This is a genomic window from Mycobacterium sp. SMC-16 (assembly GCF_046250085.1).
Lineage (GTDB): Bacteria > Actinomycetota > Actinomycetes > Mycobacteriales > Mycobacteriaceae > Mycobacterium > Mycobacterium phocaicum.
On the sequence record NZ_CP176427.1, the window covers coordinates 3243526 to 3299538 of the forward strand.

Here is a 56013-nt window from a genome sequence, read left to right on the forward strand (position 1 = left end):
GCCTACGACGAGCAGGTGCACGAGCTGGCGTCGCGTGGCGCCGACGTGGACGCCACCATCCGCACCGTCACCACCGACGACGTCCGCAACGCGTGCGACGTGCTGGCCAAGGTGTACGAGGCCTCCGGCGGCGTCGACGGCCGGGTCTCGATCGAGGTCGACCCGCGGCTGGCGCACGACACCGACAAGACGATCCTGCAGGCCATCGAGCTGTGGAAGATCGTCGACCGGCCGAACCTGCTGATCAAGATTCCGGCGACGCTGGCGGGCCTGCCGGCGATCACCGCGGTGATCGCCGAGGGCATCTCGGTCAACGTCACCCTGATCTTCTCGGTGGAGCGGCACCGCGCCGTGATGGACGCCTACCTGACCGGGCTCGAGAAGGCCCGTGAAGCCGGCCACGACCTGTCCAAGATCCATTCTGTCGCTTCGTTCTTCGTCTCCCGCGTGGACACCGAGATTGACGCGCGACTGGAGAAGATCGGTGGCTCGGCGCTCGGTCTGCGCGGCAAGGCCGGCGTCGCCAACGCGCGGCTGGCGTACGCGGCCTACGAGCAGGTCTTCGGCGGCCCGCAGTTCGCGAACCTCAAGGCCGAGGGTGCCCGCGTGCAGCGCCCGCTGTGGGCATCGACCGGCGTGAAGAACCCGGACTACCCGGACACGCTGTACGTCACCGAGCTGGTGGCCGCCAACACGGTCAACACCATGCCGGAGAAGACCCTGGAAGCCGTCGCCGACCACGGCCAGATCACCGGGGACACCATCTCCGGGACGGCTGCCGCGGCGCAGGCCGTGTTCGACGAGCTGTCGGCCGTCGGGATCGACTTGGACGACGTCTTCAACCTCCTCGAGGTCGAGGGCGTGGAGAAGTTCGGGAAGTCCTGGGGCGAGCTGCTCGAGGCCACGCAGGGTCAACTCGACGCGCTGAAATGAGTGACTGCAGCGGGCGGCCGGCGGATTGGGTGAACCCCCTGCGGGACAAGCGCGACAAGCGCATGCCCCGCATCGCCGGCCCGTGCGCGGTGGTGATCTTCGGCGTCACGGGCGATCTGGCCCGAAAGAAGCTGATGCCGGCGATCTACGACCTCGCCAACCGGGGGCTCCTGCCGCCGTCGTTCGCGTTGGTCGGCTTCGCACGTCGCGACTGGGCCGACGAGGATTTCGGCCAGGTTGTCCACGACGCCGTCAAGCAGCATGCGCGGACCCCGTTCCGGCAGGAAGTCTGGGACCGCCTGGCCGAGGGCTTCCGTTTCGTGCAGGGCACGTTCGACGACGACGCTGCCTTCGAGCGGCTGCGTGAGACGTTGCACAAGCTCGACGAGGAACGCGGCACGGGCGGCAATCACGCGTTCTACCTGTCGATTCCGCCGAACGCGTTCCCGCAGGTATGCGAGCAGTTGTCGCGGTCCGGGCTGGCCGACAAGCCCGACGGCTGCTGGTCGCGGGTGGTCATCGAGAAGCCGTTCGGGCACGACCTGGCCAGCGCCGAGGCGCTCAACGGCGTCGTCAACAGTGTGTTCCCGGAGTCGTCGGTGTTCCGCATCGACCACTACCTGGGCAAGGAAACCGTCCAGAACATCCTGGCGCTGCGGTTCGCCAACGAGTTGTTCGAACCGGTGTGGAACGCCCATTACGTCGACAGCGTGCAGATCACGATGGCCGAGGACATCGGACTCGGTGGACGCGGCGGTTATTACGACGGCGTGGGCGCCGCCCGCGACGTCATTCAGAACCACCTCCTGCAGCTGCTCGCGCTGACGGCGCTGGAGGAGCCGGTCAACTTCTCGCCGCACGAACTGCAGGCCGAGAAGATCAAGGTGCTGTCGGCGACGCACCTGGCCGAGCCTCTGGACGAGACCACGGCACGCGGTCAGTACGCCGCCGGCTGGCAGGGCGGCGAGAAGGTTGTCGGCCTGCTCGACGAGGAAGGCTTCTCGTCGACGTCGACCACCGAGACCTTCGCGGCCATCACGGTCGAGGTCGACACCCGGCGCTGGGCCGGCGTGCCGTTCTACCTGCGCACCGGAAAACGGTTGGGGCGCAGGGTCACCGAGATCGCGTTGCTGTTCAAGCGGGCGCCGCATCTGCCGTTCGATGCCACGATGACCGACGAACTCGGACAGAACGCCCTGGTGATCCGGGTGCAACCCGACGAAGGCATCACCCTGCGGTTCGGCTCCAAGGTGCCGGGACACCTCATGGAGGTCCGCGACGTCAGCATGGACTTCTCGTACGGTTCCGCGTTCGCCGAGGACTCCCCCGAAGCCTACGAACGACTGATCCTCGACGTCCTGCTCGGCGAGCCGTCACTGTTCCCGGTCAACGCCGAAGTCGAATTGTCCTGGAAGATACTGGATCCCGCGCTCGAACACTGGGCAGAGCAGGACAAGTCCGGCGGCCGGCCCGAGCCCTACGAGTCGGGTACCTGGGGTCCGGAGTCGGCATTCGAAATGCTGCGGCGCAGCGGCCGCGATTGGAGGCGACCGTGATTCTCGATCTGCCCGACACCAATACCGGTGCGATCAACAAGAAGATCGTCTCCCTCCGCGAAGAGGGCGGTGCCATCACCCTCGGGCGGGTACTGACCCTGGTGGTGGCGCCCGACACCGAGGCCATCCTCGAAGAGGCCATCGACGCCGCCAATACCGCCAGCCGCGAACATCCGTGCCGCGTCATCGTGGTGATCCCGGGTGACCGGTTGGCCACCGAGGCCCGCCTGGACGCCCAGCTCCGGGTGGGCCGCGACGCCGGCGCCAATGAGGTTGTGGTGCTTCGCCTCTCGGGTCCACTGGCCGGCCATGCCAGCAGTGTGGTGACGCCCTTCCTGCTGCCGGATACCCCGGTGGTCACGTGGTGGCCCGACGTGGCGCCCGCGGTGCCGGCGGCCGATCCGCTGGGCAAGCTGGCGATCCGCCGGATCACCGACGCCACCAACGGCGAAGACCCCTTGACGTGCATCAAGAGCCGGCTGGCCGGATATACGTCCGGGGACACCGATCTGGCCTGGAGCCGGGTGACGTACTGGCGGGCGTTGCTCGCCGCGGCGCTGGACCAGGCCCCGTACGAACCGATCACCGAAGCGCTGGTGTCGGGACTGAAAGACGAACCGGCCCTGGACATCCTGGCCGGCTGGCTGGCGGCCTGCATCGACGGACCGGTGACGCGCGCGGTCGGCGACCTCAAAGTCGTGCTGACCCGGCCGACCGAGACCATCACGCTGAGCCGCCCGCAGACCGGCGTCACCGCATCGCTCACCCGCACCGACCGACCGGAGGCCCGCATTCCGTTGGCGCGCAGGGAAGCCCGCGACTGCCTCGCCGAAGAGATGCGCCGGCTCGATGCCGACGAGATTTACCATCGCGCCCTGGTGGGCCTGGACAAGGTTGTGTATGTCTGAGCAGATCATCGAGAAGTATTCCGACGCAGATGCTTTGGTGAGCGCGGTGGGCGACCGCCTCGTGGCGGCCATCAACGGCGCCATCGAGGCCCGCGGCATCGCGTACATCGTGCTGACCGGCGGCGGTACCGGCATCAAGCTGCTCAAGCACGTCGGCGGGCATCCGATCGACTGGGCCAAGGTGCACCTGTTCTGGGGTGACGACCGCTACGTCCCGGCCGACGACGCCGACCGGAACATCAAGCAGGCACGCGAGGCGCTGCTGGATTCCGTTGCCATTCCGGCCGACAACGTGCACGCGATGGCCGCGAGCGACGGCGAGTTCGGTGACGACATCGACGCCGGCGCGGCCACCTACGCGCGCGAACTGGCTGAGGTGGCCGGAAATGGTTCGCCGACACCGGAATTCGACGTGCATCTGCTGGGCATGGGCGGCGAGGGGCACGTCAACTCGCTGTTCCCGCACACCGACGCCGTCCGCGAGACCGAGCGGTACGTCGTCGCCGTCACCGACTCCCCCAAGCCTCCACCTCGGCGGATCACCCTGACGTTGCCCGCAGTCCGCCGCGCGCGTCAGGTGTGGCTGGTCGTGGCCGGCGCCGAGAAGGCCGACGCCGTCGCGGCCGCGATCGGTGGCGCTGCGGCAGAAGACATTCCAGCGGCCGGCGCGATCGGCACCGAGGCGACGGTGTGGTTGCTCGACGCGGCCGCGGCGGCGAAACTGTAGTCATGGTCGACAAAGGCGATGGCCGCACGCGCCCGGTCGGCGGCCGGATCCGGACGCTGACGCAGGCTGCACTCAACGCCGACGTCACGGTGTCCCAGGTCGATGCGCTACTGGTCGACATGGAGGGCACCCTCGCGACCCTCAGCACGCTGACCGACAACCTCGACACCACGATGTCGCGGTTCAACGAGACCATCACCCAGATCGACGAACTCGCGCCGCGCATTTTCGGCGTCGTCGACCGGATGGAGGCGATCGTGACGCGTGTCGAGGCCATCGTCGGGGTCGCCGAGACGGTGCTGTCGCCCATCACGGTCACGGAGAGTGCGTTGCGGGGTGTGCTGAAGTCAGTTCGCAGCTGGGCCCCGTAGCGATTACGGCGACGCGAGTCGGTCAGACAGCTGCCGGCGATTGGACGCCGCCCATTGCGCCTCGACGGGCTCGATCCGGCTACGCAAACTGTCGTGAAGCAGGGTGCCGCGTTCGCTGAGGAAGACGCGAACCTTACGGCGGTCGAATTGATCGACCTCCCGGTACGCGAGTGCCTGGACGACCAGCCGGTGGACCACCCGGGTCAGCGTGGGTCCAGGGGTCGGCGTCAGCGCCTGCAGTTCTGCCATCGTGAGTCCGGCGGCGGCGGCCAGGGCGTCGAGCGCCAGCCAGTGCTCGACGCCGAGCCCCGTGTCCTGAAGTTCGGCATCCAGGCAGGCGGTCAAATTGCGGGCTGCGCGCAGCAGCGTGGCGGTGATCGAGGTCGTCATGTCGTGTTGGGACACCGTGCTCGCCATGACGAACTCCTACGTGTTGCCCGCTGGGCCGGGTAGCGCAATACTTTCAATTGAAAATGATGATAGCCGGTCCGCGGACGGTGCGGCAAAGGACGTAATGGTCATGAGCTCGCAGGCCACCAGCACTGTCGGCGAGGCATGGCGGGTGGCCATGGTGGTACCCCTGCAGGGTCCGGGCGGCGTTTTCGGGCCGGCATGTGAAGCCGTCAGCGAGCTGGCGGCCCACGACCTCAACGTCGATGGCGGAGTCCTCGGACGCGAAGTGCAGATCGAAGTGGTCGACGGCGGGGCCGACCCGCAGCTGGTTGCCCGGCGCATCGATCAACTCATCACAACGGGCACGATCCACGCAGTCAGCGGATGGCACATCTCCTCCGTACGCAATGCGCTCGCTCCGGTGATCGCGGGCCGGGTGCCCTACGTGTACCCCGCCCTCTACGAAGGCGGCGAGCGTCGCCGCGACATCTATTGCTGCGGCGAGACTCCGGACCGCCAGATCGCGCCGGCGTTGCGCTGGTTGCGGGAGAACGCCGGGGTGCGGCGCTGGTTCATCGTCGGCGACGACTATGTGTGGCCGCGATCGTCGGTGGCCGCGGTCCGGGAGTATGCGCGCGATCTCGGTCTCGACCTCGTCGGGCACCGGTTCGTGGACCTGGGCCGCGCCGACATGTCGGAGGCCGTCAGAGCGGCCATGGCGTCGGAATGCGATGCGGTGTTGATGCTGCTTGTGGGGCAGGACGCGGTCGAATTCAACCGCGCCTGCGCCGCACACGGTGCCGCCGACGCGTTCCTTCGGTTCAGCCCGTTGATGGACGAGAGCATGTTGCTGGGCAGCGGGGCGGACGGCACCCGAGGATTGTTCGTCGCCGCCTCCTTCTTTTCCTCGCTGGTGGGCGCCAACGCAATGGAGTTGACGGGCCGCTACCACGACCTGCACGGCCCCACCGCTCCACCGCTGAGCGGTATCGCCGAATCCTGTTACGAGGGACTGCAACTGCTGTCCCGGCTCATTCATCGATCCGGGCAGTTGACCGACATAGCGACCAGCGATCGCGTCTCGTACGACGGCCCGAGGGGCACCGTGCACTATCGGGCGGACGCGACCGTGCAGCCGGTGCACCTGGCCGTGGCCGACGGATACGACTTCGATGTGCTCACCACCCTGACCGCATTTTGACGGCCGACGGCGTGGCCGGCTCGGGTTGACACCGTGCCAACGGGCATTTAATTTCAATTGAAGATATTTCATCTGAATCTTTTTGAGGTGACAACCGTGCCCGATATCGAACGTGGTCCCGGCATCGCCACAGTTGTGTTCCGTCCGTATTCCGTTCGAGCCCTTACCTTTTGAGGAGAACCGCCATGCGCCATGGTGACATTTCGTCGAGCCCGGACACCGTCGGCGTAGCCGTCGTCAACTACAAGATGCCCCGGCTGCACACCAGGGCAGAAGTCCTCGACAACGCCCGCAAGATCGCGGACATGGTGGTGGGAATGAAGTCCGGACTGCCGGGCATGGATCTCGTGGTGTTCCCCGAGTACTCCACGCAGGGCATCATGTACGACCCCGAGGAGATGTACGCCACCGCGGCCTCCATCCCCGGCGACGAAACCGACATCTTCGCCGCGGCGTGCCGGAAGGCCAAGACGTGGGGCGTCTTCTCCATCACCGGTGAGCGCCACGAAGACCATCCGAACAAGCCGCCGTACAACACCCTCGTCCTCATCGATGACACCGGTGAGATCGTGCAGAAGTACCGAAAGATCCTGCCCTGGTGTCCCATCGAGGGCTGGTACCCCGGAGACACCACCTATGTCTCCCGGGGGCCGAAGGGGATGAAGGTCTCGCTGATCATCTGCGACGACGGCAACTACCCCGAAATCTGGCGGGACTGCGCCATGAAGGGTGCGGAGCTCATCGTGCGCTGCCAGGGGTACATGTATCCCGCCAAGGAGCAGCAGGTGCTCATGGCCAAGGCGATGGCGTGGGCGAACAACACCTACGTCGCCGTGGCCAATGCGGCCGGCTTCGATGGGGTGTACTCCTACTTCGGGCACTCGGCCATCGTCGGGTTCGACGGCCGCACCCTGGGCGAAACCGGCGAGGAAGAGTACGGAATCCAGTTCGCGCAGCTGTCGCTGTCGGCGATTCGAGACGCCCGTCAGAACGACCAGTCGCAGAACCACCTGTTCAAACTGCTGCACCGCGGCTACTCCGGCGTCCACGCGGCCGGTGACGGCGACAAGGGTGTCGCCGATTGCCCGTTCGAGTTCTACAAGCTGTGGGTGACCGACGCGCAGAAGGCTCAGGAAGTCGTCGAATCGATCACCCGGGACACCGTCGGTGTGGCGGACTGCCGCGTGGGAGACCTGCCCGTCGAGCGGACCGTCGAGGCGTAAGAGAGCGACGTGCCCTACCTCACCGACATGTTTCACGATCAGAACGCGACGCGGCAGCGCGCCAACGACGTCGCCGTGAAATCGGTCGCCGGGTTCGATCCCGACGCCTTCGCCGACCGACTCGGGCAGCGGATACTGGGGCAACCGGAGGCCGTCGGCGCCGTCGCCCGGGCATTGTCGATCGCACATGCCGGTATCGCAGATCCCGGCCGCCCGCTGGCCAGCGTGCTGCTGGTCGGGCCGACCGGGATCGGCAAGACCGAACTGGTCCGCCAGGTCGCCGCCGAGATCCGCACCGGGCCCGACGACCTCTGCCGAATCGACATGGCCGCCCTGGCCCAGGAGCACTACGCCGCGTCGTTCTCCGGGGCACCACCGGGATACGCCGGAAGCAAGGAATCCTTCACCCTGTTCGACAAGAACAAGATCGAAGGCGATCCGTACACACCCGGCATAGTGCTCTTCGACGAGGTCGAGAAAGCGGACCCCACGGTGATCCGTGCACTGCTGCACGTACTCGACAGCGGCCAGCTGAGGCTCGCGAACGGGCGCGAACGCATCAGCTTCCGCAACAGTTACGTCTTCATGACGTCCAACCTGGGCTCCCAGGCCGTCGCCGCGGCCCAGCGCGCAAACCGGTGGTCGTCCCGGTGGCGCCGGCATCCGGCGACCCACACGCACGGTCTGGTGACCGCCGCGGTCGAGGAGTTCTTCGACCCGGAGTTCTTCAACCGGATCGACGAAACCGTCATCATGGAGCCCTTCAGCACCTCGACGGCCCGGCAGGTCACCCGGCGCGAAGTGGAGTTGTTCACCGCGCGGCTGGCCCGCGAATCTGTCGAACTCCATGTCGACGAAACCGTGGTGCAGTTCTTGCAAGACTGTGGGTTCGACCCGATCTACGGTGCCCGTGGGTTGCGCAGAACCATCCGATCCCACCTCATCGCACCGGCAGCCGAGTGTGTACTCCGCGGCCGCACGACGCCGACCGCGCGCATCGTGATCAAGGCGAGAATGGTCGGCGGATCCGTCGCGGTGACACTGGCCGACCGCGCAGCCTGAGTCGGCTACCCGCTGTTTCGCAGCGCGGTGGCCAAGCCACTCATGGTCAGGAGGATGCCGCGCTGCACGAGTTCATCCTCGTCGCCCGAGCGGTAGCGGCGCAGCAGTTCGACCTGGAGGTGGTTCAGCGGCTCGAGGTACGGGAACCGGTTGAACACCGACCGCGCGAGGGCGGGGTTGTCGGCGAGCAGGTCGTCGTGTCCGGTGATCAGGGCATGCATCCGGATGGTGCGCTCATGTTCGGCGGCGATCTTGTCGAACACCCGGTGGCGCAGGGCCTCGTCGTCCACGAGCTCCGAATACCGTGCTGCCAGGCCGAGATCCGACTTCGCGAGCACCTGCGCCATGTTGGACAGCACGGTCCGGAAGAACGGCCATCTCGCATACAGATCCTGCAGCACCTCGAGGCCACCGTCGGTGTTGTCGATGAACTCCTCGAACGCCGTTCCCGTGCCGTACCAGCCGGGCAGCATGACACGCGACTGGCTCCAGGCCAGCACCCACGGGATGGCCCGCAGATCGGCGATCGAAGTGGTCGGCTTGCGGGACGTCGGGCGGCTGCCGATGTTGAGCGCACCGATCTCGCTGACGGGTGTCGACGCCTTGAAGTACTCGACGAATCCCGGTGTCTCGTGCACCAATTCGCTGTAGGCCCGTTGCGCGCGGGCGGCGAGGTCGTCGAGCACGTCGTAGGCGGGTGCCGCGGCGTCGCCGAGCCCTTCGACGTCGAGCAGCGTCGACTCCAGGGTCGCCGCGAGCAGGGTCTCCAGATTGCGATGTGCGGCATGCGGTTCGGCGTACTTGGCGGCGATCACCTCACCCTGCTCGGTGATGCGCAGCGAGCCCCGGACCGCACCGGGCGGCTGGGCGAGGATCGCGTCGTAGCTCGGGCCGCCGCCGCGGCCGATGGTGCCACCCCGGCCATGGAACAGCCGCAGCCGGATTCCGGTCTTGCGGGCCGATTCCACGAGATCGAGCTCGGCCCGGTACAGCGCCCAGTTGGCTGCCAGGTAGCCGCCGTCCTTGTTGGAGTCGGAGTAGCCGAGCATGACCTCCTGGTGGTCGCCGCGGGCGGTGACGATCGATCGGTACAACGGAATCGCAAGGGCCGCTTCCAGAATGGCCGATCCGCGTTGCAGGTCGTCGATGGTCTCGAACAGCGGCACGATGCCGACCGGGCTGTACGGCTCGGACCCCGCGGCATCGAGCAGGCCGGCCTCTTTGAGCAGTATCCCGGCCTCGATGAGATCCGACACCGACTGACACATCGAGATGATGTAGTTGGGGACGGCCTCGGGCCCGAAGACCTCGACGGCCCGCGCAGCCGCCGCGACGATGTCCAGTTCCTTGCGAGCCAGTTCCGACAGCCGGGCGTCGCGCCCCACCAACGGCCGGCGCGTGGACAGCTCCGACACCAGGACGGCGACCCGCTCATCTTCCGGCAGCGACGCGTAGTCAGGATGCACACCGGCCCAGGCCAGCAGCTCGGCCACCACCTGCTCGTGCACTTCGGAGTTCTGCCGCAGGTCCAGGCCACAGAGGTGGAAACCGAAGACGCGCACGGACTCTCGCAAGCGGGCCAGCCGGTCGTCGGCCAGCACGCTGGTGCCGCCGGCGCGCAACGACGCGTCGATGACGTCGAGATCGGCCAGCAGTTCGGCCGGAGTGGTGTACGGCGGCAGGCCGAGGTCCAGCTCGTGCTCGGGCTGCCGGTCGAGGATCTCGGCGGCCGTGGCCGTCAGGCGCCCGCGGAGCACGTGCAGCGCCTGGCGGTACGGTTCGTCGGCGTGGGCCGGTTCGGGATGCTGGTCGGCGAGTGTCTGCAGCGCATCGCTGACGCGGACCAACCGCGCCGACATCGACAATTCGTGTTCCAGCGCAAGGAGTTCGGCGAAGTAGCGGTCGAACGCCGTGTAGGCCGCGCTGCCGGTGGCCAGGCGCACGACGTCGGCGGTGACATTGGGGTTGCCGTCGCGGTCACCGCCGATCCAGGAACCGGGCCGCAGGATCGGCGTCTCCAGGAGCGGCTCACCCGGCCAGCGGGCCTGGAGTGCGCCGCGCACCTCCGCGTTGACACGTGGGATGACGTCGAAGAATGCGACCGGGTAGTAACGCAGCCCGGTCGCGATCTCGTCTTGAATCTTCAACCGCGACAAGCGGATCAGCGCGGTCTGCCACAGCGTGAGGATGTGCCGGCGCAGCTCGGTCTCGATGTCGCGGTCGTCGCGCGTCGAACTGTGCCCGTGCAACCGCAGCCGCATCAGGTCGGTGATCCGGTTCTGCGTGTCGAAGATGGTTCGCCGCCGGGTCTCGGTGGGATGCGCGGTGATCACCGGCGAGACCAGCGCACCGCGCAGCGCGTCGGCGACCGCCGCACCGTCCAATCCCCCGGCTTCGTCCAGCTTGCGGTACGTCGCGGCCAGGCTGCTGTCCTGCGGCGGCTCCCCCGCGGCCACGTGCACGGCGCGTCGCCGTTCACGGTGGATGTCCTCGGCGACGTTGGCCAGCAGCGCGAAATGGGTGAAAGCCCGGATCACCGGAATGGCCTGATGAATATCGATGCCGGAGAACAGCGCTGCCAGCTCGGCCCGGTCGATCTCGGAACGGCGCACCCGGAATGATTCGACCCGCGCCCGTTCCACGAGGTCGAAGACCGCGTCACCGTTCTGCTCGCGCACCGTGTCGCCGAGAATGGCGCCGAGCAACCGGATGTCTTCGCGCATCGGTTCGGTGGCCTCACGGCCCAGTTCGGTGCGCTGAACCGATCCGATCGGCAGCAGCGTGGTGTCAGGAGCGTTCGGAACGTCTGCCATCACCCAAGTATCGACGGCCGACGCCGCTCGCGCAGGGCAGGCGGTTCGGCACGATCACGGCGGGCCGACCGGGACGATCGGCGGCGACGACGTGGTGGGCGTGGCAGGCGCGCTCGCACGCGGCGTCGTGGTCGATGGTTTCTGTCCGTCGGGCAACACAATTGGCTTCGAATCGCCGGCGTCGCCGCTACCGCCGGGGCTGTCGGCATCCACGTTCGGCGGCCAATCCACCGACGTCGGCGGCCACGCCTTCGCCGACGAGCTGCCGCCACCCGGGGGCGCGCATCCCGACCCGGCGCCGAAGTCCCCCGCGCCGGTGCAGTCGGCCCGGGCAGCCGGCGCACAAACCAAGAACCAGGCCGATGCCGCGACGCCGACCATTCGTACGGCACTCATAGCTGCAGGATGTCCCCGTAGGCATTCACGCTGTCGTCGTTCTGATCGGTGTCGATGGTCACCGTCGAGAAGAACCGGATGGCCACCGCCCCGCCGCAGGCGTCGACCTTGACGTGGGCGTCGTGCACGGTGATGCCGCCGGTGCGGCCTTTCAGCGCTTTCTTGCCCAGCACCACGTTGGTGATCGTGCCCGGCAGCAGGTTCACCGAGACGTTGCCTCCCAGATCGGCATACGGGCCGATGGCATTCAGCACGTTTCCGCTGAAACCCGGGTTGATGCCGATGTCGGCGTCCCCGCCGACACTGGCGCCCTCGCTGAGGTCGACCTCGCAACCGAGCTGCAGACCGACGATCAGCGTCCCGTTGTTGACCGCCGACGAGCCGCTGCCGTCGATGGACGCCTCGGCCCGGCCGGTGACGAAACCTTCTCGCGTGAAAGCCGTCGCAGCCATGTTCGGGACCGAGTTGACGGTCATCTGCGTGAGCGAAACCCCAAGGCGCCAGCCGTCTTCGGTGTTGACGGCCTGCCGGACGTCGGCGACCGGGAGTGGATCGGCCGCCGCCATACCCGGGGCCACGCCACCGGCCACGCAGAGCAGCGCCACCGCGCCTGCGCCGATACGAAGAAGATGCACCACGCGGCGAGCGTAGGTGCCGGCGCTAAGTGCGCCCTGTCATCGACATAAGCGCCGGCCCAGCGGACGCTGGGTACTTGCTGTCAGACAAACAGAACCGGCCACGCCTGACAGGCGTGGCCGGTTCGTGAAGTCCGAGGCTAGGCGCCGTACTTGATCTGCAGCGCGATGCCGATGATCGACACCAGCCAGATGCCGGTGATGAAGTAGGTCAGCCGGTCGAGGTTCTTCTCGACCACGGTGGAGCCCGACAGGCTGGACTGCACACCGCCGCCGAACAGCGTCGACAGACCGCCACCCTTGGCACGGTGGAGCAACACCAGCAACACAACCAACACACTGGTGATGATCAACGTGATCTGCAGGGCCAAAATCATGAGCCACAGCTTACCGGGTGGAGCGCCGTCACCCGGCCGCGGTCCGTCGTCGCGTCGTCGCCATCACCACAATTGTGTTGCTGATTCGGCCGCAGCGGCGGCGGTATCGGCGCACCATGGACAGATCAACGTCCATTACTCGGCCTGTTTGGAGGCCAACATGTCCGTCGGGAAACTTGCTTCAGCCACTTTGCTAGCTACCGCATTGGCCGTCACCACGGCCCCGGTGTCGATCGCCGCGCCCAGCGACGACACCTGGGATATCGAGGCGTACGACAACTGCATGAAGAAGACCGTCCGGAATGCCGATCTGTGCTGCATCGAGTCCGGCGGCATCCCTGGCATGGATCCGGAAACGGGTTGTCACGCACCGCCCGCCAAGGCGGCGGACGCCCCGTTGACCACCACGAGCCGACCACTGCCCGGAGGAATCAACAGGGGCAACCTGCCCACCATGGTGCTGGAGCCGGCGAACTAACTCCTTACGGCAGCGGTCCGCCTGCGGCGATCGCCGACAGCGTCGCGAACTGCTCACCATCGAGTGACGCACCGCCGACCAGTGCGCCGTCGATGTCGGGCTTCGCCACCAGCTCACCGACGTTCTTGGCGTTGACGGAGCCGCCGTAGAGCACGCGCACGGTCGCGGCGATCTCGGGCGACGCCAGCTCGGCCAGCGTCGAGCGGACCGCGGCGCACACTTCCTGGGCGTCGGCGGCGCTGGCGACCCGGCCGGTGCCGATGGCCCAGACGGGTTCGTAGGCGATCACGACCTGGCTGATCTGCTCGGACGACAGACCGGCCAACGAGCCCTGCAGCTGAGCGGTGCAGTGCTCGACGTGATTACCGGCCTCGCGGATGTCGAGCCCCTCACCGATACACACGATCGGGGTCAGGCCGTGCTTGAGCGCGGCCTTGGCCTTGGCGGCCACCAGGGCATCGTCCTCGTGGTGGTAGGTCCGGCGCTCGGAGTGCCCGACGACGACGAACGTGCAGCCCAGCTTGGCCAGGAACGCGCCACTGATCTCACCGGTGTAGGCACCGGAGTCGTGTTGGGACACGTCCTGCGCACCGTAGGTGAGCAGGAGCTTGTCGCCGTCGACCAGCGTCTGCACACTGCGCAGATCGGTGAACGGCGGCAGGACGGTGACGTCGACCTTGGCGAAGTACTTGTCCGGCAAAGCGAATGCGATCTTCTGCACCAGCGCGATGGCCTCGAAGTGGTTGAGGTTCATCTTCCAGTTGCCGGCGATGAGCGGCTTGCGTGCCATGTTCTACGACCCCAGCACTTCGATGCCCGGGAGGGTCTTGCCCTCGAGGTACTCCAGCGACGCGCCGCCACCGGTCGAGATGTGCGAGAAGCCGTCCTCGGCCAGTTCGAGCTGGCGCACCGCGGCAGCCGAATCGCCGCCGCCGACGACGCTGAACGCGCCCTTGGACGTTGCGGTGATGATGGCCTCGGCGACGCCCTTGGTGCCGTCGGCGAACGCCGGGAACTCGAAGACACCCATCGGGCCGTTCCAGAACACGGTCTTGGCGTTGGACAGCAGCGCCGTGAAGCGCTTGACCGACTCGGGGCCGATGTCCAGGCCCATCTTGCCGTCCGGGATGCGGTCCGAAGCCACGGTCTCCGGTTCGGCGTCGGCGGCGAACTTGTCGGCCGCCACGATGTCGACAGGGAGGTGGATGACGTCGGCGTAGGTGTCCAGCAGCCGCTTACAGGTGTCGATCATCTCCTCCTGCAGCAGCGAGGTACCGACCGAAAGCCCTTGGGCCGCAAGGAAAGTGAAGCACATGCCGCCGCCGATGACGATGCTGTCGGCCTTGGTGGCGAGATTCTCGATCACCGCGAGCTTGTCGGATACCTTGGAGCCGCCGAGCACGACGGCGTAGGGCCGCTCGGTCGAGCTGGTCAGCTGCTCGAGCACCTTGACCTCGGTGGCCACCAACGTGCCGGCGTAGTGCGGCAGGATCTTCGCGACGTCGTACACCGACGCCTGCTTGCGGTGCACGACGCCGAAGCCGTCGGAGACGAACGCGCCGGGCGAACCGTCGGGACCCTCGACCAGAGCCGCCAGCTCGCGGGCCAGGGCCGCGCGCTCGGCGTCGTCCTTGCTGGTCTCACGCGGGTCGAACCGGATGTTCTCCAGCAGCAACACGTCACCGTCGGTCAGACCCTCGGCGCGGGCGAGCGCATCGGTGCCGACGACGTCACCGGCGAGCTGGACGTGCCGGCCCAGCTTCTCCCCCAGCGCGGCGGCGACCGGCGCGAGCGAGAACTTGGCGTCCGGTCCACCCTTCGGGCGGCCGAGGTGCGCGGTGATGACGACCTTGGCGCCGGCATCGGCCAGCGCGGCCAGCGTCGGGACCGACGCGATGATCCGGCCCGGGTCGGTGATGTTGCCGTTCTCGTCGAGCGGGACGTTCAGGTCGGAGCGGACCAGGACGCCCCGCCCCTCTACGCCTTCGGCCAACAGCTCATCGAGGGTCTTGATGCTCATACCTGTCTTTCTCTTACGTGCCGTCTACAGCGACTTGCCGACCAGCGCGGCCAAATCGGCGATCCGGTTGGAGTAGCCCCACTCGTTGTCATACCAGGACACGACCTTGGCTTGGTTGTCGATGACCTTGGTCAGCCCCGCATCGAACAGCGAACTGTGCGGGTCGGTGACGATATCGGACGACACGATCGGCGCGTCGTAGTACTTCAAAATCCCCTTGAGCGGCCCCTCGGCCGCCGCCTGCATCGCCGCGTTGATCTCCGCCGCCGACGCCGACTTGCCCAGCTCGGCGGTCAGATCGGTGACCGACCCGGTAGGCACCGGCACCCGCAGCGCGTACCCGTCCAACTTGCCCTTGAGCTCGGGCAGCACCAGGCCGATGGCCTTGGCCGCGCCGGTGGAGGTCGGCACGATGTTGATCGCCGCCGCCCGGGCCCGGCGCAGATCCTTGTGCGGCCCGTCCTGCAGATTCTGATCCTGGGTGTAGGCGTGGATCGTGGTCATCAACCCGCGCACGATCCCGAACTCGTCGTTGAGGACCTTGGCGATCGGGCCCAGACAGTTCGTGGTGCACGAGGCATTCGAGATGATGTCCTGACTGCCGTCGTACTTGTCGTCGTTGACCCCCATCACGATGGTGATGTCCTCACCGGTCGCCGGCGCCGAGATGATGACCTTCTTGGCCCCCGCCTCCAGGTGGCCGCGGGCCTTGGCGGCGTCGGTGAAGATACCGGTGGACTCGACCACGATGTCCACACCCAGATCCCCCCACGGCAACGCCGCCGGGCCTTCCTTGACCGCCAGGGCCTTGATCTTGGTCTCACCCACGATCAGCGTGTCCCCATCAGCACGCACGTCATAGGGCAGCCGGCCCAGGATCGAATCGAACTTCAACAGATGCGCCAACGCATCCGTCGAGGTCAGGTCATTGACCGCCACGATCTCCAGATCGGCGTTCTTACCCCCCGCTTTTTGCGCATCCAGGGCCCGGAAAAAGTTACGCCCGATACGCCCGAAACCATTGACGCCGATCCGAATAGTCACTGCTGTGCTCCCTCGCCGGTACTCCTGGACAGGTCATGCGGTGAATCCTCAGCCAGCCTAGTGCGGTGAGGAACCTCACGTGCGGTACCGGAGACTCGCGCTAGGCGTCGTCGAGCAGGTCCGGGGTGACGGCCGACTCGGTGTCCGGAATACCTTCCAGCTTGGCCTTCCGGTCGGCCATCGACAGCAGGCGCCGAATCCGGCCTGCGACAGCATCTTTCGTCATCGGCGGGTCGGCCAGCCGGCCCAGCTCCTCGAGCGACGCCTGCCGGTGCTCGACACGCAACCGACCCGCGGCCGAAAGGTGGTCGGGCACCGTGTCGCCGAGGATGTCGAGCGCCCGCTCGACGCGTGCCGCGGCCGCGACGGCCGCCCGCGCGGACCGGCGCAGATTCGCGTCGTCGAAGTTGGCCAGCCGGTTGGCGGTGGCACGCACCTCGCGGCGCATCCGTCGCTCTTCCCAATTGAGCCGGGTGTCCTGGGCGCCCATGCGAGTCAGCAACGCGCCGATGGCCTCGCCGTCGCGCACCACCACGCGGTCGCTGCCACGCACCTCGCGCGCCTTGGCACTGACCCCGAGCCGGCGGGCCGCACCGACCAACGCCAGCGCTGCCTCCGGTCCGGGGCAACTGACCTCGAGCGCCGACGACCGTCCGGGCTCGGTCAGCGAACCGTGCGCGAGGAACGCGCCGCGCCAGGCCGCTTCGGCGTCGCCGACGCTGCCGCCGACCACCTGAGCCGGCAGGCCACGCACGGGCCGGCCACGTAGATCGAGCAGTCCGGTCTGACGCGCCAGCGCCTCACCGTCCTGCGCGACGCGCACCACGTACCGCGTGCTCTTGCGGATACCGCTGGCCGACAGCACGTGCACGACGGCGTTGTATCCGTACAGGTCGTAGATGTCCTTGCGCAGGCGCCGGGCGATGCTGCCCAGGTCGACCTCGGCCTCGACGACGACGCGTCCGGCCACGATGTGCAGGCCGCCGGCGAAGCGCAGCAGCGACGCCACCTCGGCCCGGCGTGCGGTCACCGAGTTGACGACCAGCCGGCTCAGCTCGTCCTTCACTTCCGACGTCATCGCCACGAATCGTCACCTCTTGGTCCTTCAGGGGCCGGCTGCTGACGGAATCCGTCGGCCGACCGAGCGGCGGGAGTGGGTGGCTCGTATGCGGGCCGGGCCGGTGCGCTGCCATTGAGACGCACCCGCTCGAGCGCTGCCGCAAGCCGTGCCGGGTCATGCAAAGGTGTACCAGGTCGGGATACGTCAGCAAACTCGACCTGAGCCTCGAGAAACGAGGCCGCCCGGCGCAGTTGGTCGCGTTCCCGTTCACTGGGGACACTCGCCGCGTCGACGATGATGTCGTGCACCGTCAGGCCCGGGGCGTGCTGCGACAGCACGTGCACGTGCCGTTCGGCGGAGAACCCGGCGGTCTCCCCCGGTTCGGCGGCGAGGTTGAGCACCAGGGCCCGGCGCGCCGACGTCGCCTGCAGGGCAGCCAGCAGCTGGGGCACCAGCACATGCGGGATCACACTGCTGAACCACGAGCCCGGACCGAGCACCACCAGGTCGGCCGACATGATGGCGTCGACGGCCTGCCGGGTGGCCGGCGGATCGCCGGGCAGCAGCCGGACCCGCCGCACCTTGCCCGGTGTGGTGGCGACCGCGACCTGACCGCGGATCACGCGGCTCATCCGCGGATCGGCCTCGAGCCCGGACACGTCGGCCTCGATCTGCAACGCGACGGGACACATCGGCAGCACGCGGCCCTTGACCCCCAGGATCCGGCCCAGCTCGTCGAGCGCGGCGACCGGGTCGGCGAGCACCTCGTTGAGGCCGGCGAGCAGGAGGTTGCCGATCGGGTGACCGGCCAGCGCGCCGCTGCCGTTGAAGCGGTGCTGGATGATGGTGGCCCACAACTGCCCGTGCGGACTGTCAGATGCCAAGGCCGCCAACGCCATTCGCAGGTCACCCGGGGGCACGATGTCCAGTTCGGAACGCAGCCGGCCCGACGACCCGCCGTCATCGGCGACGGTGACGACGGCGGTGACGTGCGGCGTCAGCCGACGGGCCGCGGACAGCGTCGCGTACAGGCCGTGCCCGCCGCCGAGCGCGACGATGCGCGCGGGAGCCCGATCCTCCGTCATTCGCGCCCCAGGTCCCGGTGCAGCACGCGCACGGTCAGGTGGTCACCGCCACGCAGCCGGTTGGCCAGCGCCTCGGCGATCGCCACACTGCGATGCTTGCCGCCGGTGCAGCCGATGGCCACGGTCATGTAGCGCTTCCCCTCCCTGCGATAGCCGTCGATCACAACCCCCAGCAGCCGATGGTAGGTGTCCAGGAACTCGGCGGCGCCCTCTTGACCCAGCACGTAGTCCCGAACCGCCGGGTGCTGCCCGGTGTGGGGCCGCAATTCGTCGACCCAATGCGGATTCGGCAGGAACCGGACATCCATCACGGTGTCGGCGTCCATCGGCAGACCATATTTATAGCCGAAACTCTCGACCGTCACGCTCGTCCCGGCGACGGCCTCCCCGCTGAAGGCGCGTTCGATGCTCGCCCGCAACGCCGGCACCGGCAGTGTCGAGGTGTCGATGATCAGGTCGGCCGTGGCACGCACCGACTCCAGCAATCTCCGTTCGGCGGCAATGCCTTCCGCGAGCGTCTGGTTGCCCTGCAGTGGGTGACTGCGCCGGTTCTGCTCGTAGCGCCGCACCAGGATGTCGTCGGACGCCTCCAGGAACAGCACCCGCGGGAAGACGCTGCGGGTCGCCAATTCACGGCGCACGAAATCCAGGTCGCCCGTGAAGCCGCGGGACCGCACGTCCATCACCACGGCCAGCTTGGTGATGCGCGATCCGGCGGCCAGACCCAGCTCGACCATCCGGGTGATCAGCTCCGGGGGCAGGTTGTCGGCGACGTACCAGCCGAGGTCCTCGAGCACCTTGGCGGCGGTGCCGCGCCCGGCGCCGGACAGCCCCGTGACCAGAACCACGTCGATCTCACCGGCAGCACCGTCCATCTGATCGTCCGTCACGACTTCGTCCATCCCCCGCTGCTCATCGACTGGTGCTGCGCGCTCACTGCTCTGTCCGATCATTGCCGATAACCGTCGGCGCCGCCCCCGGTTCCGGCTGGGAATCGGACCGCAGCGCATCGACCACCGCCTGCGCCGTCGCCGCCCCGATGCCCGGCACCGCCGTCAGTTCGTCGACGCCGGCCTCCTTCAACCGTGCCACCGAACCGAAGTGGGTGACCAAGGCCTTGCGCCGGTGTTCACCCAGGCCGGGGATCGCGTCGAGCACCGATGCCGTCATCCGCTTCGACCGTTTGCTGCGGTGATAGGTGATGGCGAACCGGTGGGCTTCGTCACGCACGCGCTGCAGCAGATACAGGCCCTCGCTGTTGCGCGGCATGATCAGCGGGTCCGGCTGCTCGGGAACCCACACCTCTTCCAGACGTTTGGCCAGCCCGATCACCGCGACATCGGTGACACCCAATTCGTCGAGCACCGCGGCCGCCGCGTTCACCTGCGGCGCGCCGCCGTCGACCACGAACAGGTTGGGTGGATACGCGAATCGCTTTGGCCGTACCGGGGTTTCGGTGGCGTCGGTCACGTCTGCGTTCTCCAGCACTTGAGTGTCGGCGACGTGGCGCGCGAAGCGCCGGCGGGTGACCTCGGCGATGGACGCGACGTCGTCGGACCGGCCGCCGCCCGCGGCCTCGCGAATCGCATAGTGCCGGTAGTCGGATTTGCGCGGCAGGCCGTCCTCGAACACGACGAGCGAGGCCACCACGTCGGTGCCCTGCACGTGGCTGATGTCGACGCATTCGATGCGCAGTGGCGCATCGTCGAGCTCCAGCGAATCCTGGATGCTCTGCAGCGCTTCGGATCTGGCGTTGAAGTCACCTGCGCGCTTGAGCTTGTGCTGCGCCAGCGCGTCCTTCGCGTTGCGCTGCACCGTGTCCGCCAGCGCGCGTTTGTCGCCGCGCTGCGCCACCCGCAGTTGCACGCGCGAACCCCGCAGTCCGGACAACCAGACGGCGAGTTCGTCGGCGTTGTCCGGAAGTACCGGCACCAGAACCTCTTTGGGCACCGGATTGGTGGTCTCGTCGGCCGGTCCGGCGCCGCGCAGTTCGGCCTGATCGCCGTAGAACTGCGTGAGGAACTGGCTCACCAGATAGTCCTCGCCGGACTCCCCCGGTTCACCCGACTTCTCGATGACCCAGCCACGCTGACCGCGGACCCGGCCGCCGCGGACGTGGAACACCTGCACGGCGGCTTCCAGGTCGTCGTCGGCGAAGGCCACCACGTCAGCGTCGGTGCCATCACCGAGCACCACGGCCTGCTTCTCCAGCGCCCGCTTGAGCGCCGAGATGTTGTCGCGCAGCCGCGCCGCCCGCTCGAACTCCAATTCCTCGGCGGCCTCCGCCATCTGCTGTTCCATGTCCCGCGCCAGCCGGTCGGTCTTACCGGCCAGGAAGTCGCAGAAGTCGTCGACGATCTTGCGGTGCTCGGCGGCGGTCACCCGCCCGACGCACGGGGCCGAGCACTTGTCGATGTAGCCCAACAGGCAGGGCCGACCGATCTGGTTGTGCCGCTTGAACACTCCGTTCGAGCAGGTGCGCGCCGGGAACACGCGGGTGAGCAGATCCAGCGTCTCGCGGATGGCCCAGGCGTGCGAGTAGGGGCCGAAGTACCGGACGCCCTTGCGTCGCGGGCCGCGGTAGACGAACTGCCGCGGGTACTCCTCGTTGAGAGTGACGGCCAGTACGGGGTACGACTTGTCGTCGCGGTACCGGATGTTGAAGCGCGGATCGAATTCCTTGATCCAGTTGTATTCCAGTTGCAGCGCTTCGACTTCGGTCGTGACGACCGTCCACTCGACACTGCCGGCCGTGGTCACCATCTGCCGGGTCCGCGGCGCGAGTGCCGACAGATCGGCGAAGTACGAGTTCAGCCGGCTGCGCAGGCTCTTGGCCTTGCCGACATAGATGACCCGACCGTGCGGATCCCGGAACCGGTACACCCCCGGTTCCAACGGGATGGTCCCCGGCGCGGGCCGGTACGTCGATGGATCAGGCACTGTTACAGGTTAGTTCGACGGGCTGACAGCATCGATGAGCTCGCAGAACGCCGCGGCCTTGGCCACGTAGTTCGCGTACAGGTCGTAGCTCGCCGCGCCCGGCGACAGCAGGACGGCCGTCACCCCCGGCACGGCGGCCGCGACCTGCACCGCCGCCTGCAGGCTGTCCACCGGGTGCACGCACGCGGGCCGCGCCGCGGCGAAGCGGCGGCCGATCGCGGTCCCGTTGGTCGGCCCCTGGATGAGGTGAACGTCACGTGCGCCCGAGAGCAGATAGTCGTCGATCTGGTCGTAGTCGAGCTGACGGTCCATGCCGCCGACGATGAGCGCCACCCGGTCGTCGGGTCGCATCGAGCGCAGCGCGGCGACGACGCTCTCGCCGGTGGTGGCCAGGGTGTCGTCGATCCAGCGCACGTCCCCGGTGCGGCGCACGACCTGCAGCCGGTGAGGCAGGGCCTCGAATGTCGTTACCGCGCCGAGGTATTCGTCCTCGGTCACCGGCCGGCCGATCACCTCGGCAGCAGCGACGGCCGCCAGTGCGCCGTTGACGACGTTGTGCTCGTAGGCAATGACGTAGTCGCCTTCGGGACGCGTCACGTCCGCCGCGTCGACCGTACGCACGACCGGCGGCGGCGCGATACCCAGTCGCTCGAGAGCGGCCAGCACCTGCGGCGTGGTGATCAGCACCTCGCCACCGTGGCTGAAGATGTTGGCCTTGGCGCCGTGGTAGGCGTCGATGTCGCCGTGCCAGTCCAGGTGGTCCTCGAAAAGGTTGGTGATCACCGAGATCCGCGGTGACGCGGTCACCAGTGCGCACTGCTGGCTGGACAGTTCGGCGACGACGACGGCGTCCGGTGCCGGCTCCAGGTCCGACAGCGGGGTGCCGATGTTTCCCGCCACCACGGCGTCCGCGCCGAGCCGCCGCAGCAGGTGCGACAGGAACGACGCCGTCGTGCTCTTGCCCTTGGTCCCGGTGACGCCGACGGTCTGTGCCGCGTAACGGTGCAGGTACCAGTCGGCGGCGCTGGACAGCGTGGCGCCGGCGGCGCGCAACTCGGCGAAAAACGGCTGATGCCAGGGTATTCCAGGGCTGAGGAACACGACGTCACAGTCCGCCAGTCGGGCCAGGTGTTCGGCGCCGCGCCACAGGCTCAGGTTGGCGATGTCGGTCGGTGCGTCCAGGGTGCCCCGGCCGGCGTCGTCGACGGCGTCGATCCGCGCCGCGCCCTCGGCCGCCGCGGTCCGGGCCAGCGACTGGCCCTCCTTGCCGAAGCCCCAGATGCCGACGGCGACACCGGCGAGCTGCGGACGTCGTGACGTCACGGCCGGTCGTCCAGGGCGGCGCGGTAGCGCTCGGGTACGTACTGCACTGCCGGGCTGTCGTCGTGGTCGGCGGCGACGCGCTCCAGATCGGCTCGCGCACTGCGGAACTGCTCGACCAGCGGCAGGCCGGCCCAGGCCTCGTCGTCGAGGATGGTCAGCATCGACTCGGCGGCCTCGTAGTACTCACCGACGCACTCGAACGGCTTGTGCGCGCCGACCCCGAGGATGTCCTCGAACTCGGCCCGGCTGTCGGTGTCCTCGAACAGGTTTCGCCCGAAGATCGCCTCGACCTCGTCGCGGCCCAGCCGCGGCGCCATCAGCACGAAGACGAACTGACACTTCGGGCAATGCCCGCACCAGGTGGCGCCGCGGCGGCCGGCATCGAGCGCGAACGGCCGGTTACAGCTGATGAACGCGCGGAAGTACTGCGGACTGGCCGCGAACCGGTCGGCGATCTGCGACTCCGAGAGGCCACGCAACAGCGAGAAATACCGGTCGGGGTTCAGCCCGTACGCGGCGAGGGTGTCGCGCAACAGCGTCTCGTAGGTGACGCTCTTGGACCACTGGTGGTTGATGTCCTGGCCCATCCACTCGACGTTGCCGACGTTGGACGAGCGCTCGTTGGACAGCACCACCGGACCGAGGCCCCTGGCGTCGGCCACGATCAAGCCGATGATGCTGTTGATCGCGGTAACCGGGATGTGCCCGTTGTAGGCGCCGGCCGCGTTGACGTCGATGAGGGTGCGGTCGATGGTCCGCATCACGCGCACGTGCGGCAGCCCGCTGATCTCGACGCACCGGTCGATCGGGTCGAACCTGTTGACGTTGAACAACACCGGCTGCAGCGGGGCGAGGGCCTCGATGGTCACCACCGAGTCCTTGCCGCCGCCGACCGGCACCAGCGGCGGCGCGTCGGCGTTCCAGGTGTCCGGCTGCTGTTCAGCGATCTCGGCGCGGTCGCCGGTGAGTTCCGGGCTCAACGCACCCGGCAGGTTGTTGCGGTAGGCGTACTCGCCGAGCCCGCCGGCGAGTACCTGACGCAGATACTCCCGCTCGAAATCGTAAGTCGGGAAAGCGATCTCGATCTGCGGTGGCGCGGCCGCCTTGTAATAACTCAGCGCGCAGGTCAGCGTCAGCAGCCGCAGCAGCCGATCGTCGGGCCGGCCACCGCCCAGGGTGTCGCCGAAGTCGACGGTCTCGGCGAAGCTGACGTCATCGGCGGAGTCGGCCCCGCACATGGTGTAGCGCCCGTGGAACACGCCGTCCTCGATGTCGTAGCCGTCGATGCGGAACGACTTGTAGGACTGTGGGACAAAGGGTTTGGTCACAGCTGCTCCAGGAACGGCGGGTAGGAGGAATCAATTCCGGCGGCATGGTCGCCGAGTTGTGCGACGGGGTGCGTGCGGTACTGCGGTGAGATCCACCAGGCGCGCAGCACCTGGTCGGCGGGCACGGCGGCGCGCCGCACGACGGGTCGCACCACACCGCAGGCCTGCAATTGCTCGAGGATCGAGACGGGTTCGGTGTTCTCGACGCCGACCAGTTCGGCGCCGATGTCGAGGACCAGCGCGCCGGCCACGGCGGGCGTGACGTCGGGGCCGGGCCCGATGCCGTCCACGCAGCCCTGGTCGGCCAACCGGCGCAGCAACAAGTCCACGGTGCCCAGACTGGTGGTCCGGGCCGCCATCCGCAGCCACTGCGCGTCGGTCGCCGCCGGTGGGGTCCAGTCGCTGTCGCGCCGGCCGATCCGGACCGGCTCGGGTTCGTACAGCTGCGAGGGTGTGCCGGTCACCGCGCACCGGCCACCGTCGGTGATCGTGACGGTCACGGCCACCAGCTGCCCCTCGAACCGGGCCACCGCGGCACCCAGATCGGCCTCGGACGGCATGGTCAGCCCGAAATAGTCCGCGGGCTCGGCGAGGTGGTGCCACAGCCACGCGGTGTCGACGGTCCGGCCCTGGTAGATCGGCACGGTCACCGTCGGGTACGCACCAAGGCGGCCGACCAGTTCGGCGGGTGCGATCGCCACGACGTCAGGCGGCGGCGAAGGCATGCGAAAATCGGTCACTATCAGCAAATTCTATCCCATGGGAGGGAGCACCCAGGTGGGGGTGATCCGGCTCACCGAAGCCGACTGGCGGGTGTTCGCGGCGCTGCGGCTGCGCGCGCTGGCCGATTCCGCGGGAACCGACGATGCCGAATACCGCACCGAGATGAGCTTCACCGGGACACAGTGGCGGCGTCGGCTGCGCGCGCATGCCCAGTTCGCCGTGGCGCACGAGGACCGGCTGGTAGGCCTGATCGCGGCGCATCGATCCAGCCCGAGCTCGGTGTACCTCTACTCGCTGTGGACCGATCCGGTCGCGCGCGGCCACGGGGTGGCGCGCACGCTGCTGACCGCGGCCATCGACTGGGGCCGCGGCCTGGGCGCCCACACCGTGACACTGCGGGTACACCGCGACAACACCGCCGCGCTCGGCGTCTACCGCGCCTTCGGCTTCGTCGCCACGGCCGACCCGGCCGAGGGATCCGAAAACCCCGGCCCGGCAGACGAACTCACGATGTCTTTGACGCTGAGCTGAGATCGGGCCGGTATTTCGCGACCAGCTCCCGAAGGCGGTCCATCGCGTCGACGGCCCGGGCCTTGTCGACGGTCTGGATGGCCATGATCGGGACGTACTCATCGTCGGGCAGATCAACCCGGGCCCAGCGGGCGCCCAGCGGGAACGACACCCCGACGATGTCGGACCAGGCAATGGTCTTGTCGCTCAGGACGTTACGGACGACGATGCCGGCCGGTCCGACCCGCAGCCGGGACCGCGTGGGCAGCAGCACCGCACCGGCCAGGATGATGCCGAGCAGCGCCATCGACACCTGGTCGGCGGTCTGGAAGATCACCCCGGTGGCACCGATTTTCAGCAGCGCACCGACCGTGACGTGCACGGCGATGATGACGGCCGCCGCGGCGTAGGCAACGTACTTCACGCGATGCGGCCGGACCTCGAGGTCCCAGCTGCCGGTTTCCCTGGTCATCGGCACGGTCATCGACGCAGATCGCGCAGGGTGATCGCGGTGGCGAGCGCGGCCGAGGCGGCCTGCTCGCCCTTGTCCTCCGCCGAACCCGGCAGACCGGCACGGTCGATGGCCTGCTCCTCGGTGTTGACCGTCAGCACGCCGTTGGCGACCGGTGTCGACTCGTCTAGCGACACCCGGGTCAGACCCTGCGTGACAGCGTCACACACGTAGTCGAAATGCGGTGTGCCGCCCCGGATCACCACGCCCAGCGCGATGACGGCGTCGTGGTTCTTGGCCAATTCCTGTGCCACGACTGGGATTTCGATGGCACCGAGCACCCGGACCACGGTCGGTTCGGCGATCCCCGATGCGGTGGCCACCCGGCGGGCGCCGTCGAGCAACGCGTCACAGATGGTGGTGTGCCAGGTGCTGGCGACGATGGCGAGTTTGATCCCGGACGCGTCGAGCTCCGGCATGTCCGGAACACCGACACCACTCATTTACCTTCTCCGTCTGTTGCGTCACCGGCGAAATCGTCGAGGCCGATGAGGTCGTGGCCCATCCGGTCCCGCTTGGTCATCAGGTACCGGATGTTGTCGGCGTTGGGGCCGATGGGCAGCGGGACGCGCTCGATGATGTGCAGTCCGTAGCCGTCGAGGCCGACGCGCTTGGCCGGGTTGTTGGTCAGCAGCCGCATGGAGCGGATACCGAGGTCGACCAGGATCTGTGCCCCGATGCCGTAGTCGCGGGCATCGGCGGGCAGGCCGAGCTCGAGGTTGGCGTCGACGGTGTCGGCGCCGGCGTCCTGCAGCTGGTAGGCCTGCAGCTTGTGCAACAGCCCGATACCGCGGCCCTCATGTCCGCGCATGTACAGCACCACGCCTCGGCCCTCGTTGGCCACCATCTCCATGGCAGCGTCGAGCTGGGGCCCGCAATCGCAGCGCCGCGAGCCGAACACGTCACCGGTGAGGCACTCGGAGTGCACCCGCACCAGTACGTCGTCACCGTTCTCCGGGGAGACCTCGCCGCGCACCAGCGCCACGTGCTCGACGTCTTCGTACATGCTGGTGTAGCCGACGGCCCGGAACTCACCGTGCCGGGTCGGAATCCGGGCCTCGGCGACGCGCTCGATGTGCTTCTCGTGCTTGCGGCGCCACTCGATCAGATCGGCGATCGAGATCAGCGCCAGGTCGTGGTCATCGGCGAAGACGCGCAGCTCGTCGGTCTGGGCCATGGAGCCCTCGTCCTTCTGGCTGACGATCTCGCAGATCGCGCCGGCGGGCTGCAATCCGGCCAGCCGGGCCAGATCGACGGCGGCCTCGGTGTGACCGGGACGGCGGAGCACGCCGCCGTCTTTTGCGCGCAACGGAACTACGTGCCCGGGTTTGGTGAAATCATCGGCGACGGCATCCGGATCAGCCAGGGCCTGCATGGTCTTGGCCCGGTCGGAAGCCGAAATGCCGGTTCCCACACCCTTTTTCGCGTCCACCGTGACGGTGTAGGCGGTGCCGTGCTTGTCCTGGTTCACCGCGTACATCGGCAGCAGGCCCAGCTTGTCGCAGACCGCGCCGTCGAGCGGCACACACAGGTATCCCGAGGTGTAGCGGACCATGAAGGCCACCAGTTCCGGCGTCGCCTTCTCCGCCGCGAAGATCAGATCGCCCTCGTTCTCGCGATCTTCGTCGTCAATGACGACGACAGCCTTTCCCGCCGCGATATCGGCAATCGCCCGCTCGACGGAATCAAGCCTCGTCATCTCCACCACCCTTGCCGTGGCCACATCAGGGCCATGTTGATCACCTACCAGTATGAACCACTGGTACAGGCCGACTTACTCCCGCTCGTCCGCTCAGCGGACGCAGCGTGACCGGGACTACTGCGCCGGGGTGAGCAGCCGCTCGACGTATTTGGCGATGACGTCGACCTCCAGGTTCACCGTGGTGCCGACCGGGGCGCGGCCCAGCGTCGTCAGCTGCAACGTCGTTGGAATCAGAGAGATCTCGAACCAGTCGCCCTGCTCGTCGCGACCCAGGCCGGACACCGTCAGCGACACCCCGTCGACGGTGATGGAGCCCTTCTCGACCACGTACCGGGCCAGCTGCGGCGGCAGTGCGATGCGCACGACCTCCCAGTGCTCGGACGGTGTGCGCGACAACACAGTGCCGGTGCCGTCCACATGGCCCTGCACGATGTGCCCGCCCAGCCGGCTGTTGAGCGCCGCGGCGCGCTCCAGATTGACCCGGCCGCCGACCTCGACACCGGCGAGGCTGGACCGGTTCAGGGTCTCGGCCATCACGTCGGCGGAGAACGCGCCGTCGGGCAGCACGTCGACGACCGTCAGGCAGACGCCGTTCACCGCGATCGAGTCACCGTGCCCGGCATCGGTGGTGACCAACGGGCCGCGGATGACGAACCGCGCCGCGTCGGCCAGTTGGTCCTTGCTGACGATCTCGCCGAGCTCTTCGACAATGCCGGTGAACATGGGGCCAAGCTTAAAGCTGCTTCTCGCCGAAGTAATGAGCCACCGGGTTGCCGTTGAAATTGGCGATCGGCCGGTATCCGTCGGACTCGTACAACCGCTGGGCATACGGCTGCCGGGCCCCGGTGTCGAGCCTGGCAACCGCGTATCCGAGCCCGCGGGCGGCGTCCTCCAAGGCCCGCAACAGGATTCGGGCCAGGCCGTGCCCGCGCGCCTCGGGCGCGACGTACATCCGCTTGATCTCGCAGGCACCTTCGGGCAGCCGCTTGAGACCGCCGCCGCAGACGGGCCGGCCGTCGCGGTATCCGGCCAGGTAGACGCCGTGCGGCGGGCCGAGTTCGGCCGGGCCGGCCTTCGGCATGTCGGGTGCGTTCAGATCGAGTCCGCCGCGCACGTCGGCATACAGCTCGGCCATCTCGGCCTCCATCGCGCTGACCAGTGCCGCACCGTCCCCGACATCGATCGGAACCGCCCGAAATTCGAGTTCAGCAACCATGGTTGTGGTTCTACCGGCCGATCGAGGCAACTTGTTAGTCGGGCGCACCTATTACGATGCAGGACATGCAGACGCGCAAACGCTCCGCCATGCTTGTTTCCCTACTCTCCACCGTGATGGCCGGGGTGCTCCTGGTCTCCGGATGCTCGAAGTCCGAGGCCCCCTCGGCGCCGCTGCCGGACGCCGCGGCGCTGCTCAAGCAGTCCGCCGACACCACCCGCGGCCAGCAGAGCGTGCACCTGGTCCTGACCGTCAACGGCAAGATCGCCAAGCTGACGGTCACCAAGCTGACCGGCGACATGACGCTGACCCCGGCCGTCGCCGGCCAGGGCAAGGCCAACCTGTCGGTGGGCGGCATGGGCGTCCAGGACGCGCCGTTCGTCGTCTACGACAACCACCTGTACGCATCGCTGTCGTCCGGTGGCCCGCTGTCCGACTTCGGCCCCGCCGACGCCATCTACGACATCTCGGCGATCTTGCGCCCGGAGACCGGCCTGGCCAACATCCTGGACAACTTCACCGATGCCAAGGCCGTGGGCCGCGAGGACATCAACGGTGTGAAGACCGTCAAGGTCACCGGTACCGTCAGCGCCGAGGCCGTCAACAAGATCGCCCCGCAGCTGAAGGTCACGTCCGCGCTGCCGGGCACCGCCTGGATCGAAGAGGGCGGCAACCACCAGCTGGCACAGGCGCAGCTGGAGACCAGCCCGGGCAACAACCTGCAGATGACGCTGACCGACTGGGGTAAGCCGGTCACCGTCAACAAGCCCGACGTTCAGTAATGGCCGGGGGTAGCAACCGCCACGTCGCCATAGCCGCAGGCAGTCTCGCGGTCCTGCTCGGCGCGCTCGACACTTATGTCGTCGTGACGATCATGACCGACATGATGAAGGACCCGCCGGACGGGATCGGCATCCCGATCAACAAGATCCAGCAGGTCACGCCCGTGGTCACGTGGTACCTGCTGGGCTACATCGCGGCGATGCCACTGCTGGGCCGGGCCTCCGACCGCTTCGGCCGCAAGCTGGTGCTCCAGGCGAGCCTGGCGCTGTTCGCCGTCGGCTCGATCGTCACCGCGATGGCCGGCATGTTCGCCCCGGCGAACGAGATGGTCGAGCCGCTGATCCAGCTGATCGTCGGCCGGACCATCCAGGGCGTCGCCAGTGGCGCGCTGCTGCCGGTGACGCTCGCCCTGGCCGCCGATCTGTGGGCCGCGCGCAACCGCGCCGGCGTGCTGGGCGGTATCGGCGCCGCGCAGGAGCTGGGCAGCGTGCTCGGCCCGCTGTACGGCGTGGCCGTGGTCTGGGTGCTGCACGACTGGCGCGACGTCTTCTGGATCAACGTGCCACTGACGCTCGCGGCCATGGTGATGATCCACCTCAGCCTGCCGTCGCGCGCCGAGACCGAGACGCCGGAGAAGATCGACGTCCTCGGCGGCGTCCTGCTGGCCGTCGCGCTGGGACTGGCGACGTGGGGTCTGTACAACCCCAACCCGGACGGCAAGCAGGTGCTCCCGGAAAACGGCCCGCCGTTGCTGATCGCTGCCGCGGTCGTCGCGGTCGCGTTCTTCGCGTGGGAGAAGTTCGCCCGCACCAAGCTGATCGATCCGGTGGGCGTGCACTTCCGGCCGTTCCTGGCGGGCCTGGCGTCGTCGCTGTGCGCGGGCGCGGCGCTGATGGTCACGCTGGTGAACGTCGAGCTGTTCAGCCGCGGTGTGCTCGGCATCGACCAGGCCCACGCGATCTTCAAGCTGGCATGGTTCCTGGGCGCGCTGCCCGTGGGCGCCCTGATCGGCGGCTGGGTCGCGACGCGCGTCGGCGACCGGATCGTCGCCTTCGTCGGTCTGCTCATCGCGGCGGGCGCGTACCTGCTGGTGTCGCACTGGGACATGGATGTGCTCTCGGCCAGCCACGACCTCGTGGTGGTCTCGCTGCCGACGCTGCCGACCGACCTGATCATCGCGGGCCTGGGCCTCGGTCTGGTCATCGGACCGCTGACGTCGGCCACGCTGCGGGTGGTCCCGACGGCCCAGCACGGCATCGCCTCGGCCGCGGTCGTCGTGTCCCGCATGATCGGCATGCTCATCGGTATGGCGGCACTGACCGCGTACGGCCTGTACAAGGTGCAGCAGGCGCTGGCCTCGATGCCGCCGGTGAAGGGCGGCAGCCTTGCCGAGGCCGCAGAGCAGATCACGCGGAATACCAGGACCGCTTACACCATGCAGTACAGCTCGATCTTCCTGATCACCGCCATCGTGTGTGTGGTGGGCGCGCTGGCCGGTCTGCTGATCGCCGGCCGCCACGAGCAGGCCGAGGAGCCCGAAAACGCTCCCGAGGTTGATCCCGCACCGGTGGCATAGGCCGTAACGACAACGGAGCCGCAGAGTCGATCGACTCTGCGGCTCCGTTGTTTCTGGCCTCGTCAGCGGTAGCGGTTCAGCACCGCTCGATGCCCGGGCGCATCAGCACCACATTGGCCGGGATATACGCCGGGGTCGGCGCGGGCGCGGGCGCCGGGTGGGACCCGTTCGCGTGGGCCGCGAGGCGCACCAGCGCCACGTCCACGGCCTCGTCGAACTCTTCGACGACACTCAGCACCGCCCGTAGGGGCCGGCGGAACATCATGTCCTTGATGCCATCGTCACCCGGACGGAAGCTGAGCCAGTCCTGCAGTGCAGTCATGCTCGTATCCTTTGCTCGTGATCACCTTCGCTCTAACAACATCGGTGAGCGCGATATTTCAGCCGGATCCAGATGATCCGGTGCCTGTCCTCAATTTTACGGATGCGAAATCGGGGCTTCCTGCACGAATGTCACGGCGTTGATCTCGAACTGATAACGATTAGCAAAACTAAAGATGGGCCGCGGTGAGCCCAATCACATTGGGCGCCACGCTGAATCGCACATCTCAGCCGCTCACGGGAATCAGCTCGGGTGTGTCAGCCGGTCAGTTTCGCAGCCGAGCCGTCGCGGGCAAGGTGCAAAAAGTTCGCTGGAAGCTCCCGAGCAATCAGTTCGGCACCAGGCTGAGCCGGACGTCGGCACCGACGGTCGCGACGCCGTCGAACCGCCAGCGGCGGGCCTGCGAGATGGTCGCCACCCCGGCGTCGTCGATCGCCGCGATCGGTCCACCCAGCAGCGTCGGCGCCAGGTACGCCAGAATCCGGTCCACGAGTCCCGCCCGGACGAACGCCCCGGCCAGGGTCGGACCACCTTCGAGGATCACATCGGTGCGGTCCGCCAGCGCCTGGAGCACCTCGAGCGGATCGTGGGTCCGGATCACCATGGTCCGGGAATCGTCGTTCAGGACGTTGGCCTCCGACGAGATTTCGCGTTCCCCGACCACCACGCGCAGCGGCTGACGGGCCGCCGGGCTGCCGTCCGACAGGCGCGCGGTCAGCGTCGGATCGTCGGCCAGCACCGTGCCCGTGCCGACGACGATGGCGTCGGCCACCGCACGGTGCCGGTGCACGTCGGCCCGGGCCGCCGGGCCCGTGATCCACTGGCTGGTGCCGTCGGCGGCGGCGCTGCGCCCGTCGACGCTCGCCGCGAATTTCCACGTCACATGGGGTCGGCCGGTGCGCTGGCGGTGCAGCCATTCACGCAGCGGCCCACCGCCGACCTCATCGGCCAGGACGCCCGACGACACCGTCACGCCGGCATCGGTCAGCCGCTGGGCACCGCCCGCCGCCACCGGATTGGGGTCGGCCACGGCGAACACCACGGCCGCGACCCCGGCGTCCAACAGTGCGTCCACGCACGGGCCCGTGCGGCCCTGGTGGTTGCACGGTTCGAGCGTCACCACCGCGGTGCCGCCCGCAGCGCGGGTACCGGCGCGCCGCAGCGCCATCACCTCGGCGTGCGCCTCCCCCGGCGGCTGGGTCCCGCCGACGCCGGCCACTTCGCCGTCGCGGTCCAGGATCACCGCGCCGACCGGCGGGTTCGGGTACGTCGTGCCTTTGACCGCATCGGCCTGGTCGATGGCCATCCGCATGGCCGACTCGATGGCCTCCGGCGTCACAGCACCAGGTGCGGTGACGCGGCCGCGGCCTGACGCCGCAGCGATTCCACCGCGGCACCCGGATCCGCCGCGTTGTACACCGCGGAGCCCGCGACGAAGCAGTCCACACCGGCCGCGGCCGCGGCTTCGATGGTGTCGTCGTTGATGCCGCCGTCGATCTCGACGACCAGGGTCAGCTCACCGGAGTCGACCAGCCGGCGTACCGCGGTGACCTTGGGCAGTACCTCGGCGATGAACTTCTGGCCGCCGAAGCCCGGCTCGACCGACATCACCAGCAGGGTGTCGAAGTCGCGCAGGATGTCGAGGTAGGGCTCGATCGGGGTACCGGGTTTGACGGACAGGCCGGCCTTGGCGCCGGCCGCGCGGATGTCGCGGGCGACCGAGATCGGGTCGTCGGTGGCCTCGGCGTGGAACGTCACGTTGTAGGCGCCGGCCTCGGCGTAGGCGGGGGCCCAGCGCTTGGGGTCCTCGATCATCAGATGGCAGTCCATCGGGATGTCGGTGACCTTCAGCAGGCTCTCGACGACCGGCAGCCCCAGCGTCAGGTTGGGGACGAAGTGGTTGTCCATGACGTCGACATGCAGCCAGTCGGCGCCCTCGACCGCCGCGGTCTCGTCGGCGAGCCGGGCGAAGTCGGCGGAGAGGATGGACGGGGCGATCATTGGTCCTGCCATGGCGGTCAGACTACTTTGAGCGCGGCCGCGAACATCGCATCGGTGCCATGCCGATGTGGCCATAACTGCACGTGTGGTCCGGGACCCAGCCGATCGGCCGGGGCGAACAGCAGCCGGGTGTCGATCTGTTCGACCGGTTGACGTCGCACGGCGTCGGCGATCACCCCGACGGTCTCGGCCAGGTGCGGCGAACACGTCGCGTACAGGACCACCCCACCGGGCCGGGTGAGTTTGATTGCCGCAGCCAGCAATTCGCGCTGCAGCCGGGCCAGGCCGGGCACATCGGACGGCTGCCGGCGCCACCGCGCCTCGGGCCGGCGACGCAGCGCGCCCAGGCCCGTGCAAGGGGCGTCGACCAGGACCCGGTCGAAGGATCCGGGCTCGAGACCGGACTCACGGCCGTCGACCCGCAGGACCTCGACACCCATGCCGGCGGTGTTGCGCTCGACCAGGTCGGCGCGGTGCTCCGTCGGTTCGACCGCCGTCACCGTGGCGCCGCTCTGCGCGGCGATGGCCGCCAGCATCGCGGTCTTGCCGCCGGGACCCGAGCACAGATCCAGCCAGCGGGTGTCGTTGCCCTCCAGCGGCACCTCGGTCAGGGCGCGGGCCACCAGCTGGCTGCCCTCGTCCTGCACCTGCGCCAGACCGTCCCGGATCGGGTCCAGCTGGCCGGGGTCGCCGCCGGGCAGGTACACCGCGTACGGCGAGAACCGGCCGACGTCGCCGCCGATCGCCGCCGCGAGCTCCTCGGCACTGATCTCCCCGGGGCGGGCCGCGAGGTGCACGACGGGGCGTTCGTCGTCGCTGGTGAGCATCGCATCGAGCTCCCCCGCGTCGGCGCCGAGCGCGTCGGCGAAGGACTGCGCCACCCAGCGCGGGTGCGCGTGCGTGAACGCGGTGTGGCCGATAGGGTCGGCCGCCGCCGACGGCGCGAGCTCGGCCACCCAGGCGGCCTCGTCCTTGCTCGCGATGGTGCGCAGCACGCCGTTGACGAAACCCGCACGCACCGAATCGAATTCGATTCCGGCCTGCTCGACGGTCGTGTCCACGGCGGCGTGGGCGTCGACGCGGGTGCGGAGCAACTGGTAGGCGCCGAGCCGCAGCAGATCGAGCAGGACGGCGTCGATCCGGTCGGTGGGCCGCCCGGCGGCACTCTCGATCACCGCGTCGAGCAGCCCGATGCAGCGGCAGGTGCCGTAGGTCAGTTCGGTGGCGAAGGCCGCATCGCGGCCGGTGATGTCGCGCTCGCGCAGGATGGCCGGCAGCGCGAGGTTGGCGTAGGCATCGCGCTGCGACACCGCGCGCAGCACGTCGAACGCGGCCTGGCGGGCCGGATCGAGCGGCTTGCGGCGCGGGCCGCGTGGCGCCTGCGACCGGCCCGGCCGGCGGTCCTGACGGTCCCGGCCACCCGCGCGGCCCTGGTTGCCCGGACGGCCCTGCCGGCCCCCGCGCCCACTGTTACCGCGTTCGGTCACCGGGCCACCACACCTTCGTCCAGCCGGGCGCCGCGCGCCCAGTCCGCCGCATTCATCAGTTTCTTCCCCGGCGGTTGCACCAGGCCCAGGCGCACCGGAGTGCTCCCGGTGCCGACCAGCACGCCCGATTTCTGCACGCGAATTGCGCCGGGCGCCAACGCTTCTCCCTCGACAGGGACCACGGGGCCGAGCTTGACCCGCAGGTCGCCGATCTCGGTCCAGGCGCCCGGGTTCGGCGTGACCGCGCGAACCCGGCGGTCGACGACGTGCGCCGGCAGGTCCCAGCGCACGCGCGCGTCTTCGACGGTGACCTTGGGTGCGATCGTCACACCGTCGGTGGGTTGCGGCACGGCGGTCAGCGCGCCGTCCTCGACACCGTCGAGCGTCGTCTCCAGCAGCCCGGCGCCGGCGTCGGCCAGTCGGGCCAGCAGGTCTCCCGCGGTGTCGATGGGCCGCACCGTCTCGGTGAGCACGCCGTACACCGGGCCGGAGTCCAGGGCGCGTTCGATCTGGAACGTGGTGGCGCCGGTCACCTCGTCGCCCGCCGCGATGGCGGCCTGCACCGGGGCGGCACCGCGCCACGCGGGGAGCAGCGAGAAGTGCAGGTTGATCCAGCCCAGCCGGGGCACCGCCAGCAGCTCGTCACGCAGCAGCGCACCGTAGGCGACGACGGCGCAGCAGTCGGGGGCCAGCGCGGCGAGTTCGGCGACGAACTCGGGCTCATTGGGCTTGGCTGGCCGCAGCACCGGAATGCCTTCGGCCAGAGCGAGTTCCGCTACCGGGGACGGCGCCGGCTTGCCGCGGCGACCGGAGGCCGCGTCCGGACGGGTCAGCACCGCGACCACCTCGTGGCGGGGCGACGCGATGAGCCGACGCAAAGACGGCAGCGCGGGTTCCGGGGTTCCGGCGAAGACGATACGCACGATCCACCAGGCTACTTGTGCAGCGGCCGAACCTACTCATCCGATATGCAGCGGATCGATCTGCACCCGCACCGGCGTCTGATCGTGGCGGGCGCTGAGCACTCCGGTCGCCCGGCGCAGGGCCGCCGCGAGCACCAGCCCGCGCTCGCGCGAGACCCGCACCAGCATGCGGTGCACGGGAACGCCCGGGTCCACACCGGGCGGACGGCGGGCACCGAACGGCAGATCGACCGGGCCCAGCACCTCGGCATCGGGCGGCAGGGCGGCGGCCTCCAGCAGCGCGTCTGCCGCCTCGGGGACGCCGTCGACGGCCGCGAGATGCACGGCGGGCGGCAGCCCGACCTCGGCACGGCCGTCGAGCTCGGCCTCGGCATGCCCGACCGGATCCCAGCGCACCAGCGCCTGCACCGTCGGGATCGACGATTCGGCCACCACTGCGACCGTGCCCCCGGCAGCGCGGTCGAGCACCATGGCCGCTGCCGACATCCACCGGCGCAGCGTGTCCTCGGCCGCGCGCAGATCCTGTCGGCCCAGCAGCGCCCAGCCGTCCAGCAACAGCGCCGCGCCGTAACCGCCTTCGGCGCGCGGTTCGGCGCCCGGCGTCGCCACGACGACCGCGGGGCGGGCGGGTACCTCGGTCACCACGGCGTCACCGCCGGAGGTGACGACGGGCACGCCTGGGAAGGCCCGGCCCAGCTCTTCGGCGGTGCGCCTGGCCCCGACCACCACGGCGCGCACCGCGTCCGAGCCGCACCGTCCGCAGCGCAGCGCGATGTCCTGGCGGCCGCACCACCGGCACACCGCGCCGACGGTGTCGCGGTCGGGCAGTGACAGCGGCCCGGTGCAGTGCCGGCACCGGGCGATGGTCCGGCATTTGCCGCAGGCCAGTGCGGGAACGTAGCCGCGGCGCGGCACCTGGACCAGCACCGGCCGGCCGGCGCTCAGCGCGGCCCGCGCCGCACCCAACGCCATCGACGGCAACCGCGCGGTGCGGGCGGCGGCGTCGCGTTCGTGGGTATGGGCGTCGTCGTCGAGCGCGACGACCCGCGGGGCCCGGGCGCGCACCACACTGCGGCCGGCCACCAGGTCGTGCGCCCACTTGCTGCGCACCAGCGCCTGCGCCTCGGCCGTGCGCGCGAAGCCCCCGATGATTGCGCCGCAACGCAATTGGTGCGCCCGCAGCATCGCGACCTCGCGGGCGTGCGGATACGGCGCGCGAGGTTCCGCCAGCGAGTCGTCACCGTCGTCCCACACGACGATGAGTCCGAGGTCGGCGACGGGTGCGAAAACCGCGCTGCGGGTACCGATCACGAGGCGTGCCTGGCCGCGCAGCACCGACAGCCAGCGCCGGTAGCGCTGCGAGGGGCCGAGACCCGCCGACAGCGCCACCACCCGGGACTCGTCGACGAGCCCCAGCGCGGCGGCGTGGACGGCATCGACGTCGCGCTGGTCCGGCACGATCAGCAGTGCCCCACGGCCGGCGTTGACGACGACGGCCGCCGCCTCGGAGAGCCGCCGCGCCCAGTCCTCCCCCGGCAGCGCCTGCCACACCGCACGCGCGGCCCGGCCCTCGGCGAGCGCCTCGAGGAACTGCTCGCCACGGCCGTACTGCTGCCAGGCACCGGCGTCGACGTCCCGCGGGACGAACGGCGGGAGTTCCGGCGGCGCCTGTTTCTCCACGGTCGCGTGCCGGGGCGGAATCGCCAGCCGCAACACGTCGGGCCGGCTGCCGGCGTACCGGGCGGCCACCGCCTCGGCGAGCCGCTGCACGTCGGGGGTCAGGACCCGCTCGGCCGACACCACACGGTCCAGCCAGCCGAGCTTGCCGGAATGGTCGGTGTCCGAACGTCTTTCGAGGATGAACGCGTCGACCAATCGGCCGTTGAACCGCACCTTGGCGCGCACGCCCGGCTGGGCGTCGTCGGACAGCTCGGCCGGCACCAGGTAGTCGAACTCACGGTCCAGGTGCGGCACCGACAGCATGGGCAGCACCCGAGCCACGGGCTCGTGCTCGGCCTGCTGTCTGGTGACGGTCACGCAGTCGGTGTAGCAGACACGGCCGACACCGTCGACACCGTCCGGCCCGCGAAGAAGCCGGCGGTGATCAGGAGCAACGAGGCGGCGTACGCCCACCAGATCGGGACCGCCAGCCTCTCGTCACCGAGCACGAACTTGCTGATGCCGATCATGCCGTCGCTCACCGCGAAACACAGCGCACCGAGGGCCGTCGCGCGGGTCGGCAGCTCGGCGAACAGTGCGGTGCACACCATCGCGACCAGGACGGCCATGTACACCGTGACGGGGATGGTCATGTGCTGCGCCACCAGGCTCGGCCAGAACCAGATGATGAGCCCGACGCAGACGACCACCAGGACCGCGGCGCCCGCCGTGGCGGCCGGGGTGCGCCGGGCCAGCGGCAGCAGGGCGGCCAGGAAACACAGGTGCGCGATCAGGAACGAGCCGAGCCCGAACACGAATCCCATGGGCCAGCCCGGCACGGCCAGCAGGAAGTCGCCGCCCGCCGAGAACACCAGCGCGGCGACCAGCCAGTTGCGTTCGCGGATGATGGGATGGCCGGCCGCCATGGCCGCCAGCAGCAGCGCGGGTAGTGCCTTGACCTCCGGCTGCAGGGCGAACTGGCCGGTCAGATCGGCGCCCGAGGGCAACCGCAGCGCCGTCACGATGAGGAAGACGCCGTAGCCCGCCGCGACCACCGCGGCCGCCAGCCACAGCCGCCGGCGCAGTGCGTACGGTGAACTCATGTCGGACACTGCGCGTCCCCCGCTCGATCCCATTCTGCAAAAGGTACTGGAAGCCGTTCCGTTCCAATTGACCATGGACGGCGGCGTCGAAGCCGCCCGGGCCCGGTTCCGGGAGCTGCCCCGCAAGCCGGTGTTCCTCGAGGTCCGCGCCGAGGACCGCGTGATCGACGGCGTGCCGGTCCGCATCTACTGGCCCGCCGATGTCGAACCGTCGGCGCCGGTCGTGTTGTTCTTCCACGGCGGCGGCTGGGTGGTCGGCGATCTGGACACCTATGACGGCACCGCCCGCCTGCATGCCGCCGCGACCGGCGCCGTGGTGGTGTCGGTGGATTACCGGCTCGCCCCCGAGCACCCGTTCCCCGCGGCGGTCGACGACGTGTGGGCCGTCACGCAGTGGGTGGCCGCACACGCCGACGAGATCGGCGGCGACCCGAATCGCCTTGCGGTGGCCGGCGATTCGGCCGGCGGCAATCTGGCCGCGGTGGTCGCCCAACTGGCCCGCGACGCCGGCATCACGCTGCGCGCCCAGCTGCTGTGGTACCCCGCGACCACGTGGGACACGTCGTTGCCGTCGTTCACGGAGAACGCCGACGCCCCGGTCCTCGGCCGCGACGCCGTCGGCGGTTTCTCGTTGCTGTACGCCACGGGCGTCGACCTGCGGAACCCGCCGGCCGCGCTGGTCCCGGCGCGCGCCGAGTCCCTCGCCGGGCTGGCACCGGCCTACATCGCCGTCGCCGGATACGACCCGCTGCGCGATGATGGCATCCGTTACGGCGAGATGCTCACCGCGGCAGGGGTTTCCGTCGAGGTGCACAACGCCGAGACCCTGGTGCACGGTTACCTCGGTTACTACGGCGTGGTGCCGGCGACGACCGAAGCAGCCGACAAGGCGCTGGCCGCGCTTCGAGCCGCGTTAGCCTGAGGCATGACCCTGGATGAGACGCCGGACACCCGGCCCGCCATCGACCCCATCCTCAAAGCCCTCCTGGACGCCGTGCCGCTGGAGTTCACGATCGACGACGGTGTCGAGGTGGCGCGGGCCAAGCTCGCCGCGGTGCGACCGCCCGCCGCGATGTTGCCGGACCTGCGGATCGAGAACCGCGTGCTCGATTGCGGTGCGGCAGGCCAGATTCCGGCCCGCATCTACTGGCCGCCCATCGACGGCGAGACCCGTCCACTTCCGGTCGTGGTCTTCTACCACGGCGGCGGCTGGGCCATCGGTGACCTGGATTCGCACGACCATGTGGCCCGCGCCCACGCCGTCGGCGCCCGCGCCATCGTGGTGTCGGTCGAGTACCGGCTGGCGCCCGAGCACCCGTTCCCGGCGGCCATCGAGGATTCCTGGGCCGCGCTGCAGTGGGTCGGCGCGCACGCCACCGAGCTCGGCGGCGACCCGACGCGTCTCGCGGTCGCGGGTGACTCCGCCGGCGGCAACATCTCCGCGGTGATGGCGCTGCGGGCGCGCGACGCCGGTGGCCCCGCACTGAAGTTCCAGCTGCTCTGGTACCCCGTCGCCACCGGTGACGTCACGCTGCCGTCGTTCACCGAGAACGCCGACGCCCCCATGCTCAACAGCAACGTGACGGCGGCCTTCCTGGCCTGGTACCTGCCCGGCATGGATCTCACCGACGCCTCGACGCTGCCGACCGACCTGGCCCCGGCGAATGCCGAGTCCCTGGAAGGTCTGCCGCCGGCGTACATCGGTACCGCCGAGCACGACCCGCTTCGTGACGACGGCGCGCACTACGCCAAACTGCTTGCCGCGGCCGGTGTTCCGGTCGAGCTGAGCAACGAGCCGACCATGGTGCACGGCTTCGTCAGCCTGGCCCTGGCATCGCCGGTGGCGACCGAGGCCACCAACCGCGGACTCGCGGCACTGAAAGCCGCCCTCTACGCCTGAGTTTCCGCAAGTATGGACCCATGACAACGCCTGATGTCCAAACGGTGATCGTCGGCGCCGGCTTCTCCGGGATCGGGGCCGGCATCCTGCTGGACCGCGCCGGGCTCGGTGACTACCGAATCCTCGAGGCCGGCTCGGGTCCCGGCGGTACCTGGTTCTGGAACACCTATCCCGGTGTCGCCGTGGATATTCCGTCGTTCTCGTACCAGTTCTCGTTCGAGCAGAGCGCCGACTGGTCGCGCACCTACGCCAAGGGCCACGAGCTCAAGGCCTACGCCGAGCACTGCGTCGACAAGTACGGGCTGCGGGACCGGATCCGGTTCGGCACCGAGGTCACCGGTGCCGAGTACGACGATGCCGCCGACCTGTGGCGCGTGCACACCAGCGGCGGCACCATCACCGCGCGGTTCCTGATCAACGGCAGCGGTGTCCTGACGGTGCCCAAGCCGCCGGACATCGACGGTGTGAACGACTTCGCGGGCATCACGCTGCACACCGCGCGCTGGGACAGCAGCATCGACCTGCGCGGCAAGCGGGTCGCGATCATCGGCACCGGGGCCTCGGCCGTCCAGGTGATCCCCGAGATCGCACCGGTCGTGGAGCACCTCACGGTATTTCAGCGGACGCCGATCTGGTGTTTCCCCAAGCTGGACCTACCGCTGCCCGCGGCCGCCCGGTGGGCGATGCGCGTCCCCGGCGGCAAGACCCTGCAGCGGCTGGCCAGCCAGGCCTACGTCGAGCTGACCTTCCCGCTGTCGGCGCAGTACTACAGCGTGTTCCCGTTGGCCGACGGTGCGGCCCGGATGGGCCGGTCGTTCCTGCGCCGCGAGGTGCACGACCCCGTGGTGCGCGACAAGCTCACGCCGCGCTACGCCGTCGGCTGTAAACGGCCGGGATTCCACAACACCTACCTCGCGACCTACAACCGCGAAAACGTCAGCCTGGTAACCGAATCCATCGAACGCATCACGCCCACGGGAGTACGCACCGCCGACGGGCAGGAGCACGAGGTGGACGTGCTGATCCTGGCCACCGGATTCAAGGTGATGGACGTCGACAGCGTGCCGACGTTCCCCGTCACCGGTGCCGGCGGTCATACCCTCGGCGAGTTCTGGGAGACGCAGCGGCTGCAGGCCTACGAGGGCGTCAGCATCCCCGGCTTCCCGAACTTCTTCACGGTGATGGGCCCGTACGGCTACGTGGGTTCGTCGTATTTCGCGCTGATCGAAGCCCAGACCCACCACATCGTGCGGTGTCTGCAGCGGGCGGAGAAGCTTGGCGCCCACCGCGTGGAGGTCTCGCAGGAGGCCAATGACCGGTACTTCGACGAGATGATGCGCAAGCGTCACCGCCAGGTGTTCTGGCAGGACAGCTGCCAGTCGGCCAACAGCTACTACTTCGACAAGAACGGCGACGTGCCGCTGCGGCCCGCCACCACGGTGGAGGCCTACGTCCGCAGCCGCCGCTTCGACCTCGACGACTACGAGTTCAGCGCCTGAGGTCCGCGCCGGCACTCATATGAAAGTTCTTTGAACCCGGTAACTTTTCCGCATGCGTTCGCAGCGGCACGGCTATAGGCGCTGAATCGTCGGTACAGTCGCGGAGGTGACGACCCGGCCGATGCGATGGCGGACAGCGGCAGTGCTGCTCGTCGCGCTGCTCGGTCTCGGCCTGGGAATCCAGCTGGGTGCCAAGCCCGTTGCCACAGCGCACGCGCACGCCGCCCCCATGCTCGTCGCCCCCGGACACACGCTGCCGTCGGTGACCGCCGAACACCCGCACGCGCGGGACGGCTCGATCCTGCCGGCTCCGGAACTGTTCGCCACCGCGGGTCTCCCCCGGTCCGCCACCACGCTCCTGGCTCTCGGCCTGGTGGTGGCGCTGTGCGTCGCCACGGTGTGCTGGTGCGCGTCGAGGACGCTCACCAGCCGGGGCCCGCCCCGCCGGGTGGCTGTGCTCCACACCGGCCGGGCGGTCCTGACCCGGCTCTGCATCTCCCGACGCTGATCGGTCAGCGCAGGTCGGCCACTGTTCGTGGCTGATCGGTGTTCGCTGCCCGATCCCGCTGCCGCACCGCGGCCTCAAGCGAAAAGTGATGCACCCATGAACAATTCGTCCAACCTCACCCTGCCCAGAAAACCCTCTCGACCGGCGTCGGGGCCGTGCCGGCTGGCCCGGTACGACCGGCCGGGCACCATGGTCGGCGGCACCCCGGTGCTGCGGATCGCCGCGCCCTTCACCACCGACGACCGCGGCTTCTGGGCCAAGCTCGAAGGCGTGAACCCCGGCGGTATGAAAGACCGGCCCGCCATGTACATGGTCGAACGCGGCCGGGTCCGCGGCGACCTGTTGCCCGGCGCCCGGATCGTCGAATCCACCAGCGGCACACTCGGACTCGGTCTCGCCCTGGCCGGCACCGTGTACGGGCACCCGGTCACGCTGGTGACCGATCCCGGCATGGAACCGATGATGCTGCGCATGCTGGCCGCGTACGGCGCCGACATCGACCTGGTCACCGAGCCCCACCCGACCGGCGGCTGGCAGCAGGCCCGCCGCGACCGGGTCGCGGAGATCCTGGCCGGTGACCCCACCGCGTGGTACCCCGACCAGTACAACAACCCCGACAACGTCGACGCGTACCGCGACCTCGCGCTCGAACTGCAGTCGCAGCTGGGCATCGTCGACATCCTGGTGTGCTCGGTGGGCACCGGCGGGCATTCGGCCGGGGTGGCAAAAGTGTTGCGGGAGTTCAATCCCGACCTGAAACTGATCGGCGTCGACACCATCGGGTCGACGATCTTCGGCCAGCCCGCGCAGAGCCGGCTGATGCGTGGCCTGGGGTCGAGCATCTACCCCGACAACGTCGACTACGCCGCGTTCTCGGAAGTGCACTGGGTGGCACCCGCCGAGGCAGTGTGGGCGTGCCGGGCACTGGCCTCGACAAGCTATGCCAGCAGCGGCTGGAGCGGCGGCGCAGTCGCTCTGGTCGCCGGCTGGGCGGCCCGCCACCACGACGCGGACACCACGATCGCCGCGATCTTTCCCGATGGGCCGCAACGGTATTTCGACACCGTCTACAACGACGACTACTGCCGACAGCACAACCTCCTCGGCATCGAGCCGCCCGCCGAGCCCGCGGTGATCGCGGACCACACTGAGCGCGTGGTGGATTCGTGGACCCGTTGCACCACGGTGCGCAGGCCCGACGCGGCATCGCTGTGATGCCGGTGCTCACGCAGTTCCGCAGCTTCGGCTGGCCCAGCCGGGTGCTGATGCTCAACCAGTTCGGCATCAACCTCGGCTTCTACATGCTGATGCCGTACCTGGCCGGATATCTGGCCGGACCGCTCGGCCTGGCCGGCTGGGCCGTCGGCCTGGTGCTCGGGGTCCGGAACTTCTCGCAGCAGGGCATGTTCATCGTCGGTGGGACGTTGGCCGACCGGCTGGGCTACAAGCCGCTGATCGTGGCGGGCTGTCTGCTGCGCACGGCCGCGTTCGGCCTGCTCGCGGTCGCACAGTCGCTCCCGGCGTTGCTGATCGCCTCGGCGGCAACCGGTTTCGCGGGGGCACTTTTCAACCCGGCGGTGCGGGCCTACCTGGCCGCGGACTCCGGCGAGCGCCGGGTGGCGGCGTTCACGGTGTTCAACGTCTTCTATCAGGGCGGCATCCTCGCCGGTCCGCTGGTGGGGCTGGCCCTGATGGGACTGGACTTCCGGGTGACGGCGGGCATGGCGGCGGTGGTGTTCGCGGTGCTGACCATCGCGCAGCTGTTCGCACTACCGAAGGACCACGCCGATCATGCTGTCGCCGAGCGCGTCTCGGTCCTGCACGACTGGCGCACCGTGCTGGCCAACCGTCCGTTCCTGTTGTTCGCGGCGTCCATGGTCGGCACCTATGTGGTGACGTTCCAGGTGTACCTCGCGTTGCCACTGCACGCCGGAGTGCTGTCGCCGCGCCACGAATCAGCCATCGTGGCGGCGGTTTTCGCCGTGTCGGGACTGGTCGCCATCGGCGGCCAGATCCGCATCACGGCCTGGTTCACGGCGCGCTACGGCCGCGCCCAGTCGCTGACCATCGGCGTGCTGGTGCTCGCAGCGGCGTTCGTCCCGCTCATCGTGGTGCCCGACGACCGCTGGGGGCAACCGGCCGCGGTCGCCGCGCTGTTGCTGACGGCCGCGCTGCTGGCCGTCGGCTCGGCCGCGATCTATCCGTTCGAGATGGACACCGTGGTGTCACTGGCCGGCGACCGGCTGGTCGCGACGTATTACGGCTTCTACAACACCATCGTCGGCGTCGGCATCCTGGTGGGAAATCTCGCCACGGGCGCGCTGATGGAGACGGCGCGTCACGCCGGCCGGCCGGAACTGGTCTGGGTGTCGCTCACGGCGATCAGCCTGCTGGTCGCGCTCGCCCTGTACCGAAGCCGCCGGCTGGAGCCGCAGCCGGTCGGCTGACCGAACGCAAAACTGCCCCTCGTCCAGCGACGAGGGGCAGTTTTGTGTGGTGCAGGTGCTAGACGGAAGCCTTCAGGTCGTCGACCTTGTCCAGCTGCTCCCAGGGGAGCTCGATGTCGGTGCGGCCGAAGTGGCCGTACGCGGCGGTCGGCGCGTAGATCGGGCGCAGCAGATCCAGGTCGCGGATGATGGCGCCGGGACGCAGGTCGAAGACCGAGGTGATGGCCTTCTCGATGCGGGCAGGGTCGAAGTGCTCGGTGCCGAAGGTCTCGACGAACAGACCCACCGGGGCGGCCTTGCCGATGGCGTAGGCGACCTGGACCTCGACGCGGTCGGCGAGGCCAGCGGCGACGACGTTCTTGGCCACCCAGCGCATCGCGTACGCGGCAGAGCGGTCCACCTTTGACGGGTCCTTGCCGGAGAAGGCGCCGCCGCCGTGGCGGGCCCAGCCACCGTAGGTGTCGACGATGATCTTGCGGCCGGTCAGGCCGGCGTCACCCATCGGGCCACCGACGACGAAGTTGCCGGTCGGGTTGACCAGCAGCCGGAAGTCGGAGGTGTCCATGGTGTCGTGGCCCAGGTCGGCCAGCACGGTCTCGACGACGTGGCGGCGGATGTCCGGGGCCAGCGTCTTGTCGAGGTCGACGCCCTCGGCGTGCTGGGTGGACAGGACCACAGTGTCCAACCGGACCGGGACGTTGTCGCGGTACTCGATGGTGACCTGGGTCTTGCCGTCGGGCCGCAGGTAGTCGACGGTGTTGTTCTTGCGGACCTCGGTGAGGCGCCGCGACAGCCGGTGCGCCAGCGCGATCGGCAGCGGCATCAGCTCCGGGGTGTCGTTGATGGCGTAGCCGAACATCAGGCCCTGGTCGCCGGCGCCCTGGGCGTCCAGCGGGTCGCCCGCGCCCTCGACACGCGCCTCGTGCGCGGTGTCGACGCCCGCGGCGATGTCCGGGGACTGCGCGCCGATGCCGATGTTGACGCCGCAGGTGGCGTAGTCGAAGCCCTTGTCGGAGTGGTCGTAACCGATCTGGCGGATCCGGTCACGGACGATCAGCGGGATGTCGGCAAACGCTTCCTTGGCGCTGGTGGTCACCTCGCCCACGACATGGACCTGACCCGTCGTCACGAGCGTCTCCACCGCGACCCGCGACTTGGGATCCTGCGCGAGGAGCGCGTCCAGCACCGAATCGCTGATGGCGTCGCAGATCTTGTCCGGATGTCCTTCGGTCACTGACTCGCTGGTAAACAGCCGACCTTCACTCACGTCGCAAATCCCTTCCAAAACTTTAGTCCGGCGCATAATATCCGCGCCCGGCTACCGACTGTCGTGTACCCCTGCGCAGCAAACCCGTTCCGCGGCGCGGTTCAGGCTATGTTCATTCGTCCTTGCCACGCAGGAAGGCCGCGGTCGCATCGGCGATGCGACTGGCCATCAAGGTCTTGGACCCGTGCTCCAGCGCTGACTCGGTGCCGTCGGCGGCCAGCAGCCAGCCGTCGTTGACGTCGACCTCGAAGGCCCTGCCGTTGCCCACCGCGTTGACAACCAGCAGGTCACAGCCCTTGCGCTGCAGCTTGGCCCGGGCGTGGAACAGCACGTCGCCGTTCGCATCGCCGGTCTCGGCGGCGAATCCGACGATGGCACGAAGGTTCGGCAGCTGGCCGTCGGTGCGCGCCCGCACCGCGCCGGCGAGGATGTCGTCGGTCCGCGTCAGTTCGATGACGGGCGCTCCGTCGGCGTCGCCGGGGCCGTGCGTCTTTTTGATCTTGGTGGTCGCTACCTCGGTGGGACGGAAATCGGCGACCGCGGCGGCCATCACGAGGACGTGCGCGTCGGACACGTACTTGAACACCGCATCGCGCAGCTGCGCCGCCGAACCGATGTGCACGACGTCCACACCTGCCGGGTCGGCCAGGCCCACGGTGTTGCCGGCGATCAGGGTGACCTCGGCGCCGCGCTGGGCCATCACGCGCGCCACGGCGTAGCCCTGCTTGCCGGAACTGCGGTTGCCGATGAAGCGGACCGGATCGATGGCCTCGCGGGTTCCGCCGGCGGTGACGACGACCTTGACCCCGGCCAGATCGCGGGGCAGCGCGTCGCCGCGCTCCAGGAGCAGCTGGGCGAACGTGGTGATCTCTTCGGCCTCAGGCAGCCGTCCGGCACCGCTGTCGGCGCCGGTGAGGCGCCCGGAGGCCGGGTCCAGCACGACGACACCCCGACGCCGCAATGTCGCGACGTTGTCGACGGTGGCCGGGTGCATCCACATCTCGGTGTGCATCGCCGGGGCGAACAGCACCGGACAGCGCGCGGTGAGCAGCGTGGCGGTCAGTAGATCGTCGCCGCGCCCCGCCACCGCCCGGGCCATCAGGTCGGCGGTGGCCGGTGCGACCACGACCAGGTCGGCCTGCTGACCGAACCGGACGTGGGGCACCTCGGAGACGTCCTCGAACACGCCCGTGTGGACGGGATTGCCGGACAGTGCTTCAAAAGTGGCGGCGCCGACGAACTTGAGCGCCGACTCGGTCGGCACCACGCGGACCGAATGCCCGGCCTCGCTCAGCTGACGAACCAGGGTGCACGCCTTGTAGGCGGCGATACCTCCGGCGACTCCGACGACGATGCGTTTGCGGTCGGCCATGTTCGGCGCCTACGCGGCCTTACTCGCCCTCGGTGTGCTCGAGCAGGTCGCCGTGGATCTCGCGCATGGCGATCGACAGCGGCTTCTCCTGCAGGCCCGGCTCGACCAGGGGGCCGACGTACTCGAGGATGCCGTCACCGAGCTGGTTGTAGTAGTCGTTGATCTGGCGCGCCCGCTTCGCGGCGTAGATGACCAGCGCGTACTTGCTCGACACGCGATCGAGCAGCTCGTCGATCGGCGGGTTGGTGATACCCAGCGGCGTGTCGTAGGCGATGGCGGCGTCGGAGTCGATGCTCTCGACAGTGGTGCTCACGAAGGATTCTCCCGGCGTTTGGTGTGAAGATTGGCGTCGCTATCAGCGATATCTGTGCGGTTCTGCGCAGACCGCTCAGCGGCCCACCAGCAAGGATACCAATTCTGCACAGGCGGATTCCAACTGACTGTTGACAACAGTCACATCGAAACTGTCTTGAGCGGCCAGTTCGGCCCGCGCGGTAGCCAGGCGGCGGGCCTGCACCTCGGCGCTCTCGGTGCCGCGGCCGATGAGACGGCTCTCGAGCGCCTCCCAGCTGGGCGGCGCGAGGAAGACCGTCAGCACCTCGGGCATGGCCTCTTTGACGGCCCGGGCGCCGGCCAGATCGACTTCGATGAGGACGGGCCGACCAGCGGCGATGGCTTCCCGGACCGGGCGCGCGGGGGTGCCGGAGCGCTGCAGTCCCCCGTGGATTTCGGCCCATTCGAGCAGCTCGCCGTCATCGATGAGGCGCTGGAACTCGTCGGCCGAGACGAATGTGTAGTCGACACCGTCGACCTCGCCGGGACGCGGCGCGCGCGTCGTGGCGGAGACACTGAAATGCAGGTCGGGCACCCGCTCACGCAGGCAGCGCACGACCGTGGATTTGCCCACGGCAGAGGGGCCGGACAGCACAACAACACGGTTCATCGCCGTCCGGCCCCTACTGCTCGTCAGTCTTGCGTCAGATCAGGAAAAGTCGAACTTTTCCAGCAGGGCCTTGCGCTGACGGTCGCCCAGGCCGCGCAGACGGCGGGTCGGAGCGATCTCCAGCTCGGTCATGATCTCCTGCGCCTTGACCTTGCCGACCTTGGGCAGGGCTTCCAGCAGAGCGGAAACCTTCATCTTGCCGAGGACCTCGTCGGTCTCGGCGTCCGTCAGGACCTGCTTGAGGTTGGTGCCGCCGCGCTTGAGCCGGTCTTTCAACTCGGCACGTGCTCGACGTGCGGCAGCAGCCTTCTCCAACGCTGCCGCGCGCTGTTCGTCGGTCAACTGGGGAAGGGCCACGGGGTTCCTCCGTATCTCCGTCAAATAATTTCTGTCACGGCTGGGGTGAACCAGCCAGCGACGACGACCGTACCCACGCTTCCCGACAAGCGCTAACCCCACCCCCCGGGTAACGAAGCTAAAAGCCCAGCGTGTAGTGCGAACGGCGGCTCCGGGTGGCCGCGAAGTGCAAGCTCACCAAGGCCCCTTTCGAGGCGCTGCAGCCACAGATCTGCCTGCGTATCAAGGGTTTTGAGCACTCAGTGGGAGGACGGCCGATCCGCCGCGGCGCGGCCGGGCGCATTTTCGGGCCGCCGGCCGGGGTTCGTCAGGAAAATTTTCGCAGGTCACGGCGTGTCGGGCGTGTCGGTGCGGGGCCGAACGGGTCGGTGCACTGCCGGCGCGTCTGTCGGCCGATTTGGGCGGTCGGACCACCCAAATCGAGGGGTTTTTGCCGGTCCGGAGACCGGTTCAGCACCCCACGACGCGGCCGACGCGCCGTCGCTGCGCGCCGTCACGCAGACTCCGCAAACACCGGCCTGCGTCCATGCGCCGACCTGGCCGAGCCTCCGCGCATCGCCCCGACGACCGCTTCGTCATGAAACCGTCTCCCGGCCAATGCCTTCCATCCGAGCCAGGTTTCCCACAGGCAACAGTCAGCGCCCGGTGACCGAACCGTTGCGACACGCACAGCACACACCTAACGACGCCAAAGTGCGCGCACATTAGGCGGTCCTAACTTCAATGTCGTACCCATCACGAGGAGGACTGTGCAGCGATGAACTTCAAGCGAGCGTTGACCGCATCCACCCTGGCAGCCGGCATCGGCGTCGCCGGGCTGTTCGGCGTCGGCCTGGCCGGCGCCAATGCCGACCCGGGCTGCCCGCCGAACGCGCAGTGCGGCCAGCACGACGACCATGGCCGCGGCCCGGGTGACAACCGCGGTCCAGGTGACAACCGCGGCCCGGCGGCCCCCGTCGGCCGCGACGACAACTGGCACGACAACCAGGGCCGCGACTGGCAGCACCGCGGCATCGATGATGCCCGCTTCGATCACCAGCCGTTCGACTACAACGGCCAGTGGGTGAACCCGGTCTGGGACAACGGCCACAACGCCTGGGGCTTCTGGCTCGGCCCGATCTGGATTCCGCTGTGATCGACGCCCGCTGATCGGTCCCGCAACGAGACGGCCCGCCACGATGTGGCGGGCCGTCTCGTCATCTGCGGGACTGTGTTCCAAACAGGCTGCCGCACAACATGTTCCTGGCTGCACCGCCACGCACAGCAAACACCTAAGTACAGCTAAGTGCACGCCCATCGAACCGCAATAGCGTCAGCGGCATGAAGATCAAGCAGGCATTGACCGCATCCACCCTGGCGGCCGGTATCGGCGCCGCCGGACTGTTCGGCATCGGGCTGGCGACGGCTGGTGCCGACCCGTGGTGCGGGCCGGGCGCCCCGTGCTGGGGGCCGCACAACGATCACCGCGACGACCGCGGCGGCTGGCAGCGCGGCGTCGACTGGCATCAGGACCGCGACGGCTGGCGCGATGACCGTGGTCGCGATTGGTACCACCGCGGTATCGATGACGGCCGCTTCGACCACCAGCCGTTCGACTACAACGGTCAGTGGGTGAACCCGGTGTTCGAGCCCCGCTTCAGCGCGTGGGGCTTCTGGCTGGGCCCCATCTGGATTCCGCTGTGATGACCGCCGGCGCACCACGTCGGCAGTGCGAAAACTAGGGAAATGCCTGATTCGCGGGGCCCGGCGGCCCCGTAGCGTCCACCTCCATCGGCAGGATCGATTCGGAGGTGGGACACATGCGGTACAAGACCGAGCACCGATGTCTGCTGTCGCTGCCCGTGGTGTGGGCAGCGACGGTGGGCGTGGCCGGAGTGGTGCCGGCGCAGGCGGACCCCTTGCCCTACGGACCCGACACGTGTGTGTCGGGCTACGTGTGGCGGGAGGCGGGGCCCGGCGACCATGTCTGCGTGAAACCGGGTGTCCGCGACAGCACGGCACAGGAGAACGCCAACCCGGATCTGCACCGTCAGCCCGGCGGCGGCGCATACGGCCCGGATACATGCGCCAGCGGCTACGTGTGGCGGGAAGCGTTCGGCGGCGACCATGTCTGCGTATCGCCCGCCGTCCGTCAGCAGGCCTCGAACGACAACGCCAAGGCCGAGAGCCGCTACCAGCGCAACGTGGTCGACCCGTTCGGCCCGGGCGGCCCGTTCGCGGGCTCCCAGGACCGCGTCGAGGCCCACCAGAACTAGTCGGCGCTATTCCGCGAGGTACGCCACGGCGTCGCGAAGCTTCTCCCCCGCGGCGCGCACGGCCGCGACGTCTGGCCCGGCCCGCAGCACCTCGCGCGACACCGCGGGCAGCAGGGTGCCCGGCCGTGCGCCGCCGAGCCCGGCAAGTGCGTCCGGGCGGCCGCCTTGCGCGCCGACACCGGGCAGCAGCACCGGCCCGCCGAGCTGCGACAGATGGGGCACCTCGGTCAGCGTGGCGCCGACGACGACGCCCACCGAGCCGTCGGCCGCGGCGTTCACCGCGGCGACCTCGTCGACGATCGTCTGCGCCACGGTCCGCTCGCCGGCCAGCGCGCGCTGCACCGACGCGCCCTCCGGATTGGACGTGGCGGCCAGGACGAACACGCCGCGGCCATGGGCGGCCGCGACGTCGAGCAGTGGCTGCAGCGAGCCGAAGCCGAGGTACGGCGACGCCGTCACCGCATCGGCGGCCAGCGGCGAATCCCCCGCCCAGGCCTGCGCGTAGGCGGCCATGGTCGAGCCGATGTCACCGCGCTTGGCATCGGCCAGCACGAGCACGCCGGCCTCCTGCAACCCGACGATGGTCCGCTCCAGCACGGCGAAGCCCGCCGACCCGTAGGCCTCGAAGAACGCCACCTGCGGCTTGACGATCGCGAAGCCCGCGAACGCCTCGACGCAGATGTCGCTGAACTTCGCCACGCCGTCGGCCGACACGGGCAGGCCCCATGCGGTCAGGAGCTCGGGGTGCGGGTCGATGCCCAGGCACAGCGGACCCCGCTGTGCCATGGCAGCCCGCAGTTTGGGCCCGAAGGTCACTTGGCGCCCAACTGGCTGTGCAGCTCCTGCAGCGACCGCACCCCGATGTCTCCGCGGATACCGGCCTCGATGCCCTGCACCGCGGCCGAGGCGCCCTGCACCGTCGTCACGCACGGGATGCTGGCCGACACCGCGGCCGAACGAATCTCGTAGCCGTCGATACGCGGACCCGAGTTGCCGTACGGCGTGTTGATCACCATGTCGACCTCGCCGGCCTTGATGGCGTCGACCGCGGACATCGCCGGGCGGTCCGGGCTGGGCTCCTCGAAGTTCTTGCGGACGACCTCGCACGGAATGCCGTTGCGGCGCAACATCTCCGCGGTGCCCTCGGTGGCCAGCACCCGGAAGCCGAGATCGGCCAGACGCTTGACCGGGAACACCAGCGAACGCTTGTCGCGGTTCGCCACCGACACGAACACCGTGCCGCCCGAGGGCAGCGAGCCGTAGGCCGCGGTCTGGCTCTTGGCGAAGGCGGTACCGAAATCGCTGTCGATGCCCATGACCTCACCGGTCGACTTCATCTCCGGCCCGAGCAGCGAATCCACCTGCGAGCCATCGGCTTTGCGGAACCGGTGGAACGGCAGGACGGCTTCCTTCACCGCGATCGGCGCGTTGGGCGCGACGCTCGCGCCGTCGCCCTCGGCGGCCAGGATGCCCTCGGCCCGCAGCTCGGCGATGGTGGCGCCCAGCATGACCCGGGCGCACGCCTTGGCCAGCGGCACCGCGGTGGCCTTCGAGACGAAGGGCACCGTGCGGCTGGCGCGCGGGTTGGCCTCCAGCACGTAGAGCACGTCGTCCTTGAGCGCGTACTGCACGTTGAGCAGACCGACCACGCCGATGCCGTGGGCGATGGCCTCGGTGGCCTTGCGCACGGCGGCGATGTCGGTGCGGCCCAACGTGACCGGCGGCAGCGCACAGGCCGAGTCGCCGGAGTGGATGCCGGCTTCCTCGATGTGCTCCATCACGCCGCCGATGTACACCTCGGTGCCGTCGCACAGGGCGTCGACGTCGATCTCGATGGCGTCTTCCAGGAACCGGTCGACCAGCACGGGGTGTTCGGGCGAGAGCTCGGTGGCCCGCTCGATGTAGCCCTGCAGGGTCTGCTCGTCGTAGACGATCTCCATGCCGCGGCCGCCCAGGACGTACGACGGGCGCACCAGCACCGGGTAGCCGATGTCGGAGGCGATCCGGCGGGCCTGCTCGAAACTCGTTGCGGTGCCGAAGCGCGGCGCCGGCAGGCCGGCGGCGCGCAGCACCTCACCGAATTCGCCACGGTCCTCGGCGAGGTCGATGGCCTTGGGGCTGGTGCCGACGACGGGCACCCCGGCCTTCTCGAGCCGGTCCGCCAGACCCAGCGGGGTCTGGCCACCGAGCTGCACGATCACGCCGACCACGCCCGGACCACCGGCCCCGGACGCCTGCTCGGCGTGGTACACCTCGAGCACGTCCTCGAAGGTGAGCGGCTCGAAGTACAGCCGGTCGGCGGTGTCGTAGTCGGTCGAGACCGTCTCCGGGTTGCAGTTGACCATGACGGTCTCGAAACCGGCCTGGCTCAACGTGGTTGCCGCGTGCACACAGCTGTAGTCGAACTCGATGCCCTGCCCGATGCGGTTCGGGCCCGAGCCCAGGATCAGCACCTTGGGCTTCTCGGTCTGCGGCGCCACCTCGGTCTCGGCCGCGGGGTCCAGCTCGTAGCTGCTGTAGTGGTACGGCGTCTTGGCGTCGAACTCGGCCGCGCAGGTGTCGACGGTCTTGTACACCGGACGGATGCCGAGCCGCTCGCGCAGTGCGCGCACCCCGACCTCGCCCGCCAGTTCCGGCCGCAGCGCGGCGATCTGCCGGTCGGACAGACCGCTGTGCTTGGCCCGGCGCAGCAGGCGCTCGTCGAGCACGGGGGCGTCGACGAGTTCGCCGCGCAGGGCCACCAGGGTGGCGATCTGGTCGACGAACCACGGGTCCACACCGGACGCCTCGGCCACGGCCTCGACCGAACCACCAAGGCGCAGTGCCTGTTCGATGTCGTAGAGCCGGCCGTCGGTCGCGGTACGCAGCCCGGTCAGCAGCTCATCGAGCGTCTTGTCGGGATCGTCTCCGGTCCAGAATCCGGTGCGCTTGGTCTCGAGCGACCGCATCACCTTGCCGAGCGCCTCGATGAAGTTGCGGCCCAACGACATCGCCTCGCCCACCGACTTCATGGTGGTGGTCAGCGTCTGGTCGGCGCCGGGGAACTTCTCGAACGCGAACCGCGGCGCCTTGACGACGACGTAGTCCAGGGTCGGCTCGAAACAGGCCGGGGTCTCCTTGGTGATGTCGTTGACGATCTCGTCGAGCGTGTAGCCGATGGCCAGCTTGGCGGCGATCTTGGCGATCGGGAAACCCGTTGCCTTGGAAGCCAATGCGCTCGAGCGGGACACGCGCGGGTTCATCTCGATGACGATGAGGCGACCGTCGGCCGGGTTGATGGCGAACTGGATGTTGCAACCACCGGTGTCGACGCCGACCTCGCGCAGGATCGCGATGCCCAGGTCACGCAGCTTCTGGTATTCGCGGTCGGTCAGGGTCATGGCGGGCGCGACGGTCACCGAGTCGCCGGTGTGCACACCCATCGGGTCGAAGTTCTCGATCGAGCAGACCACCACGACGTTGTCGCGGTGGTCGCGCATCAGCTCGAGCTCGTATTCCTTCCAGCCGTAGATCGATTCCTCGATCAGCACGTTGGCCGTCGGCGATGCGGACAGGCCGTCGCCGGCCATCCGCTCGACGTCTTCCTTCGTGTACGCCATGCCCGAGCCCAGGCCGCCCATCGTGAAAGAGGGGCGGACGACGACAGGCAGTCCCAGCTCTGCGACGGTGTCGCGCACCTCGTCCATGGTGTGGCAGACGCGGGACCGCGCCGACTCACCACCGACCTTGGCGACGATGTCCTTGAACTTCTGCCGGTCCTCGCCGCGTTGGATGGCGTCGAAATCGGCGCCGATCATCTCGACGTCGTACTTCTCGAGGACGCCGTTCTCGTGCAGCGCGACGGCGGTGTTCAGCGCCGTCTGCCCGCCCAGGGTGGCCAGCACGGCGTCGATCTTGTTGCCGCGCTCGGCTTGTTGCGCGATCACCTTCTCGACGAACGCCGGGGTGATCGGCTCGACATAGGTGTTGTCGGCGTACTCCGGGTCGGTCATGATCGTGGCCGGGTTCGAGTTGACCAGGCTGACCTGCAGGCCCTCGGCGCGCAGCACGCGGCAGGCCTGGGTGCCCGAGTAGTCGAATTCGCAGGCCTGGCCGATGACGATCGGGCCGGAGCCGATCACCAGGACGTGGTTGAGGTCTGTGCGGCGTGGCATTACTTGCCCTCCCCTGCCATCAGGTTGGCGAACTTGTCGAACAGGTACTCGGCGTCGTGCGGACCGGCCGCTGCCTCCGGGTGGTACTGCACCGAGAAGGCGCGCCCGTCGAGCAGCGAAACACCTTCCACCACACCGTCGTTGGCGCAAGTGTGGCTGACCACGGCGCGGCCGAACGGGGTGTCGAACTCTTCCCCGGCTTCGCCTTCCAGCGCGAAACCGTGGTTCTGTGCGGTGATCGCGATGCGGCCGGTGGCCTGCTCTACGACCGGGATGTTGATGCCGCGGTGCCCGAAGGTCATCTTGTAGGTCGAGCGACCGAGCGCGCGGCCCAGGATCTGGTTGCCGAAGCAGATGCCGAACAACGGGATTCCGGCTGCGAGCACCTGCTGGGTGACCTCGACCATGTGGTCGGCGGTGGCCGGGTCGCCCGGGCCGTTGGACAGGAACACCCCGTCGACCTTGAGGGCGGCGATCTCGTCGAACGTCACCGCCGACGGCAGCACGTGGCTGCGGATGCCGCGCGCGGCGAAGTTGCGCGGGGTGTTGGTCTTGATCCCGAGGTCGATGGCCGCGATGGAGAAGCGCTCGGCACCAACGGGTTCGACGACGTACCGGTCGCCGGTGCTGACCTCACCGGCCAGGTCGGCGCCCAGCATCGACGGCTGGTTGCGGACGCGGTCCACGAGGGTGTCGGTGTCGGCCAGAGCCGGACCGGAGAAGACGCCGGCCTTCATCGACCCGAAGTTGCGCAGGTGCCGCACGATGGCACGGGTGTCGACACCCGCGACACCGACGATGCCCTGGCGCACCAGTTCGTCGTCGAGGGTGCCGGTGGCGCGCCAGTTGGAAGCGCGCGGCGACGGGTCGCGGACGACGTAGCCGGCGACCCAGATTTTGTCGTCGCGGCTCTCGTTGTCCT

At 68.9% G+C, this 56013-nt stretch carries 56 protein-coding genes (2 of these 56 cut by a window edge); 21 read left to right on the forward strand and 35 right to left on the reverse strand.

Features of this window, described 5'->3' with window-relative positions:
• The 5 genes in view from tal to ACJEIK_RS15615 are tightly spaced (at most 2 nt apart) and all read left to right on the forward strand, a layout consistent with a single transcriptional unit that may run on beyond the window.
• A protein-coding gene (tal, locus tag ACJEIK_RS15595) for a transaldolase (RefSeq protein ID WP_406783664.1) crosses the window boundary here: on the forward strand, window positions 1–933 show its 3' portion. It extends 177 nt beyond the left edge of the window; the window shows 933 of its 1110 coding nt (coding positions 178–1110); its start codon lies beyond the left edge, outside the window; the stop codon is at window positions 931–933.
• Complete coding sequence (gene zwf, locus ACJEIK_RS15600; RefSeq protein ID WP_061000917.1) at window positions 930–2489, forward strand: glucose-6-phosphate dehydrogenase; 1560 nt, start codon at window positions 930–932, stop codon at window positions 2487–2489. The genes tal and zwf overlap by 4 nt, the downstream gene beginning before the upstream one ends.
• On the forward strand, window positions 2486–3397 hold the full coding sequence (opcA, locus tag ACJEIK_RS15605; RefSeq protein WP_064858113.1) for a glucose-6-phosphate dehydrogenase assembly protein OpcA: 912 nt from the start codon (window positions 2486–2488) through the stop codon (window positions 3395–3397). The genes zwf and opcA overlap by 4 nt, the downstream gene beginning before the upstream one ends.
• Entirely contained in the window at window positions 3390–4124 is a 735-nt protein-coding gene (gene pgl, locus ACJEIK_RS15610) for a 6-phosphogluconolactonase (protein ID WP_064858097.1), read from the forward strand. Before opcA ends, pgl begins: the two co-directional genes overlap by 8 nt.
• A 2-nt stretch (window positions 4125–4126) precedes the next feature.
• Window positions 4127–4495: a hypothetical protein gene (locus ACJEIK_RS15615; RefSeq protein ID WP_064858098.1), complete on the forward strand. Its 369-nt coding sequence runs from the start codon at window positions 4127–4129 to the stop codon at window positions 4493–4495.
• A gap of 3 nt (window positions 4496–4498) precedes the next feature.
• On the opposite strand, the gene ACJEIK_RS15620 is transcribed toward ACJEIK_RS15615, so the two are convergent.
• Window positions 4499–4912 (reverse strand): MarR family winged helix-turn-helix transcriptional regulator, encoded by a 414-nt coding sequence (locus ACJEIK_RS15620; RefSeq protein ID WP_406783663.1) that lies wholly within the window; start codon window positions 4910–4912, stop codon window positions 4499–4501.
• A 103-nt stretch (window positions 4913–5015) separates the two neighbouring features.
• On the opposite strand from ACJEIK_RS15620, the gene ACJEIK_RS15625 reads away from it, so the two are divergent.
• From ACJEIK_RS15625 to ACJEIK_RS15635, 3 genes are all read left to right on the forward strand, one after another.
• Window positions 5016–6089, forward strand: coding sequence for a substrate-binding domain-containing protein (locus tag ACJEIK_RS15625; RefSeq protein WP_406783662.1), 1074 nt, complete (start codon window positions 5016–5018; stop codon window positions 6087–6089).
• A 185-nt stretch (window positions 6090–6274) separates the two neighbouring features.
• A complete protein-coding gene (locus tag ACJEIK_RS15630) occupies window positions 6275–7312 on the forward strand; it encodes an aliphatic amidase (protein WP_064858099.1) in 1038 nt (345 codons plus the stop codon).
• Window positions 7313–7321: 9 nt separating this feature from the next.
• Window positions 7322–8374, forward strand: a complete 1053-nt coding sequence (locus ACJEIK_RS15635) for an AAA family ATPase (protein ID WP_064858100.1) — start codon at window positions 7322–7324, stop codon at window positions 8372–8374.
• Window positions 8375–8379: 5 nt separating this feature from the next.
• On the opposite strand, the gene ppc is transcribed toward ACJEIK_RS15635, so the two are convergent.
• The 4 genes from ppc to secG form a co-directional block, all read right to left on the reverse strand.
• Window positions 8380–11187 carry a phosphoenolpyruvate carboxylase gene (gene ppc, locus ACJEIK_RS15640; protein ID WP_409429957.1) on the reverse strand — a complete coding sequence of 936 codons (2808 nt, stop codon included), beginning with the start codon at window positions 11185–11187 and terminating at the stop codon, window positions 8380–8382.
• Window positions 11188–11241: 54 nt separating this feature from the next.
• Window positions 11242–11583, reverse strand: coding sequence for a hypothetical protein (locus ACJEIK_RS15645; protein WP_082761709.1), 342 nt, complete (start codon window positions 11581–11583; stop codon window positions 11242–11244).
• The gene (locus ACJEIK_RS15650) at window positions 11580–12149 is read right to left on the reverse strand and encodes an MspA family porin (RefSeq protein WP_406783710.1); all 570 of its coding nucleotides are present in this window, start codon (window positions 12147–12149) and stop codon (window positions 11580–11582) included. Before ACJEIK_RS15650 ends, ACJEIK_RS15645 begins: the two co-directional genes overlap by 4 nt.
• A gap of 209 nt (window positions 12150–12358) precedes the next feature.
• Window positions 12359–12595 (reverse strand): preprotein translocase subunit SecG, encoded by a 237-nt coding sequence (gene secG, locus ACJEIK_RS15655; protein WP_029105032.1) that lies wholly within the window; start codon window positions 12593–12595, stop codon window positions 12359–12361.
• A gap of 160 nt (window positions 12596–12755) precedes the next feature.
• Here secG and ACJEIK_RS15660 point away from each other — a divergent pair, with 160 nt between their 5' ends.
• The gene (locus tag ACJEIK_RS15660) at window positions 12756–13073 is read left to right on the forward strand and encodes a hypothetical protein (RefSeq protein WP_409429958.1); all 318 of its coding nucleotides are present in this window, start codon (window positions 12756–12758) and stop codon (window positions 13071–13073) included.
• Between the two features lie 4 nt (window positions 13074–13077).
• On the opposite strand, the gene tpiA is transcribed toward ACJEIK_RS15660, so the two are convergent.
• From tpiA to ACJEIK_RS15710, 10 genes are all read right to left on the reverse strand, one after another.
• Window positions 13078–13863, reverse strand: a complete 786-nt coding sequence (gene tpiA, locus ACJEIK_RS15665; RefSeq protein ID WP_061000936.1) for a triose-phosphate isomerase — start codon at window positions 13861–13863, stop codon at window positions 13078–13080.
• Window positions 13864–13866: 3 nt separating this feature from the next.
• Window positions 13867–15093, reverse strand: a complete 1227-nt coding sequence (locus ACJEIK_RS15670) for a phosphoglycerate kinase (protein WP_409429959.1) — start codon at window positions 15091–15093, stop codon at window positions 13867–13869.
• A gap of 24 nt (window positions 15094–15117) precedes the next feature.
• Window positions 15118–16137, reverse strand: coding sequence for a type I glyceraldehyde-3-phosphate dehydrogenase (gene gap, locus ACJEIK_RS15675; protein ID WP_267325427.1), 1020 nt, complete (start codon window positions 16135–16137; stop codon window positions 15118–15120).
• A 100-nt stretch (window positions 16138–16237) separates the two neighbouring features.
• On the reverse strand, window positions 16238–17215 hold the full coding sequence (gene whiA, locus ACJEIK_RS15680) for a DNA-binding protein WhiA (protein WP_029105256.1): 978 nt from the start codon (window positions 17213–17215) through the stop codon (window positions 16238–16240).
• Complete coding sequence (yvcK, locus tag ACJEIK_RS15685) at window positions 17212–18282, reverse strand: uridine diphosphate-N-acetylglucosamine-binding protein YvcK (protein ID WP_406783656.1); 1071 nt, start codon at window positions 18280–18282, stop codon at window positions 17212–17214. Before yvcK ends, whiA begins: the two co-directional genes overlap by 4 nt.
• Window positions 18279–19184 (reverse strand): RNase adapter RapZ, encoded by a 906-nt coding sequence (rapZ, locus tag ACJEIK_RS15690; RefSeq protein ID WP_064985626.1) that lies wholly within the window; start codon window positions 19182–19184, stop codon window positions 18279–18281. Before rapZ ends, yvcK begins: the two co-directional genes overlap by 4 nt.
• Before the next feature lie 31 nt (window positions 19185–19215).
• Window positions 19216–21222: an excinuclease ABC subunit UvrC gene (gene uvrC / locus ACJEIK_RS15695; protein ID WP_409429960.1), complete on the reverse strand. Its 2007-nt coding sequence runs from the start codon at window positions 21220–21222 to the stop codon at window positions 19216–19218.
• Between the two features lie 9 nt (window positions 21223–21231).
• Entirely contained in the window at window positions 21232–22545 is a 1314-nt protein-coding gene (gene murD, locus ACJEIK_RS15700; RefSeq protein WP_409429961.1) for a UDP-N-acetylmuramoyl-L-alanine--D-glutamate ligase, read from the reverse strand.
• Window positions 22542–23873, reverse strand: a complete 1332-nt coding sequence (locus ACJEIK_RS15705) for a hypothetical protein (protein ID WP_406783654.1) — start codon at window positions 23871–23873, stop codon at window positions 22542–22544. The genes murD and ACJEIK_RS15705 overlap by 4 nt, the downstream gene beginning before the upstream one ends.
• On the reverse strand, window positions 23870–24613 hold the full coding sequence (locus tag ACJEIK_RS15710; RefSeq protein WP_409429962.1) for a hypothetical protein: 744 nt from the start codon (window positions 24611–24613) through the stop codon (window positions 23870–23872). The genes ACJEIK_RS15705 and ACJEIK_RS15710 overlap by 4 nt, the downstream gene beginning before the upstream one ends.
• Window positions 24614–24632: 19 nt before the next feature.
• Here ACJEIK_RS15710 and ACJEIK_RS15715 point away from each other — a divergent pair, with 19 nt between their 5' ends.
• Window positions 24633–25127, forward strand: coding sequence for an N-acetyltransferase family protein (locus ACJEIK_RS15715; RefSeq protein WP_406783652.1), 495 nt, complete (start codon window positions 24633–24635; stop codon window positions 25125–25127).
• On the opposite strand, the gene ACJEIK_RS15720 is transcribed toward ACJEIK_RS15715, so the two are convergent.
• The 5 genes from ACJEIK_RS15720 to ACJEIK_RS15740 form a co-directional block, all read right to left on the reverse strand.
• Complete coding sequence (locus ACJEIK_RS15720; protein ID WP_406783651.1) at window positions 25102–25590, reverse strand: PH domain-containing protein; 489 nt, start codon at window positions 25588–25590, stop codon at window positions 25102–25104. The genes ACJEIK_RS15715 and ACJEIK_RS15720 overlap by 26 nt on opposite strands.
• Window positions 25587–26060, reverse strand: a complete 474-nt coding sequence (ribH, locus tag ACJEIK_RS15725) for a 6,7-dimethyl-8-ribityllumazine synthase (protein ID WP_061000957.1) — start codon at window positions 26058–26060, stop codon at window positions 25587–25589. The genes ACJEIK_RS15720 and ribH overlap by 4 nt, the downstream gene beginning before the upstream one ends.
• Window positions 26057–27316, reverse strand: a complete 1260-nt coding sequence (locus tag ACJEIK_RS15730) for a bifunctional 3,4-dihydroxy-2-butanone-4-phosphate synthase/GTP cyclohydrolase II (protein WP_226521905.1) — start codon at window positions 27314–27316, stop codon at window positions 26057–26059. The genes ribH and ACJEIK_RS15730 overlap by 4 nt, the downstream gene beginning before the upstream one ends.
• 117 nt (window positions 27317–27433) lie before the next feature.
• Entirely contained in the window at window positions 27434–28042 is a 609-nt protein-coding gene (locus tag ACJEIK_RS15735; protein ID WP_061000959.1) for a riboflavin synthase, read from the reverse strand.
• A 10-nt stretch (window positions 28043–28052) separates the two neighbouring features.
• A complete protein-coding gene (locus ACJEIK_RS15740) occupies window positions 28053–28535 on the reverse strand; it encodes a GNAT family N-acetyltransferase (RefSeq protein WP_406783650.1) in 483 nt (160 codons plus the stop codon).
• A gap of 65 nt (window positions 28536–28600) precedes the next feature.
• On the opposite strand from ACJEIK_RS15740, the gene ACJEIK_RS15745 reads away from it, so the two are divergent.
• Together ACJEIK_RS15745 and ACJEIK_RS15750 are read left to right on the forward strand one after the other, a co-directional pair.
• A complete protein-coding gene (locus ACJEIK_RS15745; RefSeq protein ID WP_061010808.1) occupies window positions 28601–29317 on the forward strand; it encodes an LppX_LprAFG lipoprotein in 717 nt (238 codons plus the stop codon).
• On the forward strand, window positions 29317–30894 hold the full coding sequence (locus ACJEIK_RS15750) for an MFS transporter (RefSeq protein WP_406783649.1): 1578 nt from the start codon (window positions 29317–29319) through the stop codon (window positions 30892–30894). Before ACJEIK_RS15745 ends, ACJEIK_RS15750 begins: the two co-directional genes overlap by 1 nt.
• 76 nt (window positions 30895–30970) lie before the next feature.
• On the opposite strand, the gene ACJEIK_RS15755 is transcribed toward ACJEIK_RS15750, so the two are convergent.
• The 7 genes from ACJEIK_RS15755 to ACJEIK_RS15785 form a co-directional block, all read right to left on the reverse strand.
• Window positions 30971–31216 carry a hypothetical protein gene (locus ACJEIK_RS15755; protein ID WP_064858814.1) on the reverse strand — a complete coding sequence of 82 codons (246 nt, stop codon included), beginning with the start codon at window positions 31214–31216 and terminating at the stop codon, window positions 30971–30973.
• Window positions 31217–31544: 328 nt separating this feature from the next.
• Entirely contained in the window at window positions 31545–32528 is a 984-nt protein-coding gene (ribD, locus tag ACJEIK_RS15760) for a bifunctional diaminohydroxyphosphoribosylaminopyrimidine deaminase/5-amino-6-(5-phosphoribosylamino)uracil reductase RibD (protein ID WP_409431706.1), read from the reverse strand.
• Window positions 32529–32551: 23 nt separating this feature from the next.
• Complete coding sequence (gene rpe, locus ACJEIK_RS15765; protein WP_061006056.1) at window positions 32552–33229, reverse strand: ribulose-phosphate 3-epimerase; 678 nt, start codon at window positions 33227–33229, stop codon at window positions 32552–32554.
• Window positions 33230–33234: 5 nt separating this feature from the next.
• The gene (locus tag ACJEIK_RS15770; RefSeq protein WP_409429963.1) at window positions 33235–34704 is read right to left on the reverse strand and encodes an RsmB/NOP family class I SAM-dependent RNA methyltransferase; all 1470 of its coding nucleotides are present in this window, start codon (window positions 34702–34704) and stop codon (window positions 33235–33237) included.
• Complete coding sequence (gene fmt, locus ACJEIK_RS15775; RefSeq protein ID WP_409429964.1) at window positions 34701–35627, reverse strand: methionyl-tRNA formyltransferase; 927 nt, start codon at window positions 35625–35627, stop codon at window positions 34701–34703. The genes ACJEIK_RS15770 and fmt overlap by 4 nt, the downstream gene beginning before the upstream one ends.
• A 36-nt stretch (window positions 35628–35663) precedes the next feature.
• A complete protein-coding gene (locus ACJEIK_RS15780; protein WP_061010802.1) occupies window positions 35664–37664 on the reverse strand; it encodes a primosomal protein N' in 2001 nt (666 codons plus the stop codon).
• Window positions 37661–38389, reverse strand: a complete 729-nt coding sequence (locus tag ACJEIK_RS15785; protein ID WP_409429965.1) for a lysoplasmalogenase — start codon at window positions 38387–38389, stop codon at window positions 37661–37663. The genes ACJEIK_RS15780 and ACJEIK_RS15785 overlap by 4 nt, the downstream gene beginning before the upstream one ends.
• Between ACJEIK_RS15785 and ACJEIK_RS15790 the strand changes: the two genes are divergently transcribed.
• The 6 genes from ACJEIK_RS15790 (at window position 38388) to ACJEIK_RS15815 (ending at window position 44743) form a co-directional block, all read left to right on the forward strand.
• Window positions 38388–39311 carry an alpha/beta hydrolase gene (locus ACJEIK_RS15790; protein ID WP_061010800.1) on the forward strand — a complete coding sequence of 308 codons (924 nt, stop codon included), beginning with the start codon at window positions 38388–38390 and terminating at the stop codon, window positions 39309–39311. The two genes, ACJEIK_RS15785 and ACJEIK_RS15790, sit on opposite strands and share 2 nt — an antisense overlap.
• A 3-nt stretch (window positions 39312–39314) precedes the next feature.
• Window positions 39315–40289, forward strand: a complete 975-nt coding sequence (locus ACJEIK_RS15795; protein ID WP_061005092.1) for an alpha/beta hydrolase — start codon at window positions 39315–39317, stop codon at window positions 40287–40289.
• Window positions 40290–40309: 20 nt separating this feature from the next.
• Entirely contained in the window at window positions 40310–41788 is a 1479-nt protein-coding gene (locus ACJEIK_RS15800; RefSeq protein ID WP_061010798.1) for an NAD(P)/FAD-dependent oxidoreductase, read from the forward strand.
• Window positions 41789–41894: 106 nt separating this feature from the next.
• Complete coding sequence (locus tag ACJEIK_RS15805) at window positions 41895–42296, forward strand: hypothetical protein (RefSeq protein WP_162563308.1); 402 nt, start codon at window positions 41895–41897, stop codon at window positions 42294–42296.
• Window positions 42297–42485: 189 nt separating this feature from the next.
• Complete coding sequence (locus ACJEIK_RS15810; RefSeq protein ID WP_409431707.1) at window positions 42486–43511, forward strand: PLP-dependent cysteine synthase family protein; 1026 nt, start codon at window positions 42486–42488, stop codon at window positions 43509–43511.
• Window positions 43511–44743, forward strand: a complete 1233-nt coding sequence (locus ACJEIK_RS15815) for an MFS transporter (protein WP_409431708.1) — start codon at window positions 43511–43513, stop codon at window positions 44741–44743. Before ACJEIK_RS15810 ends, ACJEIK_RS15815 begins: the two co-directional genes overlap by 1 nt.
• Window positions 44744–44801: 58 nt before the next feature.
• Here ACJEIK_RS15815 and metK read toward each other — a convergent pair whose 3' ends face one another.
• From metK to mihF, 5 genes are all read right to left on the reverse strand, one after another.
• Window positions 44802–46010 carry a methionine adenosyltransferase gene (metK, locus tag ACJEIK_RS15820; RefSeq protein ID WP_061006655.1) on the reverse strand — a complete coding sequence of 403 codons (1209 nt, stop codon included), beginning with the start codon at window positions 46008–46010 and terminating at the stop codon, window positions 44802–44804.
• A gap of 112 nt (window positions 46011–46122) precedes the next feature.
• Entirely contained in the window at window positions 46123–47382 is a 1260-nt protein-coding gene (gene coaBC, locus ACJEIK_RS15825) for a bifunctional phosphopantothenoylcysteine decarboxylase/phosphopantothenate--cysteine ligase CoaBC (RefSeq protein WP_061006656.1), read from the reverse strand.
• Window positions 47383–47401: 19 nt separating this feature from the next.
• The gene (gene rpoZ / locus ACJEIK_RS15830) at window positions 47402–47695 is read right to left on the reverse strand and encodes a DNA-directed RNA polymerase subunit omega (protein WP_020101623.1); all 294 of its coding nucleotides are present in this window, start codon (window positions 47693–47695) and stop codon (window positions 47402–47404) included.
• Window positions 47696–47770: 75 nt separating this feature from the next.
• Complete coding sequence (gmk, locus tag ACJEIK_RS15835; protein WP_110767687.1) at window positions 47771–48325, reverse strand: guanylate kinase; 555 nt, start codon at window positions 48323–48325, stop codon at window positions 47771–47773.
• 39 nt (window positions 48326–48364) lie between these two features.
• Window positions 48365–48682, reverse strand: coding sequence for an integration host factor, actinobacterial type (gene mihF / locus ACJEIK_RS15840; RefSeq protein WP_011894593.1), 318 nt, complete (start codon window positions 48680–48682; stop codon window positions 48365–48367).
• Between the two features lie 757 nt (window positions 48683–49439).
• On the opposite strand from mihF, the gene ACJEIK_RS15845 reads away from it, so the two are divergent.
• From ACJEIK_RS15845 to ACJEIK_RS15855, 3 genes are all read left to right on the forward strand, one after another.
• A complete protein-coding gene (locus ACJEIK_RS15845; protein ID WP_061006658.1) occupies window positions 49440–49817 on the forward strand; it encodes a hypothetical protein in 378 nt (125 codons plus the stop codon).
• Window positions 49818–50002: 185 nt separating this feature from the next.
• Window positions 50003–50365, forward strand: a complete 363-nt coding sequence (locus tag ACJEIK_RS15850; protein WP_064860661.1) for a hypothetical protein — start codon at window positions 50003–50005, stop codon at window positions 50363–50365.
• Window positions 50366–50481: 116 nt separating this feature from the next.
• Window positions 50482–50937: a hypothetical protein gene (locus ACJEIK_RS15855; protein WP_064860662.1), complete on the forward strand. Its 456-nt coding sequence runs from the start codon at window positions 50482–50484 to the stop codon at window positions 50935–50937.
• A gap of 6 nt (window positions 50938–50943) precedes the next feature.
• Here ACJEIK_RS15855 and pyrF read toward each other — a convergent pair whose 3' ends face one another.
• The 3 genes in view from pyrF to carA are tightly spaced (at most 26 nt apart) and all read right to left on the reverse strand, a layout consistent with a single transcriptional unit that may run on beyond the window.
• The gene (gene pyrF / locus ACJEIK_RS15860; RefSeq protein ID WP_409429966.1) at window positions 50944–51723 is read right to left on the reverse strand and encodes an orotidine-5'-phosphate decarboxylase; all 780 of its coding nucleotides are present in this window, start codon (window positions 51721–51723) and stop codon (window positions 50944–50946) included.
• A 26-nt stretch (window positions 51724–51749) separates the two neighbouring features.
• Window positions 51750–55091 (reverse strand): carbamoyl-phosphate synthase large subunit, encoded by a 3342-nt coding sequence (gene carB, locus ACJEIK_RS15865; protein WP_133426671.1) that lies wholly within the window; start codon window positions 55089–55091, stop codon window positions 51750–51752.
• Window positions 55091–56013: the 3' portion of a glutamine-hydrolyzing carbamoyl-phosphate synthase small subunit gene (gene carA / locus ACJEIK_RS15870; RefSeq protein ID WP_061006662.1), read on the reverse strand. It continues 208 nt past the right edge of the window; only the last 923 of its 1131 coding nucleotides appear in the window; the start codon falls outside the window, past its right edge; the stop codon is at window positions 55091–55093. The genes carB and carA overlap by 1 nt, the downstream gene beginning before the upstream one ends.

Coding starts and splice junctions, on each gene's coding strand:
- ACJEIK_RS15810 (WP_409431707.1), top strand. CDS start 42,486: ATGGTCGGCGGCACCCCGGTGCTGCGGATCGCCGCGCCCTTCACCACC.
- ACJEIK_RS15620 (WP_406783663.1), bottom strand. CDS start 4,912: ATGGCGAGCACGGTGTCCCAACACGACATGACGACCTCGATCACCGCC.
- ribH (WP_061000957.1), bottom strand. CDS start 26,060: ATGAGTGGTGTCGGTGTTCCGGACATGCCGGAGCTCGACGCGTCCGGG.
- ACJEIK_RS15650 (WP_406783710.1), bottom strand. CDS start 12,149: ATGGCGGCGGCCGATCCACTCCCGGTCGCCGACGTCCGGCAGGCCGTC.
- ribD (WP_409431706.1), bottom strand. CDS start 32,528: ATGCGGATGGCCATCGACCAGGCCGATGCGGTCAAAGGCACGACGTAC.
- ACJEIK_RS15750 (WP_406783649.1), top strand. CDS start 29,317: ATGGCCGGGGGTAGCAACCGCCACGTCGCCATAGCCGCAGGCAGTCTC.
- ACJEIK_RS15645 (WP_082761709.1), bottom strand. CDS start 11,583: ATGAGTGCCGTACGAATGGTCGGCGTCGCGGCATCGGCCTGGTTCTTG.
- ACJEIK_RS15745 (WP_061010808.1), top strand. CDS start 28,601: ATGCAGACGCGCAAACGCTCCGCCATGCTTGTTTCCCTACTCTCCACC.
- ACJEIK_RS15845 (WP_061006658.1), top strand. CDS start 49,440: ATGAACTTCAAGCGAGCGTTGACCGCATCCACCCTGGCAGCCGGCATC.
- ACJEIK_RS15615 (WP_064858098.1), top strand. CDS start 4,127: ATGGTCGACAAAGGCGATGGCCGCACGCGCCCGGTCGGCGGCCGGATC.
- coaBC (WP_061006656.1), bottom strand. CDS start 47,382: ATGGCCGACCGCAAACGCATCGTCGTCGGAGTCGCCGGAGGTATCGCC.
- ACJEIK_RS15670 (WP_409429959.1), bottom strand. CDS start 15,093: ATGAGCATCAAGACCCTCGATGAGCTGTTGGCCGAAGGCGTAGAGGGG.
- ACJEIK_RS15855 (WP_064860662.1), top strand. CDS start 50,482: ATGCGGTACAAGACCGAGCACCGATGTCTGCTGTCGCTGCCCGTGGTG.
- ppc (WP_409429957.1), bottom strand. CDS start 11,187: ATGGCAGACGTTCCGAACGCTCCTGACACCACGCTGCTGCCGATCGGA.
- ACJEIK_RS15625 (WP_406783662.1), top strand. CDS start 5,016: ATGAGCTCGCAGGCCACCAGCACTGTCGGCGAGGCATGGCGGGTGGCC.
- gmk (WP_110767687.1), bottom strand. CDS start 48,325: ATGAACCGTGTTGTTGTGCTGTCCGGCCCCTCTGCCGTGGGCAAATCC.
- ACJEIK_RS15715 (WP_406783652.1), top strand. CDS start 24,633: ATGGGAGGGAGCACCCAGGTGGGGGTGATCCGGCTCACCGAAGCCGAC.
- zwf (WP_061000917.1), top strand. CDS start 930: ATGAGTGACTGCAGCGGGCGGCCGGCGGATTGGGTGAACCCCCTGCGG.
- yvcK (WP_406783656.1), bottom strand. CDS start 18,282: ATGACGGAGGATCGGGCTCCCGCGCGCATCGTCGCGCTCGGCGGCGGG.
- tpiA (WP_061000936.1), bottom strand. CDS start 13,863: ATGGCACGCAAGCCGCTCATCGCCGGCAACTGGAAGATGAACCTCAAC.
- carB (WP_133426671.1), bottom strand. CDS start 55,091: ATGCCACGCCGCACAGACCTCAACCACGTCCTGGTGATCGGCTCCGGC.
- ACJEIK_RS15850 (WP_064860661.1), top strand. CDS start 50,003: ATGAAGATCAAGCAGGCATTGACCGCATCCACCCTGGCGGCCGGTATC.
- ACJEIK_RS15735 (WP_061000959.1), bottom strand. CDS start 28,042: ATGTTCACCGGCATTGTCGAAGAGCTCGGCGAGATCGTCAGCAAGGAC.
- ACJEIK_RS15660 (WP_409429958.1), top strand. CDS start 12,756: ATGTCCGTCGGGAAACTTGCTTCAGCCACTTTGCTAGCTACCGCATTG.
- pyrF (WP_409429966.1), bottom strand. CDS start 51,723: ATGGCACAGCGGGGTCCGCTGTGCCTGGGCATCGACCCGCACCCCGAG.
- rpe (WP_061006056.1), bottom strand. CDS start 33,229: ATGGCAGGACCAATGATCGCCCCGTCCATCCTCTCCGCCGACTTCGCC.
- ACJEIK_RS15630 (WP_064858099.1), top strand. CDS start 6,275: ATGCGCCATGGTGACATTTCGTCGAGCCCGGACACCGTCGGCGTAGCC.
- secG (WP_029105032.1), bottom strand. CDS start 12,595: ATGATTTTGGCCCTGCAGATCACGTTGATCATCACCAGTGTGTTGGTT.
- ACJEIK_RS15795 (WP_061005092.1), top strand. CDS start 39,315: ATGACCCTGGATGAGACGCCGGACACCCGGCCCGCCATCGACCCCATC.
- ACJEIK_RS15800 (WP_061010798.1), top strand. CDS start 40,310: ATGACAACGCCTGATGTCCAAACGGTGATCGTCGGCGCCGGCTTCTCC.
- ACJEIK_RS15815 (WP_409431708.1), top strand. CDS start 43,511: ATGCCGGTGCTCACGCAGTTCCGCAGCTTCGGCTGGCCCAGCCGGGTG.
- ACJEIK_RS15785 (WP_409429965.1), bottom strand. CDS start 38,389: ATGAGTTCACCGTACGCACTGCGCCGGCGGCTGTGGCTGGCGGCCGCG.
- ACJEIK_RS15740 (WP_406783650.1), bottom strand. CDS start 28,535: ATGGTTGCTGAACTCGAATTTCGGGCGGTTCCGATCGATGTCGGGGAC.
- ACJEIK_RS15790 (WP_061010800.1), top strand. CDS start 38,388: ATGTCGGACACTGCGCGTCCCCCGCTCGATCCCATTCTGCAAAAGGTA.
- whiA (WP_029105256.1), bottom strand. CDS start 17,215: ATGACGTCGGAAGTGAAGGACGAGCTGAGCCGGCTGGTCGTCAACTCG.
- ACJEIK_RS15720 (WP_406783651.1), bottom strand. CDS start 25,590: ATGACCGTGCCGATGACCAGGGAAACCGGCAGCTGGGACCTCGAGGTC.
- ACJEIK_RS15730 (WP_226521905.1), bottom strand. CDS start 27,316: ATGACGAGGCTTGATTCCGTCGAGCGGGCGATTGCCGATATCGCGGCG.
- rapZ (WP_064985626.1), bottom strand. CDS start 19,184: ATGGACGAAGTCGTGACGGACGATCAGATGGACGGTGCTGCCGGTGAG.
- ACJEIK_RS15755 (WP_064858814.1), bottom strand. CDS start 31,216: ATGACTGCACTGCAGGACTGGCTCAGCTTCCGTCCGGGTGACGATGGC.
- pgl (WP_064858097.1), top strand. CDS start 3,390: ATGTCTGAGCAGATCATCGAGAAGTATTCCGACGCAGATGCTTTGGTG.